Origin of the sequence: Paenibacillus sp. IHB B 3415 (assembly GCF_000802655.2) — a bacterium.
Classification (GTDB): domain Bacteria; phylum Bacillota; class Bacilli; order Paenibacillales; family Paenibacillaceae; genus Paenibacillus_AQ; species Paenibacillus_AQ phytohabitans.
On the sequence record NZ_JUEI01000008.1, the window covers coordinates 1 to 57671 of the forward strand.

The 57671-nt window shown below is 45.8% G+C and carries 64 protein-coding genes and 1 pseudogene (1 of these 65 running past the window's edge); 58 read left to right on the forward strand and 7 right to left on the reverse strand.

All coding sequences use genetic code 11. The features are described 5' to 3' along the window. Positions 1-127 precede the first annotated feature (127 nt). Entirely contained in the window at positions 128-541 is a 414-nt protein-coding gene (locus tag QW71_RS04890) for an ImmA/IrrE family metallo-endopeptidase (protein ID WP_039294354.1), read from the reverse strand. Between the two features lie 42 nt (positions 542-583). Next, complete coding sequence (locus QW71_RS04895) at positions 584-1027, reverse strand: helix-turn-helix transcriptional regulator (protein ID WP_039294154.1); 444 nt, start codon at positions 1025-1027, stop codon at positions 584-586. Positions 1028-1319: 292 nt separating this feature from the next. Here QW71_RS04895 and QW71_RS04900 point away from each other — a divergent pair, with 292 nt between their 5' ends. The 33 genes from QW71_RS04900 to QW71_RS05060 all read left to right on the forward strand — a co-directional run bounded on the left by QW71_RS04900 (position 1320) and on the right by QW71_RS05060 (position 30025). Continuing rightward, positions 1320-1796, forward strand: coding sequence for an ArpU family phage packaging/lysis transcriptional regulator (locus QW71_RS04900; protein ID WP_039294357.1), 477 nt, complete (start codon positions 1320-1322; stop codon positions 1794-1796). Positions 1797-2203: 407 nt separating this feature from the next. Beyond that, positions 2204-2620, forward strand: coding sequence for a DUF6838 family protein (locus tag QW71_RS04905; RefSeq protein ID WP_039294156.1), 417 nt, complete (start codon positions 2204-2206; stop codon positions 2618-2620). Continuing rightward, positions 2617-2823 carry a hypothetical protein gene (locus tag QW71_RS04910; protein WP_039294158.1) on the forward strand — a complete coding sequence of 69 codons (207 nt, stop codon included), beginning with the start codon at positions 2617-2619 and terminating at the stop codon, positions 2821-2823. The genes QW71_RS04905 and QW71_RS04910 overlap by 4 nt, the downstream gene beginning before the upstream one ends. After that, positions 2823-4145, forward strand: a complete 1323-nt coding sequence (locus tag QW71_RS04915; protein ID WP_039294160.1) for a phage tail sheath family protein — start codon at positions 2823-2825, stop codon at positions 4143-4145. The genes QW71_RS04910 and QW71_RS04915 overlap by 1 nt, the downstream gene beginning before the upstream one ends. A gap of 1 nt (position 4146) precedes the next feature. Next, on the forward strand, positions 4147-4617 hold the full coding sequence (locus QW71_RS04920; protein ID WP_039294168.1) for a phage tail tube protein: 471 nt from the start codon (positions 4147-4149) through the stop codon (positions 4615-4617). A 107-nt stretch (positions 4618-4724) separates the two neighbouring features. Beyond that, positions 4725-5147, forward strand: a complete 423-nt coding sequence (locus QW71_RS04925) for a phage portal protein (protein WP_039294170.1) — start codon at positions 4725-4727, stop codon at positions 5145-5147. Positions 5148-5339: 192 nt separating this feature from the next. After that, the gene (locus QW71_RS04930; protein ID WP_039294172.1) at positions 5340-7172 is read left to right on the forward strand and encodes a hypothetical protein; all 1833 of its coding nucleotides are present in this window, start codon (positions 5340-5342) and stop codon (positions 7170-7172) included. 1 nt (position 7173) lies between these two features. After that, on the forward strand, positions 7174-7920 hold the full coding sequence (locus tag QW71_RS04935) for a LysM peptidoglycan-binding domain-containing protein (protein ID WP_039294175.1): 747 nt from the start codon (positions 7174-7176) through the stop codon (positions 7918-7920). A gap of 12 nt (positions 7921-7932) precedes the next feature. Next, complete coding sequence (locus QW71_RS04940) at positions 7933-8895, forward strand: hypothetical protein (protein ID WP_039294178.1); 963 nt, start codon at positions 7933-7935, stop codon at positions 8893-8895. A gap of 5 nt (positions 8896-8900) precedes the next feature. Further along, complete coding sequence (locus QW71_RS04945; RefSeq protein WP_039294183.1) at positions 8901-9194, forward strand: DUF2577 domain-containing protein; 294 nt, start codon at positions 8901-8903, stop codon at positions 9192-9194. Further along, the gene (locus QW71_RS04950; RefSeq protein ID WP_039294186.1) at positions 9191-9619 is read left to right on the forward strand and encodes a DUF2634 domain-containing protein; all 429 of its coding nucleotides are present in this window, start codon (positions 9191-9193) and stop codon (positions 9617-9619) included. Before QW71_RS04945 ends, QW71_RS04950 begins: the two co-directional genes overlap by 4 nt. After that, positions 9612-10670: a baseplate J/gp47 family protein gene (locus QW71_RS04955; RefSeq protein ID WP_039294188.1), complete on the forward strand. Its 1059-nt coding sequence runs from the start codon at positions 9612-9614 to the stop codon at positions 10668-10670. The genes QW71_RS04950 and QW71_RS04955 overlap by 8 nt, the downstream gene beginning before the upstream one ends. Before the next feature lie 2 nt (positions 10671-10672). Continuing rightward, on the forward strand, positions 10673-11086 hold the full coding sequence (locus QW71_RS04960; RefSeq protein WP_039294191.1) for a hypothetical protein: 414 nt from the start codon (positions 10673-10675) through the stop codon (positions 11084-11086). Between the two features lies 1 nt (position 11087). Continuing rightward, positions 11088-12110, forward strand: coding sequence for a DUF2793 domain-containing protein (locus QW71_RS04965; protein ID WP_039294194.1), 1023 nt, complete (start codon positions 11088-11090; stop codon positions 12108-12110). A gap of 12 nt (positions 12111-12122) precedes the next feature. Beyond that, complete coding sequence (locus QW71_RS04970; protein WP_081970300.1) at positions 12123-12458, forward strand: hypothetical protein; 336 nt, start codon at positions 12123-12125, stop codon at positions 12456-12458. A gap of 2 nt (positions 12459-12460) precedes the next feature. Continuing rightward, a complete protein-coding gene (locus QW71_RS04975; protein WP_039294197.1) occupies positions 12461-13072 on the forward strand; it encodes a putative phage tail protein in 612 nt (203 codons plus the stop codon). An 11-nt stretch (positions 13073-13083) separates the two neighbouring features. Further along, positions 13084-14670, forward strand: coding sequence for a pectinesterase family protein (locus tag QW71_RS04980; protein WP_039294200.1), 1587 nt, complete (start codon positions 13084-13086; stop codon positions 14668-14670). Between the two features lie 12 nt (positions 14671-14682). Further along, positions 14683-15156 carry an XkdW family protein gene (locus QW71_RS04985; RefSeq protein ID WP_039294202.1) on the forward strand — a complete coding sequence of 158 codons (474 nt, stop codon included), beginning with the start codon at positions 14683-14685 and terminating at the stop codon, positions 15154-15156. A gap of 51 nt (positions 15157-15207) precedes the next feature. Next, a complete protein-coding gene (locus QW71_RS41800) occupies positions 15208-15339 on the forward strand; it encodes a hypothetical protein (RefSeq protein ID WP_268794604.1) in 132 nt (43 codons plus the stop codon). A gap of 90 nt (positions 15340-15429) precedes the next feature. After that, positions 15430-15744 carry a hypothetical protein gene (locus tag QW71_RS04990; protein ID WP_039294205.1) on the forward strand — a complete coding sequence of 105 codons (315 nt, stop codon included), beginning with the start codon at positions 15430-15432 and terminating at the stop codon, positions 15742-15744. Position 15745: 1 nt separating this feature from the next. After that, positions 15746-15943, forward strand: a complete 198-nt coding sequence (locus QW71_RS04995; RefSeq protein ID WP_039294209.1) for a hypothetical protein — start codon at positions 15746-15748, stop codon at positions 15941-15943. Beyond that, on the forward strand, positions 15930-16322 hold the full coding sequence (locus QW71_RS05000; protein WP_039294212.1) for a hypothetical protein: 393 nt from the start codon (positions 15930-15932) through the stop codon (positions 16320-16322). The genes QW71_RS04995 and QW71_RS05000 overlap by 14 nt, the downstream gene beginning before the upstream one ends. Next, positions 16294-17004 (forward strand): M15 family metallopeptidase, encoded by a 711-nt coding sequence (locus tag QW71_RS05005; RefSeq protein ID WP_039294215.1) that lies wholly within the window; start codon positions 16294-16296, stop codon positions 17002-17004. The genes QW71_RS05000 and QW71_RS05005 overlap by 29 nt, the downstream gene beginning before the upstream one ends. Beyond that, the gene (locus tag QW71_RS05010) at positions 17001-17264 is read left to right on the forward strand and encodes a holin (protein WP_039294218.1); all 264 of its coding nucleotides are present in this window, start codon (positions 17001-17003) and stop codon (positions 17262-17264) included. The genes QW71_RS05005 and QW71_RS05010 overlap by 4 nt, the downstream gene beginning before the upstream one ends. A gap of 306 nt (positions 17265-17570) precedes the next feature. Further along, positions 17571-20363 carry a phosphoenolpyruvate carboxylase gene (ppc, locus tag QW71_RS05015; RefSeq protein WP_039294221.1) on the forward strand — a complete coding sequence of 931 codons (2793 nt, stop codon included), beginning with the start codon at positions 17571-17573 and terminating at the stop codon, positions 20361-20363. A 536-nt stretch (positions 20364-20899) separates the two neighbouring features. Then, a complete protein-coding gene (gene sigW, locus QW71_RS05025) occupies positions 20900-21466 on the forward strand; it encodes an RNA polymerase sigma factor SigW (protein ID WP_039294228.1) in 567 nt (188 codons plus the stop codon). 124 nt (positions 21467-21590) lie between these two features. Further along, entirely contained in the window at positions 21591-22205 is a 615-nt protein-coding gene (locus tag QW71_RS05030) for a zf-HC2 domain-containing protein (RefSeq protein ID WP_039294231.1), read from the forward strand. 211 nt (positions 22206-22416) lie between these two features. Beyond that, positions 22417-23247: a diadenylate cyclase CdaA gene (cdaA, locus tag QW71_RS05035; RefSeq protein WP_039294234.1), complete on the forward strand. Its 831-nt coding sequence runs from the start codon at positions 22417-22419 to the stop codon at positions 23245-23247. Continuing rightward, positions 23240-24688, forward strand: coding sequence for a CdaR family protein (locus QW71_RS05040; protein WP_039294239.1), 1449 nt, complete (start codon positions 23240-23242; stop codon positions 24686-24688). The genes cdaA and QW71_RS05040 overlap by 8 nt, the downstream gene beginning before the upstream one ends. Before the next feature lie 111 nt (positions 24689-24799). Then, positions 24800-26140, forward strand: coding sequence for a phosphoglucosamine mutase (gene glmM / locus QW71_RS05045; RefSeq protein WP_039294242.1), 1341 nt, complete (start codon positions 24800-24802; stop codon positions 26138-26140). 647 nt (positions 26141-26787) lie between these two features. Next, entirely contained in the window at positions 26788-28620 is a 1833-nt protein-coding gene (gene glmS, locus QW71_RS05050) for a glutamine--fructose-6-phosphate transaminase (isomerizing) (RefSeq protein ID WP_039294244.1), read from the forward strand. A gap of 206 nt (positions 28621-28826) precedes the next feature. Beyond that, entirely contained in the window at positions 28827-29156 is a 330-nt protein-coding gene (locus tag QW71_RS05055; RefSeq protein ID WP_039294246.1) for a helix-turn-helix domain-containing protein, read from the forward strand. 389 nt (positions 29157-29545) lie between these two features. Further along, complete coding sequence (locus QW71_RS05060; RefSeq protein ID WP_063776430.1) at positions 29546-30025, forward strand: universal stress protein; 480 nt, start codon at positions 29546-29548, stop codon at positions 30023-30025. Between the two features lie 53 nt (positions 30026-30078). On the opposite strand, the pseudogene QW71_RS05065 reads toward QW71_RS05060, so the two are convergent. From QW71_RS05065 to QW71_RS05075, 3 genes and pseudogenes are all read right to left on the reverse strand, one after another. Further along, positions 30079-30555, reverse strand: a pseudogene (locus tag QW71_RS05065) (arsinothricin resistance N-acetyltransferase ArsN1 family A); the annotation flags it as partial. Between the two features lie 41 nt (positions 30556-30596). Next, positions 30597-31403 carry an arsenite methyltransferase gene (locus QW71_RS05070; protein ID WP_039294248.1) on the reverse strand — a complete coding sequence of 269 codons (807 nt, stop codon included), beginning with the start codon at positions 31401-31403 and terminating at the stop codon, positions 30597-30599. Between the two features lie 288 nt (positions 31404-31691). Further along, positions 31692-32141 carry a MarR family winged helix-turn-helix transcriptional regulator gene (locus QW71_RS05075; RefSeq protein WP_039294251.1) on the reverse strand — a complete coding sequence of 150 codons (450 nt, stop codon included), beginning with the start codon at positions 32139-32141 and terminating at the stop codon, positions 31692-31694. Between the two features lie 140 nt (positions 32142-32281). On the opposite strand from QW71_RS05075, the gene QW71_RS05080 reads away from it, so the two are divergent. The 20 genes from QW71_RS05080 to QW71_RS05180 all read left to right on the forward strand — a co-directional run bounded on the left by QW71_RS05080 (position 32282) and on the right by QW71_RS05180 (position 47494). Continuing rightward, complete coding sequence (locus QW71_RS05080) at positions 32282-33010, forward strand: winged helix-turn-helix domain-containing protein (RefSeq protein WP_039294253.1); 729 nt, start codon at positions 32282-32284, stop codon at positions 33008-33010. Then, on the forward strand, positions 33007-33459 hold the full coding sequence (locus tag QW71_RS37770; protein ID WP_052769897.1) for a low molecular weight phosphatase family protein: 453 nt from the start codon (positions 33007-33009) through the stop codon (positions 33457-33459). Before QW71_RS05080 ends, QW71_RS37770 begins: the two co-directional genes overlap by 4 nt. Positions 33460-33552: 93 nt before the next feature. After that, positions 33553-34554 (forward strand): PstS family phosphate ABC transporter substrate-binding protein, encoded by a 1002-nt coding sequence (locus QW71_RS05090; protein ID WP_039294255.1) that lies wholly within the window; start codon positions 33553-33555, stop codon positions 34552-34554. A 106-nt stretch (positions 34555-34660) separates the two neighbouring features. Then, on the forward strand, positions 34661-35572 hold the full coding sequence (gene pstC / locus QW71_RS05095) for a phosphate ABC transporter permease subunit PstC (protein ID WP_039294258.1): 912 nt from the start codon (positions 34661-34663) through the stop codon (positions 35570-35572). A 2-nt stretch (positions 35573-35574) separates the two neighbouring features. Next, the gene (gene pstA / locus QW71_RS05100; protein WP_039294261.1) at positions 35575-36438 is read left to right on the forward strand and encodes a phosphate ABC transporter permease PstA; all 864 of its coding nucleotides are present in this window, start codon (positions 35575-35577) and stop codon (positions 36436-36438) included. Between the two features lie 18 nt (positions 36439-36456). Then, the gene (gene pstB, locus QW71_RS05105; protein ID WP_039294263.1) at positions 36457-37209 is read left to right on the forward strand and encodes a phosphate ABC transporter ATP-binding protein PstB; all 753 of its coding nucleotides are present in this window, start codon (positions 36457-36459) and stop codon (positions 37207-37209) included. 85 nt (positions 37210-37294) lie between these two features. Next, positions 37295-37720: an arsenate reductase ArsC gene (locus QW71_RS05110; protein WP_039294266.1), complete on the forward strand. Its 426-nt coding sequence runs from the start codon at positions 37295-37297 to the stop codon at positions 37718-37720. A 40-nt stretch (positions 37721-37760) separates the two neighbouring features. Further along, positions 37761-38228 (forward strand): arsenate reductase (thioredoxin), encoded by a 468-nt coding sequence (arsC, locus tag QW71_RS05115; RefSeq protein ID WP_039294269.1) that lies wholly within the window; start codon positions 37761-37763, stop codon positions 38226-38228. Positions 38229-38338: 110 nt separating this feature from the next. Beyond that, positions 38339-38662, forward strand: a complete 324-nt coding sequence (locus QW71_RS05120) for a metalloregulator ArsR/SmtB family transcription factor (RefSeq protein WP_039294271.1) — start codon at positions 38339-38341, stop codon at positions 38660-38662. Between the two features lie 84 nt (positions 38663-38746). Then, a complete protein-coding gene (locus QW71_RS05125) occupies positions 38747-39091 on the forward strand; it encodes a helix-turn-helix transcriptional regulator (protein WP_039294274.1) in 345 nt (114 codons plus the stop codon). Further along, positions 39092-40402, forward strand: a complete 1311-nt coding sequence (locus QW71_RS05130; RefSeq protein ID WP_039294279.1) for an arsenical efflux pump membrane protein ArsB — start codon at positions 39092-39094, stop codon at positions 40400-40402. A 21-nt stretch (positions 40403-40423) separates the two neighbouring features. Beyond that, positions 40424-40843, forward strand: coding sequence for an arsenate reductase (thioredoxin) (gene arsC, locus QW71_RS05135; RefSeq protein WP_039294280.1), 420 nt, complete (start codon positions 40424-40426; stop codon positions 40841-40843). 54 nt (positions 40844-40897) lie between these two features. Continuing rightward, complete coding sequence (gene arsD / locus QW71_RS05140; RefSeq protein ID WP_039294281.1) at positions 40898-41257, forward strand: arsenite efflux transporter metallochaperone ArsD; 360 nt, start codon at positions 40898-40900, stop codon at positions 41255-41257. A gap of 32 nt (positions 41258-41289) precedes the next feature. Beyond that, positions 41290-43065: an arsenical pump-driving ATPase gene (arsA, locus tag QW71_RS05145; RefSeq protein ID WP_039294282.1), complete on the forward strand. Its 1776-nt coding sequence runs from the start codon at positions 41290-41292 to the stop codon at positions 43063-43065. Positions 43066-43079: 14 nt separating this feature from the next. Continuing rightward, entirely contained in the window at positions 43080-43361 is a 282-nt protein-coding gene (locus tag QW71_RS05150; RefSeq protein WP_039294283.1) for an iron-sulfur cluster assembly accessory protein, read from the forward strand. Positions 43362-43381: 20 nt separating this feature from the next. Then, positions 43382-43813: a dual specificity protein phosphatase family protein gene (locus tag QW71_RS05155; protein ID WP_039294293.1), complete on the forward strand. Its 432-nt coding sequence runs from the start codon at positions 43382-43384 to the stop codon at positions 43811-43813. A 104-nt stretch (positions 43814-43917) separates the two neighbouring features. Then, positions 43918-44745 carry a class I SAM-dependent methyltransferase gene (locus QW71_RS37775; RefSeq protein WP_160311777.1) on the forward strand — a complete coding sequence of 276 codons (828 nt, stop codon included), beginning with the start codon at positions 43918-43920 and terminating at the stop codon, positions 44743-44745. Then, entirely contained in the window at positions 44732-45166 is a 435-nt protein-coding gene (locus tag QW71_RS05165; RefSeq protein ID WP_039294294.1) for a MarR family winged helix-turn-helix transcriptional regulator, read from the forward strand. Before QW71_RS37775 ends, QW71_RS05165 begins: the two co-directional genes overlap by 14 nt. 29 nt (positions 45167-45195) lie before the next feature. Continuing rightward, a complete protein-coding gene (locus QW71_RS05170; RefSeq protein ID WP_306766029.1) occupies positions 45196-46263 on the forward strand; it encodes an NAD(P)/FAD-dependent oxidoreductase in 1068 nt (355 codons plus the stop codon). A 1045-nt stretch (positions 46264-47308) separates the two neighbouring features. Beyond that, complete coding sequence (locus QW71_RS05180; protein WP_039294297.1) at positions 47309-47494, forward strand: hypothetical protein; 186 nt, start codon at positions 47309-47311, stop codon at positions 47492-47494. Between the two features lie 9 nt (positions 47495-47503). Here QW71_RS05180 and QW71_RS37780 read toward each other — a convergent pair whose 3' ends face one another. Continuing rightward, positions 47504-47989, reverse strand: a complete 486-nt coding sequence (locus tag QW71_RS37780) for a helix-turn-helix domain-containing protein (protein WP_052769899.1) — start codon at positions 47987-47989, stop codon at positions 47504-47506. Positions 47990-48225: 236 nt separating this feature from the next. Here QW71_RS37780 and QW71_RS05190 point away from each other — a divergent pair, with 236 nt between their 5' ends. The 5 genes from QW71_RS05190 (at position 48226) to QW71_RS05210 (ending at position 56925) form a co-directional block, all read left to right on the forward strand. Continuing rightward, positions 48226-49047 (forward strand): heteromeric transposase endonuclease subunit TnsA, encoded by an 822-nt coding sequence (locus tag QW71_RS05190; protein ID WP_039294298.1) that lies wholly within the window; start codon positions 48226-48228, stop codon positions 49045-49047. Between the two features lie 195 nt (positions 49048-49242). Then, positions 49243-51408: a Mu transposase C-terminal domain-containing protein gene (locus tag QW71_RS05195; RefSeq protein ID WP_052769900.1), complete on the forward strand. Its 2166-nt coding sequence runs from the start codon at positions 49243-49245 to the stop codon at positions 51406-51408. Then, positions 51401-53146 carry an ATP-binding protein gene (locus QW71_RS36915; protein ID WP_047013637.1) on the forward strand — a complete coding sequence of 582 codons (1746 nt, stop codon included), beginning with the start codon at positions 51401-51403 and terminating at the stop codon, positions 53144-53146. Before QW71_RS05195 ends, QW71_RS36915 begins: the two co-directional genes overlap by 8 nt. A 71-nt stretch (positions 53147-53217) precedes the next feature. Next, entirely contained in the window at positions 53218-54945 is a 1728-nt protein-coding gene (locus QW71_RS05205) for a TnsD family Tn7-like transposition protein (RefSeq protein ID WP_039294300.1), read from the forward strand. Between the two features lie 12 nt (positions 54946-54957). After that, on the forward strand, positions 54958-56925 hold the full coding sequence (locus QW71_RS05210) for a TnsD family Tn7-like transposition protein (RefSeq protein WP_039294304.1): 1968 nt from the start codon (positions 54958-54960) through the stop codon (positions 56923-56925). Positions 56926-57052: 127 nt separating this feature from the next. On the opposite strand, the gene QW71_RS05215 is transcribed toward QW71_RS05210, so the two are convergent. After that, positions 57053-57671: the 3' portion of a DUF5131 family protein gene (locus QW71_RS05215; protein ID WP_039294305.1), read on the reverse strand. The gene runs 125 nt beyond the window's last position; 619 of the gene's 744 nt are visible here — the last part of the coding sequence; its start codon lies off the right edge, out of view; it ends in the stop codon at positions 57053-57055.

Consider the following 57671-nt stretch of genomic DNA (forward strand, 5'->3'; position numbering starts at 1 on the left):
ACCTGGTTTGGGACCAGGGGGTCGCATGTTCAAATCGTGTCATCCCGATAACACAGCTAATAGCTGGCAATGAACTCTTACTTCGGTAAGAGTTTTTTGTTGCGTTATTAAAGGAACGTATGTTCCTTTAATCGTCTAAAAAAAAGACAACCTCTGCCGGGATGCCGATCCTTGCATAATAGCTCTGTAAAGATTCATCCTGCTCGATAGAAGTTCCAGCGGATAGCAGCTTCACTGCGAATATATTAGCCTGACGCTCCAGCTTCCCTGGTGAGAAAAAAGAGTTTTCCTCCAGAAAAAAACGGTTGACCCCTTTATGCAGACGGTCATGAGCCAATTCATGCGCACATACAAACCGCTGCCACTCCAAAGGCAGCTCATTATGAATGACGATAAACCTTCTTCTTAACTTACGGTAATACAAGCCCTTGGTGCCTTCGCCCAGATTGATGAACCTGATGTGAATGCCGAGAGCCCCAGCCAGCTCGAAGGGGTTGTTGGTTTTATATTTTTTGACCAGACGCTTGATTAGCTCATCCATATTCTTCACCCGCAGCATGTTAATAGTTGTATGATTGCCTGGCTATTCCTTCGTACCTGAATCGTGCTTGGGCTTAGTTCTTTTGTTCATCTGCTTGGCCTCCCAGAATAGGCCTGTTAATACATCCTTGATCCGCTGCTTATCCTCCTTGTTCAGTGGGATTCCGTCGAACATCAGCTCGCCATCATCCTCAAGCATTTGACGGAAATCCCGTTTATCCTTACTCGTAGCCCATGCGGGCACTGATCCTCCAGTACTGCTCTGTGATTCGGTTAAATGACCGGCATGGCCCATAAGCTCCTCATAAGAGACATCGGTCGCTTCAGCAATCTTACGCAGTGTAGCCGGCTTAGGGACGCCCCGCAGTCCATTCTCTATCCGCGAAATTTGTGCTCCGCTAATTCCGGCAAGGGATGCCAACTGATTGATTGTCAGTCCCTTTCCTTCCCGAAGCTGTTTCAGATAGTTCCCGAATTCCTCTGCCATCGTTAACCACTCCTTATCACCTAATAAGCTGTTGCTATTAATATAAGCTATTTATGCCAATAGGTAAACAATAAAGCGGCTATTATTGCCAAAAGGTAAGATAAATAATGAATATAGCTTGTTTATGCTCTAAAACGGGCCTAAATGGCATTTTACGGAATTGGCAGATAAGTGGTATATTATTGAAAAAGGCGAACAACATACGAACAAGTAGAATTTTACCACATTTGGCTGGAAAGGTCCGCAATAAAGTTCTCAAATCTGTATGACATCAAAAGGAGTGGTTAACATGATGATTCTATCTTCACTGCCCGAGCTTGACCGCCGTCTTACTCAGGTCACTATAGAAAATATGCTGGAGAAATACCGTATTTTTAAGACCGTAACTTTCGAGGCTAAGGAGGCCGGAATTACGTACTCTTATACGGAAAGATTTCATGGCGCGACTAATTCGGTTACGGATCAGACGGCGGCTATAGCAACTCATAACGTGGATGTGCCTGCGGCAAGAAGAGCATACTGTGCAATGATAGATTCCGTAGTAGAGAGACTTACACTTAGGGAGCAGCAGCTTGTGCGGGAGCGTTACTTGCGCAGAGAGGAGAGCTACGACTACACGATCTATAATCATGTGTTTGATCCCCCGGTGAGCAAGGACACTTACGTGAAAATAAGGTCGAAGGCGTTCTATAAGATGGCGCTGGCGCTCGCAGATCTGCAGTTGTTGTCATTAGCTTCGCTAGAGAAAACATCAGGGACCCGCAAGTAGAAATAGCAGACTGCCTGCTGTAGCTGAAGCGTTTCACAGTTAAGATAATAAGAAGTACAAGATGCCGTGTTGCCCAGTGGGTGATGCGGCTTTTTTGCGGCCACTGGTACCTCCTTTTTTCATCCCAAGGGTCTCCGGAAGTTAGTCCTTTCTCCTCTATAATAGCGTCTGCACAAGGATTCAAAGGGTCTATATTTATAACATGGCAAATGAAGCAGAAGGACACCACTGGAGCATGAATGCTCTACAAGATACAGTCCCTTGGTGGCTGAGGCACAAGCGTGGTGAAAGTTCCTTCAGCAGTTGCCTAATACAAGGCGGATATTATTCTTGTCAGGATAGTATCCGTTGTGATTTCCAGGAAGGGGGGAGGGATTATCACAACTAATCTTGAGAGGAATGAAATCATGACTGTACAACAATTGCGGGAGAACATCACGGAGGCGCTGGCACAGTTTTATCCGGCTATTCCTGTCTATGTGGAAGGGGACAAGCCGCAGTCAGCCTACTTCAGACCGGGGCTCATCTCAGCAACGTACGACCGGCAGCGTGAAGGCAGATACATGGCGGTGTACCGTTTCGGTATCCGCTATGAGCAGGGAGGTCTGCTGGATGCAGAGAGCATGGCGGACGGCTTGTGTGAAGCGCTGGCGGCCAGGGAAAGCGGGAATTCTTCTTTTCGTGTGATTCGCCAGTCGTGGGAGGCAGGAGCAGAGGGACATGGGCCGCTGTTCACAGTGGACTATATGCTCTATCTCCAGAAGCAGCCGGAGGGCGAGGCAGAACTGATGGGTCACTTCACAGAAGGAGCACGGCTGAAATGAATTCAAAGGAAATGAATGCAAGTGAGCTGAAGCGGGGCGGGGAAGACCGGAATGCTTTTGGTAAAAAGCAGATTATGGGTTCGGTCTTATTTTCGCCGAAGGAAAAAGATGTACTGGATGTAGTTCTGCATGAGAGCGAGAGCTACAGCCTGGAAGAGGCTAAGCAATTAATGAAGCTTTATCTAAATAAGGAGGTTATCTAATGGCTGGAGGAACATGGACAACACAAAACAAGGTGCGTCCGGGGGTATACGTAAATGTGGCTTCGAACGGAAGCGTGTCAGGTAAAATGGGGGAACGCGGTACGGCGGCCCTGGTGCTTACGCTGCCTTGGGGACAAGCTGGAGTCATTCTTAAGCTTACTGCCCAGGATGATTTCAAGCAGAAGCTAGGGTTTGATCTGACGGATGCTGAGCTGCTGCCGGTAAGAGAGGTACTGAAACGGGCCGGTACGCTGCTGCTCTACCGCTTGAATCAGGGAGTTAAGGCTACGGTCACCAATAATGGGGTTCAGGTTACTGCATTGTATGGCGGGGAACGCGGCAATGCTCTCAAGGTAGTTATCGAAAAGAATATCGACGACAATGCTCAGTTCGATGTGCGGACTTTGCTTGAGAATACAGAGGTGGACAAGCAGACAGTAGCTACGGCTGCCGGGCTGACTGCGAACGACTATGTAGAATTTAAGCCGAATGGACCCGATGCGCTGACGCTGACAGCCGGGATGCCGCTTGTAGGCGGTGCAAATGGTACGGTAACCAATGCAGAGCACAGCGATTTTCTGGCGGCGCTGGAGGTTCAGGACTTCCAGACTGTGGGGCTGGTATCCGAGGATAACACACTCAAGGCGCTATATAGCGCTTATGTGAAGCGTCTGCGCAATACGGAAGGCAAGAAGGTCCAGGCGGTATTGTCCGATTATGCTACGGCTGACCATGAGGGCATTATCAGTGTGGCAAACGGTGTGGTGCTGAGTGATGGAACTGTGGTGGATAAAGCGCATGCCGTGGCTTGGGTAGCCGGTGCTACTGCCGCCGCTGCAGTGAACGAATCTCTGACTTATCAGGCCTATGATGATGCCGTTGACGCGGATGTGCGCTTCAGCCATTCCGAGACCGTAGCCGCGCTTACAGACGGTGAACTGCTCTTTACGTATAATGGCGGCCGGGCTGTGGTGGAGCAGGATATCAACACCTTCACTTCCTTTTCACCAGACAAGGGGAAGGCATTCTCCAAAAACCGTGTGCTGCGCGTGCTGGATGGAATAGCCGGTGATTTGAAGCGGATTTTTGAGAATTACTTCATTGGCAAATTGCCGAATAATGAAGACGGGCGTGCGCTGTTCTGGTCGCAGTGCGTCACCTATATGAATGATCTGCAGAACCTGGGGGCGATTGAGAACTTCAACGCACAGAGCGATATTGTAGTTACTCCCGGATCGGACAGTGACAGTGTTGTGCTGGATGTGGCTGTGAAGCCGGTGGATTCCGTAGAAAAAGTATATATGAAAGTGAAGGTGGTTTAAGATGACATTCTTGAAAGCCAGCGATACGCTATCCGGCCAGGAGGGCCGGGCCTATGCCACAATTAACGGACAGACGGAAGAAATGTTCTATGTAAAAACGCTGGAAGCCACGGTGGAGAAGCAGAAGGCGGAAGTGAAAACGCTTGGTCGCCGCGGGGTGCAGCATAAGGCAACCGGATGGTCGGGCAGCGGTACGATGACGATTTTCTATATGACGAGCCGTTTCCGCCAAATGATGCTGGAATACATGAAGACGGGGATTGACCAATATTTCAGTATTATTGTGACGAATGAAGACCCGTCCTCTACAGTTGGCGCACAGCGCATCATGCTGAAGGATGTCAATCTGGACAGTGTCATTATGGCCTCGCTGGATACGGAATCGGATGCGCTTGAGGAAGAGGTCAGCTTTACATTTGAGGATGTGGAATTGGTTCAGCCCTTCAGTGCCCCGGCAAATTCCGGCCAATAAAGATTAAGCAGGCATATCCATAGACAAGAGCTGGAAAGACCCGGGCGTATTATATGGCGGCGGGTCTCTTCTCTGTCTATACACATTAAGAATCCGGGAGGAACAACATGAGTGAATTAAGTTTGTTTTTTGCACAAAATGCGGCATGTGATACAACAGAGGAGTTTGTGGTCTCGCAACGTTTCAAGGATAAGGAAGGTAAAGCTGCCGTCTGGAAGCTGCGCAGCATGAATGAGGATGAGAACCAGGAATGCCGCAAAGCTGCAACCCGCAAGGTCAAAGGAAAGAACGGCACCTACACCACGGAGATTGATCCCAATGAGTATATGGCCAAGCTGATGACGGCAAGCGTAGTGCATCCGGATCTGAAGAACACCGAGCTGCAGCGTTCTTATGGGGTGATGGGGGCCGAATCACTGCTGCGCAAAATGCTGCTGCCCGGTGAGTTCGCCGCGCTTGGTGAGCGGGTACAGGCCCTGAACGGCTTCGCTACAGATATGAACGAGCTGGTAGATGACGTAAAAAACTAATCAACGAGGGCGATGGTGAGGCCAATCTGGCCTACTACGCCCTCCACGAGCTGCATATTCTGCCGCATGAGCTGATGAAGCTCTCCGTCCGCGAACGTGCGGCGATCTATGCCATGATTGCTGTGCGCGTGGACAAGGAGAAGCGGGAGCGCGCCCGGAGCAAGGGGAAGAAGAGATGAAGGGGGTGAATGAATGGAAATTACGAGTACAGCATTGGTTCCCGTAACAGCATTAACCGTCTGGCAAAATGTGAACTCACAGTGGGACCGGCTGAATCAGAATTTTAACCGGGCCAGCCACTCGCTGGGTGAACTGCAGCAGATACTGGAGCGAGTGTATGAAGAGAAAAACAAGTCTTTCATGGAAGGGTTCATGCAGTCTCAGGAAGCGGCCAGACGGATGGCGGATGAAGGTGACTCTTCCAGGTCCCGCCGCTCTGCGGACAGTTCTAACGATGACGATCCGGATAATAACGATGTCCGGAATGCCAAAAGCGGATTCATGGGTGAGGTTCAAAAAATAATGAAGGCACTGGACGTAGGCGGATTCGAACTAATCACTTACGTTGGGGAAAAAGCCATAGGTTATATGCAGAACAAGAAGAAGGAAGCTGCAGCGGAAAAGGAACAAAAGGCAGCAGAAAAGGCACGGAAAGCAGCGGAGCCGGGATTCCTCTCCAAAACGAAGGACTCCTTAGGTTCACTGGACCTTGGAGGTGTGTTCGATAAGGTTAAGTCTCTGGGTACGAAAGCGATAGCTGCCAACGCAACGGAGGAAGATAAGGGGAAATGGAACAAGCTGCAGGGCAACATGGATAGCGCAGTTGAAATGATGGGTCAAAAAGCCATCGTTGCGTTGCGTCCGATTCTAGATACCTTGAATAATGCATTTCAGTCTGAAGGAATGTCTACTGCACTAAATCTGATCGCAAATGCATTCTTGGTAATAGCTACTGTAATTGGAGAAGTTGTAAATGGCATCTTGTATATGTTTACAGCGTTCCAGGAGAACTGGGATGTTGTAGGGCCGATCCTTGCGGCCATTGCCATTGTCTTCATAGCTGCAATGATTGTGCAGTTATATAATCTTGCTGCCGCGTGGCTTGTAGGCATGTGGCCGATCCTTTTAATTGTTGCGGCTGTAGCGCTGCTTATCTATATTCTTCAACAAGCAGGTGTGTCCGTAAACGAGGTAGTGGCTTTTATCGGGGGAGCTTTTGGCTGGCTGAGGGCAACTATAGAGAATTTCATAATTGGTCTGTACAATAACTTTGTTTCATTTGCAGACTTCTTCCGTAACTTGTTCATTGATCCGACGTATGCGGTTCAGAAGCTGTTTTATGACCTAGCCACGAATTTCCTGGGCTTCATTTACCAAATGGCGTTAGGTGTTGAAAGCTTTGCAGGCGGTTTCGTAAAGGCCATAGCAGACGGCATCAATTTTGTGCTTAAGGGAATTCAAGTTATGGCAGGGTGGTTAAGCAAATTCCCCGGTTTTGAATTTTTGGCCGATTTCAAACCCAACTTTCTTGAAGCAGAGAATCCGCATGTCTTCAGTGATATGGTTAAGAATGCTCAAGGTACCCTGGAAGAGCCTACATCCGATAAGAATGTATACAAAACCGAAAAGAAAGGATTTGTGGATACCGCCAAAACAGTAAAGGAGTATGGGGACAAGGCAGCAGCTCTCCCCGAAAAATTCAATACCAAGCTGGATCAGGCCAAGCCAAAAGATGATAAATCCCAGAATCCTGCTCAAGCCGCAGCAGCGAACATCAACAGCGTCAACAAAGTGGGCGAAGTCGGTTCCATTAATGAAAAGGTCGATATCTCCAGCGATGATCTGGATATGCTGCGGGAGCTGGCGGAGATTCAGTCGATTCAGAATTTTGTCGAGCTGACGCCAACTGTGCAGGTAACAACGGGTAATATTAATAACTCCGGAGATATTGACTCCATCATCACGAAGATCGGACAAAAGCTGAAAGAGGAATTTGTCTCTACGGCCCAGGGGGTGTATACGTAACGTGGAAGAGTATGGGTTCTATCTTAGCTTCAACAACTATGAAGAGGTGATCCGGCTTCCAGTTAACCCTGAGACCCTCGAGATCAAAGAGAATGGTGACAGCAAGAGCTATACGGTCATCGATTTTGGCGAGATCAATGCTATTGCATATCCGAAGCTGACGGAGATCACCATTGAGAGTATTTTTCCGGCACAGTATTATCCGTTTGTGGTGTATTCCGGCGAGAATGCCGGCAAGCTGCTGAAGCCCTATGAATATGTGGAGCTGATCCGGAAATGGATGCTGAGCCGCAGGCCGGTCCGGTTTGTTTTCTCGGGGCTGAAGGCGGTGAATGTGCAGGATACGCAGACTCCAGATTGGCTGAAGCAGGCGAATGCGCAGGCTGAGCAGACTTTTACCGGGGACATTGGCATCAATATGGCGGTTAGTATTGAAAGCTTCTCCTGGAAGCTGAGTGCGGGTTCTTCCGGGGACATCGAGTATACTATCGGTCTCAAAAAGTATGTATTCTACCAGGCGTTAGCCATGAAGGTTGACAACAAGGGTGAAGTGAAGACGCAGCAGAAACGGGCAAGCGAGAAGACAGCACACGCCACTTATACGATCAAAGCCGGGGATACCCTCTGGTCCATTGCTCAAAAGCACCTGGGTGACGGCAGCAAAAGCAAAACTCTGCAAAAGCTTAACAGTATCCCGGACAGTGAACTGAAGAAGCTTAAAATCGGCAGAGTGATTAAGCTGTCGTAGGAGGCCAAGCACATGGAATTGATTGTAATCAATAAAGAAGGCACGATCTGGGATGTTTCCGGGATTGCCACTGATATCTCATGGAAAACCACGCGTACCGGAAAGCCTGCTACACTCGAGCTTACGCTGGCGGACAGCGGGATTTACCAGCATGCGAAGTTCGGCATCAGTAACGGGGATATTGTGCAGTTCAGGAAAGACGGGATTGATGTGTTCTACGGGTTCGTCTTCAGCATCGATACGGGAGCGAATCAGGAAATTAAGCTGACGGCGTATGACCAGATCCGTTATCTGCTGGGCAACGGCAGCTATGTGCTGCAGGATATTACTGCAAGTGAGCTGATCCGCAAAGTCGCTACAGACTATGGCCTTCGGCTCGGAGTGCTGGACCCGGCGAAGTACACGATCCCCTCCTTGATCGAGGATAATAAAAAATTGCTTGATATTATTATGGGCGCCATCGGCAGCGAGCTGCAGTATATGGGCCAGCTGATGGCTTTTTATGATGATTTCGGAAAGCTGACTCTGCGTGCGCCTCAGGCAATGCTACTGAATGTAATCCTTGGTGCTGGTCATTATCTGTATGATTATTCGCTTAAAAGAAGCATTGACGATGATACGTACAATACGATCCTGCTCTATCAAGACAATGAGGAAACCGGCAAACGTGAGTTTTTTCCGGCAACGGATAAGGAAAATGTAGAACGCTGGGGAATTCTTCATCTGTACCAGAAGGCGGATGACAAGGCGAATTTTGCGCAAATCCAGGAGAAGGCAGGCAATCTGCTGAAGCTGCATAACCGCGAGAAGCTTAGCCTCTCTGTACAAGCGATTGGTGATATTCGGGTCCGGGCCGGGAATTTCATCTATGTTCTGCTTGATGAGTTTGAGACGCAGCTGTTTCTGGTCGACCAATGCAGCCATAAGATTTCAGGCGGGGAGCATACGATGTCCCTAGACATTAAGGTGGTGTAGAAGACATGCTCGATATTATTAAACAAGCAAGCCTCGGGGCCGTATCGAATACGAATCCGGTGGCTTTTTCTTATGGGACGGTAGTCGGGGTACAGCCGTTGCAGATCCAGGTGGAGCAGCGGTTCATTCTGACGGGACCGGCGCTGGTTGTGCCAGAGTCCGTGATGGAGAGCAAGGCAGTGCTTGAGGGCAGAGAGATCTTGCTCCGCCGGGGCCTGGCAGCGGGTGACCGCGTGCTGCTCGTCCGGATGCAGGGCGGGCAGAGCTATATCGTCCTGGATCGGCTGGTGGACCTATGATCCCGGCAATCGGCAGATCGGGTCCGGTTACAGCAGCTCTTGAGGGGAGTGCAACAGCTTCAGGCATTAGCCCCAGCCTAACGTACCGGATGGACTTTGAGCACAAGCGGATAGCCGGACGTATGGATGAACTTGAGGCAGTGAAACAGGCAGCGGTTAAAGTTCTGCAGACCGCCCGCTTCGAGCATTTGATCTATAGTCCAAACTACGGAACGGAATGGAGTCTCGTACTGGGACAGGACAGGCTGCTGGTCCGGCCGGAGCTGCGCAGAATCGTAAGTGAGGCGCTGCTTCAGGATGAGCGGATTCAGCAGCTTGAGGATGTGGAAATTCTTTTTAACGGTGATACGGTAAGCTTCAGCTGCACAGCTGTCACGGTTTACGGCAATTTTGAACTTAGAAAGGAGGAGGTTGCCGGTGTATGAAGATCAGACCTATGAGGTCCTGCTTGAACGTATGCTGGACCGGGTTCCGGAAGGGATGGACAAGCGCGAGGGAAGCATTATTTATGATGCGCTCGCTCCGGCGGCGGCTGAAATGGCCCAGATGTATATTGAGCTTGAGGTCAGCAACAATCTGTATTTCCCTGATACAGCGGGTGGTGAGTATCTGGAACGCAGCATTGCCTGGACGGGAATCACCCGTCACCCCGCAGGAAAAGCGCAGCTAAGCGGAAAGTTCTATACCAGCGGAGGGGAACTGCTGGATGTTCCTCTGGGCAGCCGGTTTTCGCTGGGCTTGCTCCACTTTAGCGCGGCGGAGAAGCTTTCGCCCGGAACGTACCGTCTCGAAAGTGAGACCGCCGGTGCAGAGGGGAATCAGTACTCGGGTACGCTGCTGCCCATCGATTATATCCCGGGGTTGGCCCGTGGGGAGATTACGGCACTGCTCGTTCCCGGTACGGATGCGGAGTCGGATGAGGCGCTGCGCCAGCGGTACTTCGATTCGGCTAGACGGCCTTCGACGAGCGGCAATAAATATCATTATATGGAATGGGCACAGGACACCCAGGGTGTAGGGGGAGCGCGGGTCTTTCCGCTGTGGGCTGGGCCGAAGACGGTAAAAGTGGTCATTGTGAATGCGGAGCACAAGCCTGCTTCCGCGCTGCTGGTCTCTCAAGTGCAGCAATACATTGATCCTGCTCCGGGTCTTGGCGAAGGACAAGCTCCGGTTGGAGCCGTAGTGACGGTGGAATCTGCCACAGGCAAAACCATTAACGTCACTGCCAGGGTTACGCTGGCAGCAGGTTATGCGCTACAGCCGGTCATTAATGCTTTTACAGCGATTCTGGAGAAATACCGCAAAGAGAAGGCTTTTGCTGCCACTTATATCAGTCAATCCGTAGTTGGATCGCTGCTGCTGGATACTGAGGGTGTTATGGATTATAGCGGTCTGAAGCTGAACGGCGGGACGGGAAATGTGACTCTAAACGAAACTGAAGTGCCGCTATTCGGCAATGTCGTACTGGAGGTGTAGCTATGGGATATCCGGAGCAGATTGACGTCTTTCAGGACAAGCTGAACAAAAAAGCAAACGGCAGCAGCTATGTCGTCGAGGAGAAGCTTCTTCTTGCAGGCGGTGTATACAGCGGGCTTCTTGCCCACGATAACATCAATAATCAGACCCTATCCGTCTATACAGGTTCACGCTATAGCGGGACTGAGGTGCGGAATTACTCGGTGTCTTTTCCTGACGAGGCGCCTTGGCGGCGGATGATTAAGATCTATGCCGATGTGCCGGAAGTGTATGTGACTTACGAAACGCCGGGAGATACGGTGGAAGCAGATGATGTGAATCAGCTGCAGTCGGGGCTGACCGCTACACAAAGCGAGCTTGAACGTTACAAAAAAGCCGGGCTGATTGACGGCGGATCTTTCAAAAGAGAGGTGTAAAATGGCACAAACTATTCAAGTGAAACGCGGTACGCGGGCAGAGCTGTCCACTTACGGGACGCTGAAGGCCGGCGAAATGGGCTTTTGTACAGACACGAAGGAGATTTATATCGGAGATGGTACCTCCAATTCCATGGTCGGGCGGGCGTTGTCCGGTCCTGAAGCTTCGCGTCCTGCGGCAACGTCAGTGGGCCGGCTGTATTATGTGAGCAGCGGAAGTAACAGCGGTTATTTGTACTTCGATGACGGGGCGGCCTGGCGCCGGGTGAATGCGCAGAAATTAACAGATCTGACCGGCACCGTGGATGATATCGCAGATGGCACTACCTATGCCAAAGTACTCAAGGCGGACATCACCGCAGGTCATCCCAATAAGGTGTCGGACGGCACCAATACAAAGACCGCAGCAGAGATCAAAACCCATATTGACGATGCCGCTAAGCACCGGTTAATCAATGATACGGGGACGGCAATTACGGATCTGTGGTCTGCGCAAAAAATCAAAAATGAGATTGAGCTGGCCAAGCATAATATCGAGCCTCAGGCCTCGGTCAAGGATCAGAATCTGACCGCTCCGCCGGCCAGCCCGATCGAAGGTGAAAGGTACATCATCCCGGCTGGAGCTACCGGCGCATGGGCAGGGAAAACCAATCAGGTTGCCGAGTACCAGTCTGCAGTCTGGGTGTATTATGTTCCGGTTGTCGGCTGGACGGCTTATGTGGATGATGAACAGAAAATTTACAGCTGGAACGGGACCGCTTGGGTGCGGACGGGCGGGGCGCTACAGACTATTACTGCGGGGAGTGGACTCATCGGCGGCGGACAAGCTGATGCGGTGACGCTGAATATCGGAGCGGGCAACGGGATTTCGGTAAGTGCGGATGCAATTGCTGTCACAGCAGGCAAAGGAATTACTGTTGATGCGGCAGGTGTTGCAGCCAACGTGGACGGAAGCAGTATTGTGTATGATGCGGGCAACGGTAACCGGCTGACGGTAAGCAGTATAGATGGCGGAACATTCTAGGGGGCGGTGACCATGGCACTAAAGACATTGATTCAAATTCGCCGCGGCCTGGAAAGTGCGCTGGGTACGCTTGCCGCAGGCGAACTGGGCTACTGCACCGATACAGGCAAGCTCTACATTGGGAATGGCAGCAGCAACTTGCTGCTGGTAGCCGCCCAAAGCACCGGCGACATGCTGAAGAGCATCTATGATACCAATAACAACGGCAAGGTCGATTATGCGCAGGCTGCGGATAGTGTGCCTTGGTCCGGTGTGGACGGCAAGCCATCCGTATTCCCGCCGGCGGCGCATACGCATGAGTATATGCCCAAAGGTCCGCTAACCTGGAATCAGCTTAAGGGGGTGTAGCCGTGGCCTACGGAGACAGTATATATGGCCTTTTGGAGTATTCGACAGATGGTGTGACGGGGGAGGGGCCGGAGGTTAATGTCCCGGATCTGATGAAGTACCTGCCGGAGTACTACCAGGGCGTGCCCGAGATGGAACAGCTGCAGACGAGCGCCGGTGCGGAATGTGGTGAGCTTGCCTATGCGATGGCTGACAGCGATGCGCAGAAGACTCTGGAGTCTGCAACGTGGAGTCTGTCCCGCTGGGAGCGGATGCTGGCGCTGACTTCGGATACGGGCAAGTCTTACGCAACCCGCCGGGAGATGATCAAGGCCAAGCTGCGGGGTAGCGGAACGACCACTCCGGAGATGATCCGGCGGACGGCATCCGCTTTTTCCGGCGGGGATGTTGAGGTGGTGGAGGTGCCCGGAGCGTACAGCTTCGAGGTACGTTTCGTCGGCACGCTGGGCATTCCGGCGAATATGGCGGGTCTGATCCAGATCATGGAGGAGATTAAACCGGCACATCTGGATTATAGCTTCGTGTACAGCTACACCTGGTGGGACTCTGTTAAGACGCTTACCTGGAATAATGCCCATGCCAGAACCTGGAACGAATTAAGAGTATACGAATAGGAGTGTGAGCGATGAAAACAACGGGTAATTTGGGGCTGAAAAAGCCGGATGGTACAGACATTGTAGATATAACGGATTTGAACGGCAATATGGATATTCTGGATACAGCCGTCAAGGCTGTGCAGGATCATGCCGCTGATGCGGTCAAGCATATCACGGCTGCTGAGCGCACAGCATGGAATGCCAAGGCATCCACCGCTGCTGCTACTGCGTCCGCCGCCGGGCTGATGGCGGCAGCGGATAAGGCGAAGCTGGATGGTGTAGCTGCCGGGGCGAAAAATTATGTGCATCCCAATCATACCGGCGATGTAACCAGTACGGGGGATGGTGTTACCGCGATTGCACCGGGGGTAATTGTGAATGCGGACGTTAATGCTGCTGCGGCGATTGATGCTACGAAGATCGGAACAGGCGTTGTGTCTAATGCGGAGTTTGGGTATTTGGATGGGGTGACCTCGGGGATTCAGGGGCAGCTGAATGGGAAGGCGAATCTGACTACTACACCGCAGAAGACGACGGCTGATATTACCTATTATGTCCGGACGGATGGGAATGATGGGAATACGGGGCTGGGGAATACGGTGGGTGGGGCATTCAAAACGATTCAAAAGGCGATTAACAGTGTTCCTTACCACGTGGACCATGCGGTTAACATCTATGTGAATGCCGGGACGTATGCCGAGGATGTCAAAGTTTCCGACTTCAACGGATCGACAGAGTTGTACATTTATGGGGCAACAACTGCGGCTACAGTGGTTAACTACGTTGTTAATAGCTTTAAAGTATATGGTTGCTCTAATCAAATATATATCCAAGGGTTCACGGCGTCCACAAAAACAAAAACAGCTTTTGATGTAGTCAATACAACATTTTGTCAGCTTGTACTTTGCCGCGCTATTGTATCTACTACGCCGCCATACACTGGCGTGGAGGCGTCAAATGGGTCAACTGTCAGGGTTGCTTCTTGCGAACTATCAAACAGATCAACGGCAATACATGCCACGCAAGGCGCTCTTGTTAACTCATGGGACAATACAGGCACAGGAAACGTCTATGGTATAACTGCGACCGAAGGAGGGACGGCAACTAAAGCGGGTACGCAGGCTTCAAGCGTTCAGGGCGATGCGATTAATAGAGGTACGATAACTAACGGCGTTATCAACCCATGGGGAGATAATACTTGGACGGCACGTTCATTTATGTACGCCACTCACTCAGTCCAACAAACTTTTTCCGCAAATGTTCTTACGAAAGTCATTTACGGTTCGGAAGGTAATGACAATTTAGGAGAGTATGACCCGGCAGCTAGCATTTTTACTGCAAAAATGGCTGGTGTCTACATGATCACAGCATCCATCCAGTTCACAAACGCTATAAGCGGGATTGAGCTGAAAATCGGAGTTGGTTCCGCTAGCGGAGGAACATTATTTATGTCTCATACACGCCCTGGAAGTTCTGGTTATACCGCTGCTAGTGGATCAGCAACGTTGGGGGTGGCGGCTGGTGGGACTTTGGCTATATGGGCAACGGCAACTGCGGGAGTGTCAACGAACCCGGACCCTTCTTACTCTTATTTAATGATTACAAGAATTGCATAAGGAGGCTTGAAAATGAATATAGCATTAGCAATTATGTATCTGTACCCGAATGCTGACCCATTTCGGGATTTTAGTATACAGGACAACGGCCCAGAACCCGTCCTGCGCCAAGGTGCCGAAGAAAAAGGCCGCGTCCGCTACGAAATCAAAACGCCAGATTTCGGTGATGAACCAGTGGAGGGCATCCATTACCGCTACGGCATCGACTACAATCTTCTAGTTGAAGGCGAAGACTATGATCTCGTAGAGCACGGCCCGTTCATCGCGGTCTGGAATCTCGATGTTCCGCAGCCGACAGAAGCTGAACTGCAAGCAGCATGGGAAGCTTACCAGGAATACGAGGCAACCAAGCCGCCGGAGCTGACGGAAATTGAGCAACTGCAACAAGAAAATCTGCTGCTGAAAGCTCAGAACAATGCGCTATCCGAACGGGCGGATTTCATTGAAGACATTATTGCTGAAATGGCAATGCAGGTCTATCAATAATGCTTCGTCTATTATAAGCTCATGCTCATATGGAAAGGTGGTGAGGATATAATGGCATTATTTTTTGCACAACGCGTAACCTTGGGTAAAACCAAGTATAGTGAAGTGCCCTCCACGCTGAAGCTTGCAGTCAAAGAAATTCTGGCAGATAGCGGCCTTGAGTTTCTTGCAACAGAAGAATAGATAAGCCCAGGCGCCCTATAAGGCGTTTTTATTTTGCCCTCGGACCCGTCCGGGGGCATTTCTTTTACCAACTCAGAAGGGAGTGAAGCAATGGACAGCAACGATGTTGCGAATTTGGAGAAGCTGCTACCTTTGGCGGATAAGTATGGGCTGGCCTACATCATCGCTTTGATTCTGCTGATGATTTTTCTTGTGCTTTTGCGGTCGATTGTGAAGGGGAATCTGGTGCCGCGTGAACTGCTGGAGCGTGCCGAGGAAGACAGGGACAGGCTGCAGAACATCCTCGACAAAGAGCGGTCCGACTTCATGGCACCGACACTTGAAGTGCTGCAGCGATTGAAGATCGACCATTCAGCGGGCAACAAGAATTCGGATGGTATTAATGAAGAAGACAGGGGGGGATAACGTGCTGAGTGAGTGGATCAAGCGACTATCTCCCCTGCACCGGGATAGAGAACGGAAGCTGACGCAAGCGGGAATGAGAGTATCGCTCTCTATCCGAAGGTACAAGAATGTCTCCAAAGAAATTCAGGAGGAAATCAGGAACAACGGGTTCGCCGAGTTCCTAATCTATGATCGGGGGGCAGAAGATGAGCATCATTGATATTGTGTCGTTAATAGCGTATTCCATATCCTTTATCTGTGCGTTGCTGCTGATAGCTGCGCTTTTTTTGTATTTCCGCAAAAGGCTCCGGGCGCGCGTGGTCAGTTTGTTTATGCTGGCAGCATTCTTTTTTCTGGGGGCGTATACCGTTAAGATGGCGGTTGCCTTCTGGATAAGATTCAGCAGCACTTCCGGTTCGGACGCTGTGCTAAGCTCGCTGCAATCGGAAGCCTGGGCCATCGCCCAGACGGGCACTACTGTAGGACTGGTCATTCTGACGCTGTTAATGTACACCAAACGCCAGGATTTGTTCTTGGTACTGTCTGAGATCAGGAAAGGGAGGAATCCGCATGCTGACTCTGACTCAGGTTCTAAATAAATCCGCTGCCCGTCTATCCGGGCTTCATCCCGCTGTACTCGCCGCAGCTACAACGCTGATTGAACGCTGCTATGCTTGCGGTGTTTCCATCCTAATTACCCAGGGACTGCGGACGACTGCTGAGCAGGATGCGCTCTACGCCCAGGGACGAACCAAGCCGGGAGCGATTGTCACTAATGCACGCGGCGGATATAGCTATCACAATTATGGACTGGCGGTGGATTTTGCGCTGCTGCTTCCGAATGGTTCAAGTGTTTCTTGGGATATGAACAGGGACGGGGACAATGACTGCACGGCCGATTGGCTGGAGGTGGTGCAGCAGGCCAAGGCAATCGGATTTGAATGGGGCGGGGATTGGACCAGTTTCAAGGATTATCCGCATTTTCAGCTGAGCTTTGGAATGACGCTGGCAGCACTTCGGACAGGAGCGAAGCCTGCTGCGTCAGCAGTAGCGGCGGTGTATGAACGCATCAAGCTCAAGGAGGAACAAACTGTGAAGAGTGAAATTACAGCAACGGTAAAAGTGAACGGTGTGAAGATTGTAGAAGGATTGATGGAGAATGGCATTACTTATGCTCCCGTTCGTATGATCGCAGAAGCGCTGGGCGCACAGGTCGGCTACAATCCGGCGACAAAAACAGTGGATATTACAAGTAGCCACCAGAAGGGAGTGAACTCATGATTAACAGTGAACTGTTTGACAATGTGTTAGCTTTTGCTTCAATACTGGCCGTAGTGATTCTGGCGTTGGTGCAGCTGATCAAAAATAATACCCGTCTGTCGCGGGGCGTTATCCCGTTTGTAGGATTAGGAATAGGGTTGCTGGTTGGAGCGGCAGCGTATCCTTTTACGGATCTCGGTATGACCCTTCGCCTCTGGGCAGGGGGGCTTGCCGGACTGTCTGCTACAGGATTATTTGAATTGGCATTCAATAACCGATGAGGAAACATCATGAAACAAAACGTAACCTTGAATTGACAGCTGGCTCTGCGGAGCCGGCTGTTTTTGTGTTTTACGTCATATAATATTACATACTCACTACATAAAACAGACAATATAAATAGGAAGAGATACATAATTAATTCTGACTGTATAAATAACTGGATTGGTGTATAATCTTAATTGCTGTATCGCTTTACCGCGCAATAAAGTTGAAGATTTCCGGGCGGTTTTATTGTATGATATGAGGAAAGCTTTCAAATAGACAATGTTAAGAGCATTGATCCGGAAGAGGATGGGGGGAGCAGCATGACCGAACTTACGACTACCGTTAGCAAAAGCAACTCCAATAATCTGCTGCGGCGGGACGTACGGTTCCTGGGGAATATTCTGGGCGAAGTCTTGGTACACCAAGGCGGCAACGAACTGCTGGATATCGTGGAGAAGATCCGTGAAACCAGTAAATCGCTGCGCTCATTGTTTTTGCCTGAACTGCACAATGAATTTAAAGAGCTAATTAGTTCACTGGATACGGAGAACCGGCATCAGGTGATACGGGCTTTCGCCATTTATTTTCAATTGGTGAACATAGCTGAGCAGAATCACCGCATTCGCCGTAAGCGCGATTATGAACGTTCTGCCGGGGAGACCGTACAGCCAGGGTCGATCGAAAGCGCGATTCAGGAGCTCCGCGAGCGGGATTTCTCCCACGAGGATGTTCATGAGATCATGAACGGCCTGTCTCTGGAACTAGTTATGACGGCTCACCCTACGGAAGCCATGCGCCGTGCGATCCTGGATATCCACAAACGGATCTCCGATGATGTCATGGGACTGGATAATCCGACTCTGACTTTCCGCGAACGCGAACAGCTCCGTGAGAAACTGCTGAATGAAGTAATTACCCTGTGGCAGACGGATGAGTTACGTGACCGCAAGCCTACCGTGCTCGATGAAGTGCGCAATGGCATGTATTATTTCCATGAGACGATTTTTGAAGTGCTGCCGGATGTGTATCAAGAGCTTGAGCGATGTCTAAGCAAATATTATCCGGGCCAGAACTGGCATGTGCCGACCTATCTGCGTTTCGGTTCATGGATTGGCGGCGACCGTGACGGGAACCCTTCGGTGACTGCGGCCGTAACCTTGCAGACGCTGCGTCTGCAGCGCAAGCTGGCAATTCGTGAATATCAGCGGATTATGCGCGAATTGATGCAGTACCTGAGTTTTAGTACAAGCATCGTCAATGTGACGCCGGAGCTGCTGGAGTCCATTGAGAAGGACCGTAACATTATCAATCTTAACCGGGTTGATGCCTGGCGCAATGATAATGAACCTTACCGGATTAAGCTCAGCTATATGATCTCCAAGACACAGAATGTTCTGGATGATGAGAAAAAAGGTACGCCTGAGCGCTATTCCTCACCAGAGCAATTTATAGATGATTTGAACGTGATTGACCGCAGCCTGCGGCATCACTATGCCGACTATGTAGCAGACACCTACATTAAGAAGCTAATCCGCCAAGTGGAGCTGTTCGGCTTCCATACGTCAACCCTGGATGTCCGCCAGCACAGCCAGGAGCATGAGAATGCGATGACGGAGATTCTGGCCAAAATGAATGTTACACCGGACTACTCCAAGCTGGAGGAGAAACAAAAGATTGAGCTGCTCGAAAAGCTGCTGAATGATCCGCGTCCGCTGACATCCCCTTACCAGTCTTACAGTGAAGGTACGGAGGAATGCCTTGCGGTATACCGGACGATCTTCCAGGCGCAGGAGGAATACGGCAAACAGTGTATCACAAGCTATCTGATCAGTATGGCGGAAGCAGCCAGTGATATTCTCGAGGTCATGGTATTCTCCAAAGAAGTGGGCCTGTTCCGCAAAGACAACGACGGTACGGTTGTTTGTACTTTGCAGGCGGTACCGCTGTTTGAAACCATTGACGACCTCCATGATGCACCGCAGATTATGCATACGCTGCTCAGCATGCCGATCTACCGCGATGCAGTCACTGCGATGAATGATCTGCAGGAGATCATGCTTGGTTATTCGGACAGTAATAAAGATGGTGGTGTGGTTACTGCGAACTGGGAGCTGCGCGTTGCTCTGAAGCAGATTACAGCGACTGCCGATGAATTCGGCATTAAGCTGAAGTTCTTCCACGGACGCGGCGGAGCCCTTGGACGCGGCGGTATGCCGCTGAACCGGAGTATTCTGGCCCAGCCGGCTTCCACCATTGGCGGCGGTATCAAGATTACCGAGCAGGGGGAGGTTATCTCTTCCCGGTATTCGATGAAAGGCATTGCTTACCGCAGTCTGGAGCAGGCGACATCTGCTCTGGTTACGGCGGCTATTCATGCCAGATCGCCACAGGCGGATCTGTATGAAGCGAAGTGGGATGAGATTATTGCCCGCATCTCTGAAGTCTCCCTGAACAAATATCAGGATCTGATCTTCCGTGACCCGGATTTCCTGACGTACTTCAAAGAATCAACCCCGCTGCCGGAGGTTGGGGAACTGAATATAGGTTCACGCCCTTCGAAGCGTAAGAACAGTGAACGCTTCGAGGATCTGCGTGCCATCCCTTGGGTATTCGCCTGGACGCAGAGCCGTTATCTGCTGCCTGCGTGGTATGCTGCCGGAACTGGACTGCAGAGCTTCTATGAGGATAAAGAAGAGAACCTGAAGATCATGCAGCATATGTATGCCAACTTCTCTTTCTTCACGACCTTGATCGATACCCTGCAGATGGCTATTGCCAAGGCGGATCTCGTAATCGCCAAGGAATATGCCGGCATGGGCAAAAACGAAGAGGCGCGGGTGCGTATCTTCGGCCAGATTGAAGCCGAGTTCAAGCTGACCTCCGAGCTGATCCTGAAGATTACCGGCCAGCAGGATATTCTGGATAATGTTCCGGTTATTCAGGAATCGATCCGCCTGCGTAACCCGTATGTTGATCCGCTCAGCTACCTGCAGGTTCAGCTCCTTGCCGAGCTTCGCGCCCTGCGCGATGTGGAGGGCGATGACGCTGAGCTGCTGCGTGAGGTGCTGCTTACTATCAACGGTATTGCCGCCGGTCTGCGGAATACCGGCTGATAATTTTTTGGTGTTAGCTCTTTGAAGTCGGCGAAGCCGCTTCCTAAACCCCGTTCGCCTCTATACTGGAGGCTGAACGGGGTTTTTGCAGTGACGGGGGCCGGGAAACAGTAAGGCCCTGGTGGCCGCCTGGTAGAAGCTGCTGCATCCAAGCAGCTTCGCGCACTTTGCCCCACCCCATTGTTGCCTGAGATATACTTTGGGCAACAAAAAAGAGGTTCACCCCGGCTGATGGAGACGGCGGAGCGGAAATTTGGAACTGGAGGAGCGGCAGCGTTCGCCTTTATTGGCAGATTTCGACCGCAGACTGCGGTTCCAATCAGGAAATCTGCCAATAACAGCGACCGGAAGTCCAAATGTTTCGCGCAGTCCGCGACTAATCAGCCCCCCCGTCCGCTTTTCAGAGTACAATATATATAGAAGGTAACAATACAAACCTTGATTTTTGCAGGAACTTGAATTACGATTTAAATGCTTGTACCGTGGATGATCAAGAGCTGAGATACCAAGGGCGGCAAGTCTGGGGGAGTTAACAGGTGGAGAATCTGGAAGGCAGATTGACAAAGCTCGCCTTGAAGGGCGACCAAAGGGCATTTGCCGAGCTTGTGGAACTATATAAAGACAAAATATATCATCTGGCTTACCGTATGCTGAATAACCGCCATGAGGCGGAAGATATTGTTCAGGAAACTTTTTTGCGCGTGTACCGGAATTTGGACCGTTATGATGATAAACAGAAGTTCTCAACGTGGATCTACCGTATCGGCACGAACCTTTGTATTGACCGGCTGCGCAAGCGGCGGCCGACGTATTCACTGGATGCCGAGATGAACGATCAAGAGGGAATTGACGGGTATTCGATGATTCCGAGCGACAATGTGACACCGGAGACGGAGCTGCTGCTCTCGGAGACACAGAGCCTCATCTATGAGGCCATCGACAGCCTGCCCGTGAAATACAGGTCGGTGATGATACTGCGCTATCTGCAGGATTTATCGCTTCAGGAGATCAGTGATGTGCTGGATATGCCTGTGACGACGATCAAGACCCGTGTGCATCGCGGACGTGAGTTTTTACGTAAAAAATTAGGCCCTAAATTGTAAAAATAGATTATTTTTTTATGAAACTCCTGCATGGCAGTGACGTATGTAAGTTAAGCAAGTCTTATGCGTCCTGCTCCTATGTCTTGAAAGAATTAAATAAGCACTCATGAAAGGATTGGCTCCTATGGAATGCAAACTGGCCGTCTCTATGATGCACGACTACCTGGATGACGACTTGCCCGAACTGCAGCAGAGGGAATTGAAGGAGCATCTTCTATCCTGTACGGATTGCCGTGTGAAGTTCAAGGAACTGGAACAGACCGATATGCTGATGTTTTCCCTGATGCACCAGACCCCTGTTGCCTCGGAGGATCTTGTAGGCCGGATTATGAATTCATTACCGAAACCCAAGAAGGAAAGAGCTTTTATCACCTGGATCAAACGACATCCGGCGCTTACGGCAGCCTCTGTGTTTATCTTCGTGATGCTGATGAGTTCTGTAACTTTTTGGAATCAGGATAGACAGCTTGTAGTCAGAGGGACTGACCTCGATCAGGTTGTTATCAAAGGGGATACGGTTATCGTACCCTCCGGCAAAATCATTTCCGGGGATCTGACGGTGGAGAACGGTAAAACTCAAGTATACGGGGAAGTCAACGGCAATGTGACGGTGATCGACGGCTCGCTGTATCAGGCTTCAACCGCCCATATTTCCGGGCAAGTCAAAAGCATAGACCAAGCGGTAAGTTGGCTCTGGTATAAAGTGACGAACATGTTCTCTGAAGTTGCCTACCGATAGCTAATGTTGGTCGCTTGTAGCAGAAAACTCATTTGCGCCTCTTTTTCCGGAAAGATGGCGCTTTTTTGTTGCCTGAAAACACCAGTTTTGCAATTTGCTTCAGCCCTAAACTTGCAACCGGAGGCTGAACGTTATAACCTAGATATGATACAGTGCTAACAGACAATTTACATAAACCCAGCTAATTTTGAAATGACGGGGGTTTTCGGCAATGAGCTATTTTACCGACCTTACATGGAAAGAGTCCATTAAAGATATAATCGATATTCTGATTGTCAGTTACATCATCTACAAAGTACTGAATATGGTGCGCGGTACGCGGGCCGTTCAGCTCCTGAAGGGAATTCTGGTCCTGGTTGTAATCTGGGGGGGCAGTACCCTATTGGATTTGTACACGCTCAAATGGCTGATGAACCAAATGTTTACATTTGGGGTGTTTGCGATCTTTATTATTTTTCAGCCGGAACTGCGCAGGGGGCTGGAGCAGCTCGGCCGGGGGAAATTCTTCGGGCGGACTGCCGAGAATGATGAAGAGATCAGTAAATTAATTGGTGAAGTTATTAAAGCGGTGAATTATTTAGCTGTGCGCAAAATCGGGGCATTAATCGTCTTCGAGCGGTCCACGGGACTCAACGAATATACGGAATCCGGTATTGCTATGCGTTCTGAGGTCAGCTCCGAACTGCTGATTAACATATTCATTCCGAATACACCGCTGCACGACGGGGCGCTGATTATGCAGGGGAGCCAGATTGCTGCGGCCGCCTGTTACCTGCCATTGTCAGAGAATCCATTCATCAGCAAGGAGCTCGGTACAAGGCATCGCGCCGCCATCGGCATTAGTGAAGTGGCAGACTCCGTATCTGTTGTCGTCTCCGAGGAGACCGGACAGATCTCTCTGGCCATTAACGGACAAATCGTCCGGGATATCAAGGAAGAGTCGCTGATCTCGAAGCTGCATCAAGAGCTGAGTGCAAGCTCACTCCTGAAGGATAAAAGTTCCGCTTTCTGGAAATGGAGGGGGACTAAGAACAATGGATAAATGGATGAAGAATAATAACTTCAACAAAATTCTTGCGCTTGCCCTCAGTATTATTCTCTGGACCATTGTGCATGTAGATACGGCGCCGGCGAATCGGACTACGGTTAATACCGAATCGAAGACCATCGAGAATGTCAAAGTGGAGATCGAAGGCTTCGATAGTGATACCTATGTACTGACGAAGGATGTAGAGAGCGTTAGGATGGAGGTAAGGGGCAAAAAGTCCGATCTTACCTACAAGTTCTCCGATGCCTACCGGGTGTGGCTGGATCTAAGTGATGTGAAACCCGGCGACAATACGCTTCCCTTAATGTATTCGACGCCGAGTGGTGTAACCTTGGATGATATGGTGCCGAATCAGGTGAATGTGCATATTGAGCTGCGGACGACCAAGTCTTTTCCGGTTACCCTGAATATCACGGGGGAGCCTGCAGCAGGTTATCAAGTGGGGAATCCGGTGGTTGATCCGTTATCGGCAGAGGTGACCCTTCCGGCCAGTGAACTCGGACGGGTAGCGAAGGTACAGGGGAATATTGAGCTGGATGGGGAGAATGAGCCGTTCAGTGAGAAGAAGCTGAAGCTCTATGCTTATGACACTGAAGGGAACGAGCTGAAGGATGCTGTGATCGAACCTTCAACAGTGGGTGTAGAGCTGCCTATTACGCTTCCGTCCAAAACACTGCCGCTGGATATCAGCTTTACCGGCAGTCTGCCCGGTTCATTGGTCCTGTCCCGGGTTACACCTGAACAGGATATGGTGACTGTATATGGCAGCACGGAGACATTGCAGAACCTATCCTCTTATGAGGCGGTTCTTAATCTAAGCTCCATTACAGCTGCCGGTACAGAACAGCTGAAGCTGGAGCTGAAGCCGCCGGAGGGGGCCGGGAAGATCGAGCCTGCGGCCATGAATGTATCGGTCTCAACAGCGGAGATCGCCCAGCGGACGATCTCCGCTGTGCCTATTAAGCTGGAGGGGGTAGGCAACGGGCTGACAGCCCTTATATTAGATCCTGTGAGCACTTCCATGGATCTGACAGTATCGGGTGCGCCTACCCTGCTGGACCAGCTGGACCAGGATAATGTCAGTGTGGTTGCTGATGTGGGCGGACTTACGGCTGGAATTCATGATATTCCGCTGCAGGTCTCCCTTCCCCGGTTCATAGCACTGCAGAATGACGGTCCGCAGCTTACTGTAAAGGTAGAACTGCTGGCTCCAGCTACACCGGAGCCTTCTGCCGGAGCTGACAACAGCACGGCTGTTCCTACTACGGAGCCCAGTGCTGAGCCGGCTGCCGTTGAGGAGACGCCCCTAGAGCCGTCTCCTACCCACACTGACGAGTCTGTAGAGCCGACCCCGACTCCGTCACACACCCCTGCGGAGAACGCGGCTACACCCACAGCAGGCGGCAATAACGCCGGCAGTACGGGTGGAACGTAACTTTTTGTTCAAGAACACGTCTATTTATTATGCATCTCATATACACGGAATAAAGAATCAATCATACTATAATTTATTAAGCTGAAGCAGCGTATTAAAAGGAGAAAAAAGATGGGTAAGTATTTCGGAACAGATGGCGTACGCGGAGTCGCAAACCGTGAATTAACAGCAGAGATGGCCTACAGCATTGGACGCTGCGGGGGATATGTACTGGCAGGAAATGTGGAAAAGCCTAAGGTCGTAATTGGGATGGATACACGTATTTCCGGTCCGCTCCTGGAATCGGCACTGATTGCCGGCTTATTGTCCATTGGCGCGGATGTGATCCGCCTGGGTGTGGTATCTACACCTGCGGTTGCTTATATTACAAGATTGCTCAAGGCTGATGCCGGTGTCATGATTTCAGCTTCGCATAACCCGGTGGAGGATAACGGGATTAAGTTTTTTGGCGGAGACGGCTTCAAATTGACTGATGAAACAGAGCTGCGGATTGAAGAGCTGATGGATGCCGAGCAGGATGAGCTGCCGCGTCCGGTCGGATCGGGTCTCGGTACGCTCCGGGTAGATAATGATGCGAAATATCTGTATCTGGAATATCTGAAAACGACGATCGACCAGAACTTCAAGGGCATTAAGGTAGTACTGGACTGTGCGCACGGCGCGGCTTATGAGCTGGCACCACGGCTGTTCAGAGAGCTGGGAGCCGAAGTAATCTCCATCGGTGCAGAGCCGGACGGGCTTAATATTAACGACGGATTCGGTTCCACACATCCGGAGACCCTGCGTGCGGAAGTACTGCGCCACGGGGCGGACCTGGGACTCGCTTTTGACGGCGATGCCGACCGCCTGATTGCTATCGATGAGAACGGCGATGAGGTTGACGGCGACTTTATCCTCTGCATTTGCGGGGATGCCATGAACCGTGCGGGTAAGCTGAAGGACGGTACAATTGTATCCACAGTAATGAGCAATATCGGATTCTACAAAGCTACAGAGAAATTATCGCTGAATACAGCGAAGACTGCTGTCGGCGACCGTTATGTCATGGAAGAAATGCGCCGTGGCGGTTATAACCTGGGCGGAGAACAATCCGGCCATGTAATCTTCCTGGACTACAATACGACAGGTGACGGTATTCTGACGGCGATTCAACTGGTCAATACGATGAAGACTTCCGGCAAGAAGCTTAGCACGCTGAAGTCCATGATGACCAAATATCCGCAGGTACTGGTAAATGTGCGTGTGCAGGACAAAACCAATTATCCGAACAATCCGGCGATTGAAGCCGCGATCATAGAAGTCGAAGGCAAGCTGGGCGACAATGGGCGTGTACTGGTGCGTCCTTCGGGAACCGAGCCGCTGATTCGTGTAATGGCGGAAGGACCGGATAAGGCCGAGCTTGATCTTTTTGTAGGACAGATTGTTGAAGTGGTTCAGCGCGAGCTGGTGTAATTACGCTAATAAAGCAAGAATGGGCAGCCGGTGGACGGAGGAGTAATGTTCGTTCACCGGCTGAACCTTTAGTGTGGACGATGTTTTCAATTGAAATGGATGAAAAAGGTTTTCTTTGCCGCATCATTGCCAAAACGATGTAAGGTGCATATAATAGACTAAGTGTCATTCCAGAAGGAAAGCGGGGATAGTAAGGTTGAAGCAATGCAAGCGCCAGAGCTTGATCTTGTGCGGGGGAGAAGGGAAGACCGGAAGCTGCCAATAAGGGCAGAACGGCCTGAACGGATCACGGCAGATGTAAGCTGACGAGGTGGAGGTGTTCGAAATGTTCGGCGGGGACCTCCCGGTGATGCACCAGAGCCGTAAATGGAAGCGGAAAATGCGAGGGCGACCTCTCACACAACGCTCCTGTGGGTGCCAATTGAAATGTACAAATCATGGGTATGCGCATATGCAGGAAACGCAGATGGTTCTGCCACGGCAGAGGAGAAGACTGTGCATTTTCATGACTATAGATGCAAGTGACAGGTTATTTTGTTGAGCTGTTAATGACAACAACATATTTGCTTTTCTTCAAAACATGCCGTACGGCACGTTTCTTTCCTCATGGCCGCCCTTACTACGAAAATTGGACGGAGGAAAATATAATGTGTGGTATTGTAGGATATATTGGTAATCAGAATTCGCAGGGGATCTTGGTCGAGGGTTTGAAGAAGCTGGAGTATCGCGGGTATGATTCCGCAGGTATTGCCGTATTCACCAAGGAAGGTCTGCAGGTTGTAAAAGCACAGGGCCGTATGGCGAACCTGGAATCCCGTCTCGAAGCAACTCCGCTGACAGGCAGCGCAGGAATTGGCCACACCCGCTGGGCTACACACGGCAAGCCATCCGATGAGAACTCTCATCCGCACACAGATAACACCCACAAATTCTCCGTAGTTCATAACGGGATTGTTGAGAACTATCTGGATCTCAAGGAAGAACTGATTGCCGGAGGAGCTAAATTCTCTTCCGAAACAGATACCGAAGTTATCTCCCATCTGATTGCGCGTGAATACAATGGGGATATCGTGAAGGCTGTGCAAAAAGCGATCACTTATATGCGCGGTGCGTTCGCGCTGGGTGTTCTGACTGAATATGAACCGGATAAACTGGTAGCAGTACGTCAGGCCAGTCCGCTGATTATTGGTCTTGGAGAAGGCGAAAACTTTATCGGGTCTGATATTCCTGCACTGCTGGAATACACCCGCAACGTATATATTCTGAACGACGGCGAAATGGCTGTATTGACACGGGATGCTGTCGAATTGATGACGATTGAAGGCAACTTTATTTCTCGGGAAATGATTACTGTCGATTGGGATGCTGTTACCGCAGAAAAAGGCGGTTATGAGCACTTCATGCTGAAAGAAATCCACGAGCAGCCAAAGGCTTACCGCGATACAATGCGCGGCCGGATGAATGCTGCAGGCAACAAAGTCATTCTGCCTGAGCTTAACCTGACTGAAGAACAAATTAAGAACATCCGCAATATCCAGATCGTCGCTTGCGGTACTGCTTATAACGCAGGTCTCGTAGGACGTAACCTGATTGAGTCCCTGGTGCGTATTCCGGTAGAGAATGACATTGCTTCCGAATACCGTTACCGTGCGCCGATCGTGACTCCGGAAACACTGGTTATCGTAGTCAGCCAATCCGGTGAAACTGCAGATACACTGGCCGCTCTTCGTGAAGGTCAAGCCAACGGAGCCCATGTTCTGGCAATCACCAATGTAGTAGGCAGCTCTATTGCCCGGGAAGCAAACAGTGTACTGGTAACACTGGCTGGTCCGGAAATCGCTGTAGCATCGACCAAAGCTTACACTTCCCAACTGATCGCATTCACTTTGCTGGGTCTGTACCTGGCTGAAGTACGCGGCACCCAGTCTGAACCTGAAGTGGCTAAGATTCTCGCAGCTATGCAGTCTCTGCCTGAGCAAGTAGAAGTAATCCTGGCTCAGAAAGACGCAATCAAAGCTTACGCTGAGCAAATCGCTGAGCATAAGCACCTCTTCTTCATCGGCCGCGGTGTAGATTACGCAGTAGCCCAAGAAGGATCGCTGAAGCTGAAAGAAATCTCCTACATTCACTCCGAAGCTTATGCTGCGGGGGAACTGAAGCATGGTACACTGGCGCTGATCGAAGAAGGCGTTCCTGTCATTGCCCTGGCAACTCAGGAATCCGTGCTTGAGAAGACCGTCAGCAACATCAAAGAAGTGAAAGCCCGCGGCGCACATGTCCTGGCGATCACTCATGAAGGACACAAAAACGATCTGCTCAGATCCGTTGACCAGGTGTTCGTGATTCCTCAGACCCTGCCGCTGCTGACTGCTGCATTGTCCGTAGTGTCGCTGCAGTTGCTGGCTTACTATGCGTCACTGGCTCTGGGTCATGATGTTGATAAGCCGAGAAACTTGGCTAAGAGTGTTACTGTGGAGTAATGAAGTTCGGGCATTGTTTCAAATTGTCCAGTGAAATAAAAGATTGAAACCAGTTAAAAAAGAGTAAAACCAGTTAAAAATAAGTGAAACTAATGATAAAAGTGTAAAACCGATAGTGCACCTAGAAGGTAGCCTGAAAGAATAATTCAGGTTGCCTTCTTTTCATTAGGTAATTGTATCTAATTTGAAATATGGCGGTGAAATAGATGCTCGATATTGGATATAGAATTAAATGTATCCGAAAAGAGGAAAATCTAAACCAAACTCAATTTTCTAAAAGTATTGGGATCTCTCAAGGAAATCTAAGCGAAATTGAGATGGGAAATAGCAATCCCTCAGCAGAAACCTTAATAGCAATTAGGGTTAAATATAATGTTAATTTAAATTGGTTACTAACCGGCTTAGATACAGAAGATGGGGTTACATATGGGGATTATAATCAAAAAAATGTAGTTGAGATTTATAAAGAACTTAATGACTATGATAAGAATGAAATTATTGAGATAATGCGATTAAAGATAAAATTAAGATCATAAGTGTTGTAGTAAAAGGTAACCTAAAAATAACGCGGGTTACCTTTTTTAATTTTGCAGATGATACTTCTGCAATGAAATTATTGTCTGACTAGGAAGTTGATTAAATGAAAAGTGAAGTGTTTTATGCTGAATATAATTATGGATTTAGTTGAAAATACATATAAAGAATGCCTTCTAATTTAGCCTCTAACGAATACTTCGTGTGGCTAAGACTAACTGCCGTTGGTGCGATTGATAAGGTGGTCATTAAATACCGGGAGAACAATAACCGGGTTACGATTAAAGGTTTAAATTCTTCATGCCAACGGATCGTAGATAAACTGGCTATCCATAATGATGCCAATGCAAAGTCAAGTGCCCACTAATTTGACTTCAGGAGTGAATGAAGGATGTATAATCGGATCGTATTAGCTGTAGATGGGTCGGAGAATTCCCTGAGAGCGACCAAGGAAGCGGTAAAGCTGGTATCTTTAACACCAGGCTGCCAGATTGATGTGATTAGTGTTGCCGACTTCTCCAAAGCAAAGAGTGAAATTTTGCATACTGGGGGCAGAGAGGAGCTGGAGCTGAAGAGACGGCTGAAGCTGGCACCTGTCGAAGAAATACTGAAACAAGGAAATACCGTATATAAATTAAAAATAATGCATGGAGAGTCCGGCCCAACCATCATCGAATATGCTAACAAGGAAAAAGTGGAGCTGGTTATCATCGGGAGCCGGGGATTAAATGCACTTCAAGAGATGGTTCTGGGAAGTGTTAGCCATAAGGTTGTAAAAAGAGTGCATTGTCCGGTAATGATTGTAAAATATCGAACGGTTTTAAATGTCACAAAAACCAACCTCGATCATTGTCGGAGTTGGTTTTTGTGATTCCGGGATCGAGCAGATTACCATAGCCGATTTTCAAGGGAATGTATAATAATTTAAAGCAGTTTCTCCATAATCATCACGTTAATAAACACTCCATTCATAATTCCCTGCTTCTCAAATACACCAACCTGCCGATAACCCATTTTCATGTACAAGCCTTGACCGCCTTGGTTGAACGGAAAAGTAAAGAGAACAATTTTATAAAAGCTCTTTTCCTTAGCTATCTTGTGTAAGGACTCTAGGAGAGAACTACCTACACCCTGTCCACGAAAGCTGCGATCAATGTAAACGGAGAGGTCAGCGACTCCATTATAGGCACAGCGATGGGAGTAAGGGTTCAGAGAAGCCCAACCGACTACTTCACCTTCTCTTTCCGCTACCCAAACGCTAAAGCGGCCTTGGTGATCGTTGAACCATGCCTCCATATAGGAGGAATCTTTCGTCTCCGTTTCGAGCGTAGCGATCCGGTCCTCGATCCCTTGATTGTAGATGCGAAGGATACTTATAATATCCGCTGATGTGGCCTGACGAACAGTTAAATGTAGTGATCATATGAACATCCTCCTAATGCTTACTTTCTTGCTTTAATTACAGCAGAAACGATGTATTGGTCAACGTTCGCACCGGGAACCCAGTCTTTGATGAAAGTTCTGGATTCGTCTTTTGGCTCAATAGTAATCTCAGAGAAGCCACTTTCCCGAAGCATCTGCTCTACATCAGCAATGGAAGAGGCTCCGGAGATACAACCAGAATATAATTCGTCCAGGTCATTTTTGATCTCAGGGGGAAGCTCAGCTGTAGTTACGATATCAGAGATAGCCAGACGCCCGCCAGACTGAAGGACACGATAGGCCTCACGGAATACTTGCTGTTTGTCTGGTGAGAGGTTAATCACGCAGTTGGAGATAATCACGTTTATTGAATTGTCAGCGACGGGGAGATGTTCAATTTCGCCCAATCTGAATTCCGCGTTGTTGAATTTTCCTTTAATAGCATTGTCCCTTGCACGGCTGATCATTTCAGGTGTCATATCCACACCGATAACATGGCCTTGCTCACCTACCTGCCGGGAAGCGAGGAAGCAATCGAATCCACCACCGCTCCCAAGGTCCAGAACATGTTCACCCGCCTGCAATTCAGCAATAGCCTGAGGGTTACCGCATCCAAGGCCTAAATTTGCGCCTTCAGGAGCTGCAGACAGATCCTCGCTGGAATAACCCAGCTTAGCGGATATGGCATCAAAATCAGATGGGGAGTCACAGCAGCTACTTTCAGCAGGTGCGCAGCAGGAAGAGGCAGCTTCGACCTTTTTCACAGCGATTTTTTGATAGCGTCCCCGAACATTCTGACGGATTTGATCATTTGTAAGTTTGCTCATGATTAAACACTCCTTTAATTTAATATTTGATTTTTCTTTGCTCATTTAGCAGCAGGGTTCGCAGCAAACAAATTGTTTTGAACGGAAAAATGAAGGGGAAAAGGTCCCTTTCAAAGTGTCCTTCTTCCTAAAGTATTTCCAAGCATGCAGCGTGACTTGATGTAATTCCTCCTGACGGCGTTTGTGTAAGACCTCGGCCACGTATAGATCTCTCAGCATCAAAAAACCTCCTAGTCATTAGACGAGCGTTGAAATAATTTGCAAATTGCAAATATGAGTCAAGAGAAATCACCCTTTTACAGGTGCGCAGCAATTGCTGGATTTCCCCATGGCTTCGTTGAAAAGCTTAATGGATCGTAGTAATGTGTCTACTTCAAACTCACTCATATTCGAGAAGGCTTCATTCAGGTATGCGTTCATTTGTTGATCAATGGTTGTAGCTACCATTTTTCCTTCGGGAGTAAGCGACAGATTATAAACTCTTCGATCTGTGGGATCAGGTGTCTTTTTAACCAAATTCATTTTCACTAAAGACTGAACTTGTCTGCTGAAAGTCGTAATATCAGTCCCCAATATTTCAGCGACCTGTTGCATGGAGGGATTGTGGCTTCTATCAATTTCATACAGCAGATGGCTTTGGGTTGTGGAGAGATCACATCCACCTACGCTGCAGCAATCCTTGTTGAGCAAACCTAAACGCCGGGTCATGATTTGGAATAATTCTCGTGGAGTTTCCATTGTTTTCACCTCATGTATTAGTTATAACTCCGATATTTGCAAATTGCAAGTTAAAATTAAATTTATCTTGTCTTGATTTCCGGACTTTGTATATTACAATATAATCATAAACTTATATACTAATGAATGAGGTGTATTATGTGAAAACTCAGTGGGTAGATATGATCCCTAAGCGCATCTTGATCTTGCATTCTGAACGAATGATTAGCGATCTATTAAGCTTTGGACTAATGAATCAAGGATATATTGTTAATATCGGTGCTTATACTGCTCCGGGCTTAACATTGCCGATTTGTGATTTGCTTATAGTAGATTCGATGCTCAGAAAAGACAAGCAATCCGAGATAGAAGTGTATTGGAGAAGCGCAGGCAGTCCACCCATCATAGAGATCATTAAGACCCCCAGCTCTTTCTTAACACAAGATGTGTTTACTGGTTTTGTACGAGATCATATTCAAGTACCTATAGAGTTTCCGGAGTTGATTCGGAAAATTGAATTGATCTTAAGCAGATACACAGGAAGTGCGTCTAAGCTGCAAGTATCCTCACAGACAAAGGCTTATAGGTTCAGGGATGTGGAAGTCTACATCGACCGGTTCGAAATAGAAAGAAATCATACGGTGTTGTCACTGGGGAAAACTGAGCTCTATATATTCATCAAACTCCTGCAGCATGAATCCAGATACGTTACTTTAGATTATCTGGAGAATATTTGTATTTTTGATTTACAGATTTCAAGCCGTACCATTCAGGAGCATATTTTAAAACTGCGCAAGAAGCTGGCTATTTTTCATGGGGGAATGGAAATCAAGAACTTAAGAAAAAGAGGTTATCGTCTAGTCATTCACAACCGGGAGGAACAAGCATGAAAGCTACACCTATGCGTATATTCTTTCTTAGTAACTACAACCGCTGCCGGAGCCAGATTGCTGCGCGATTGGTTGCTCATTACGGGGGAGCGCACGTTCGAGTAGACAGTGGTGGGATTGAACCAAAGATCATAGACCCGTTAACCATACAAGTTATGAATGAGGCAGGAGTGCCGCTGCTCACTGAAAGCGGGTGGGCCTTTGATATTCTTTCGATTCTGGAAGCCGATTTGGTGATCGTCTGTTGCGATGACAAAAGGGAAAGTTGTCCGGTGTTCCCGACCGGCGTAGCCTATGAGCTTTGGAATATTCCTGATCCGTATACATTTGTGCCTACGACGACAGAAGAGCTTATGGAGGTCATATTTAAAATTAAAGGTTATATCGAACAAGTGTTTGAAAAATACAATATCCCAATGCATGGGGAGCCCTCTCATTCATCGGAATGAATTATTTAACGCAGAGTTAACAAAAAGGAACGTCATTTTTTACAATATAACTATATTCTTATATTGTAATATAAATATGTTCAAATGGGAGCGATGAAAAAGATGAAGAGGGTTATGTCATTGTTTGCGGTTTTGAGTCTATCTTTTGCGTTAGCAGCTTGTGGCAACGGGAACAACGGTGCCAATAACGCTACGGGAGCAACTGATGCACCAAGTAATGCAAGCAGTGCCGAGCAAAGTGCCACTCCTGAAACTTCCCTGTCTGGATCGATAGAGATCGATGGTTCAAGCACAGTTTATCCAATTACCGAAGCTGTAGCTGAGGAGTTTGGTAAAGAAAATAAGGATGTCCGCGTAACTGTTGGTGTATCAGGAACAGGTGGCGGTTTTAAGCGGTTTGCAGCCGGTGAGACAGCGATCTCCAATGCATCTCGTCCCATTAAGGATGAAGAGGCTGAACTCGCGAAGACAAACGGAGTTGAATATATCGAATTAGAAGTTGCGTATGACGGATTGTCCGTACTTGTAAATCCGGAGAATGATTGGGTCGATCACTTAACGACTGAGGAACTGCATGAAATCTTCAAACCAGGCAGCACAGTGAACCAATGGAGTGATGTGCGGAGTGAATGGCCTGCAGAAGAGATTAAGATTTTCTCACCAGGTGCTGATTCCGGAACGTTCGATTACTTCACAGAAACTATTAATGATGAAGCTCAGGCAAGCCGTAATGATGCTCTGGTAACCTTTAGTGAAGATGACAATACACTCGTTCAAGGGGTTGAGGGAGAGAAATATGCCCTGGGGTATTTCGGCTTTGCTTACTTTGAGGAGAATCAGGACAAGCTTAAGCTCGTTCCTATCGATGGAGGCAAAGGTCCAATCTCTCCTTCAGCGGAAACCATTAATGATGGTACGTATGCTCCATTGTCACGCCCGCTCTATATTTATGTGAATAAAGCTTTCCTGGAAAAACCTGAAGTGAAAGCATTTGTGGACTATTACATGAATAATGCTGCTGACTTATCCGAAGAAGTTGGCTATATCCGCCTTCCTCAAGAAATGTATGACGAAGGAATCGCTAAGCTTCAATAAATCATTTTGTAAGGATAGAGGAGTTCATTGTGATATCTCGACATTATATAAATGTGGAGGTATCACATTTTTTGTCCTAATTCTGAAATTAAGGAGATTATGTGTGATGCAGGAGGTTCCAAACCATCCGTTTAGAAAAAAGAAGCTGCGAATAACAGATTATATCATGCCAGTCCTGCTATTTTTATGTGCAATTATTTCGGTATTCACTACCATTGGGATTGTGTATACGCTATTCTCTGAATCTATTGCTTTTTTCAATGAAGTTTCCTTGGTAGATTTCTTTACCGGCACGAAGTGGGCCCCGCTAATCGCTCCTACCAGCTTTGGAGTGTTGCCGCTGCTAGCAGGAACTTTTATGGTTACGATTATTGCTTCACTCATTGCCCTTCCCATTGGATTAGCCACCGCCATCTACTTAAGTGAATATGCCTCTCCGAAGGTAACGAAAATTGTTAAGCCTGTATTGGAAGTATTGGCTGGGGTGCCGACAATTGTTTATGGTTATTTCGCCCTAAGCTTTATTGCACCTGTTATCCAAGGTCTGATTCCCGGTGCAGGCATGTTCTCTGCCCTCAGTGCAGGGATTGCCGTAGGGATTATGATTATCCCCATGGTTTCCTCACTCAGTGAAGATGCGATGCGTGCAGTTCCTAAAAGCTTGAGACATGGTGCATATGCTCTTGGGGCGACTCGTCTGGAAGTGGCGCTGCAGGTGGTTGTTCCGGCAGCTCTATCGGGTATCATCTCTTCGTTTGTTCTTGCATTCTCACGGGCTATTGGAGAGACGATGATCGTTACTATTGCTGCGGGTGCGACACCTCAAATGACAGGGAACCCGCTTGACAGTATTCAAACCATGACGGCTTACATTGTACAGGTAAGCTTAGGAGATACACCGCATGGTTCTTTGGCGTATGGCTCTATCTTTGCCGTTGGATTGACGCTGTTTGTCATTACATTTGGTTTAAATATTGTAGCCTCTGCCATTGCGAAGCGGTTTAGGGAGGTCTATTAGTCATGGGAGAACAAAGTAAACAAATTGCCGGCAGAAGAAGAAAAGATACGGCATTGAAGCTGGTATTCCTTGCAGCAACTTCCGTAGGTATTCTGGCCCTTATCCTATTAATGGTGACCATATTAATGGATGGTATCCAATCGTTTACCCCAGATCTGTTCACCAACTATCCTTCACGTAGAGCATCGTCTTCGGGATTGAAATCAGCGCTCGTCGGAACGGTGTACATGGTTCTTATCATGGTTCCGCTATCGTTTCTAATTGGAGTAGGTGCAGCGATCTTTTTAGAGGAATACGCGCAGAAAAATTGGTTGACCAAGGTTATTCAATTGAACATCAGCACTTTAGCAGGTGTACCCTCTATTGTATATGGTATCTTAGGGCTTGCGATATTTGTGAGAGGCCTTCATTTGGACCGAAGCCTGCTTTCCGGTGCATTAACGATGACACTGCTTGTTCTTCCAGTGATCATTGTCTCTTCCCAAGAGGCAATTAAAGCCGTCCCGAATACAAGAAGAGAAGCATCTCTTGCCTTGGGAGCAACCAAATGGCTAACGGTACAACGTGCTGTATTGCCTTCGGCTTTTCCAGGAATATTAACGGGGGTTATTCTGGCAGTCTCACGGGCGATAGGGGAAACGGCTCCCTTGGTTATGATTGGAGCGCTAACTTATGTAGCATTCCTGCCCAATAACCTGCTGGACCAGTTCACCGTAATGCCTATACAAATCTATAACTGGATCGCTAAGCCACAGACCGATTTCCATGATCTTGCTGCAGCGGGAATTATCGTATTGCTCGTGATGCTTCTATTCCTCAATATGATTGCTGTAATCCTGCGCAATAAATTTCAGAAGAACCTGTAAAGAAGGGAACTACCAGAGATGAATGCCATAGAAGTGAATGAGCTGAATGTATATTATGGAAAACATCAGGCGCTCAAGGATATACATTTGGAGATTCCTGAAAAATCAATTACAGCGTTGATTGGTCCTTCCGGCTGCGGAAAATCCACCTTGCTGCGAACCATTAACCGAATGAATGACCAAATTCAGGATGTGAGGGTGGAAGGAGATATTCAGATTTCAGGTTATTCAATATACGAAAAAGGGATACGAACAGAAATGTTGCGTAAGCGTGTGGGTATGGTGTTCCAGTTGCCGAACCCGTTCCCCATGTCGATATACGATAATATTGCCTATGGCCCCCGGCTGCACGGGATCAAGAAGAAAGCGGCTTTGAATGAAATTGTGGAAACAAGCTTGCGTGCTGCCGCTGTATGGGAAGAAGTTAAAGATAACCTGAAGCATCCTGCCTTGAGCTTATCTGGAGGACAGCAGCAGCGGATATGTATTGCAAGAGCACTGGCTGTAAATCCGGATATTCTGCTGATGGATGAATCCACGGCAGCGTTAGATCCCGTATCTACGCAAAAGATTGAAGAGCTGGTGAAGGATCTGAAACAAACATATACCATCGTAATGGTCACTCATAACCTGGCTCAAGCTGCCCGGATTTCAGATCAAACAGCTTTTTTGCTTAGTGGTGAATGTATTGAGTATGCTTCAACGCTGGATTTATTCTCGAGCCCGGTAAATGAAAGCACCAGTAATTATGTCATGGGCCGGTTTGGTTGATTTTACAATGCGATAACATAAAGTATGATTTGGATATAACGAACTAATTATATAATGAACTATAAATAGAAAGGGGTCTGAGAAAATGGAACAACCCATTCGCCTGTATTTCCTCTGTATCCAGAATCGTTGCCGCAGTCAGATTGCTGAGGCTTTTGCCAGACATTATGGTGGGGAGCATGTGATCGCTGAAAGTGCAGGACTTGAATCCGGAGAGATTCATCCCTATACGATCGAAGTCATGAAAGAAGTGGGAATTGATATTTCAGGAAAAAGCTCCAAAACGATTGATATGACAACATTTATGCAATCGAAAGTCATTATAAAGTTATGTGAACAAGTCAATGAAAAGTGTCCGATCGTTCCCTTTGCCATCAAGAATGTACAATGGGATATTACAGATCCATTAACCCATGAGGGCCGTCTGGAAGACGTGAGGGCTGCACGTGATGAAATCCAGCTGCGGGTGCTTGAGTTATTAAAAGAAATGAATGTCCCTGTTAACGAATAAGTCTTTCTTGCCAACTACTTTTAGCACGGGAGGAATAGCAATGGAAGAGCCGTTAGTGATCCTATTTCTGTGTACAGGTAATTCTTGTCGAAGCCAGATGGCTGAAGGGTTTGCCCGGTATTACAGTGAACTCTATAAAGGAAATTTGGAGATTTACAGCGCGGGCCTTGAAGCACACGGGTTGAATCCACGGGCAGTACAAGTCATGGAGGAAGCCGGTGTAAGTATTTCAAACCAAACCTCGGACATTGTTTCTCTGTCCCTCATCGCCCGTTCCGACATCATTATTACCTTATGCGGCCATGCAGATGAGCATTGCCCGGTATTGCCTCCAAGAGTCAAAAAGGTGCACTGGGGATTTGAAGATCCGGCAAAAGCCAATGGTACGGAAGAAGAAATTATGAGTAAATTTCGTGAGGTTCGGGATTTAATTAATATCAAGATGAAGTGGTTCATTGAAGGATTGTCAAAGTCCGGTCGGTTCGAATTCAAAGCTGTCCTTCAATAAGTTGATGGATCGATTGCAATTGCCTTTCTTGATTTTAAACGAAATGAACTTTAATATATGATTATATATTTATGTATCATTTGGTTTGTACTCTGGAGAGGACTGTGCATATGTTCAATAGTGAAATGGCTGAGAAGCTGAAATTATTGGGTGACAAAACCAGGCTAACGATACTTGGACTGCTTAAAGATAAAGAATGGTGTGTATGTGATTTAGTCGATATTTTAAATATGTCTCAACCTAGTGTGAGCCAGCACTTGAGGAAATTAAAGGCACAGGGGCTAGTGAAGGAGACGAAACGCGCACAATGGGTATACTACTCTTTGGATATAGAAGAGGGTTCCTTTATTCAACCCGTTCTAAGTGCATTGCCTGACACCCAAACGCTACTGTCCTTGTTAAAAGGGGAGTACTCGGAATGTGCTTGTGATTAAGGATTGAACAGGAGGGGAATCATATTCTCACTTGATTATATAAGTGTATAGTTATATAATGATGAGGTGAAAGGGGGACTGAAGATGAGCTTTAATCTGGATGAGTTGGATGAAGTATCGCAGACGTTAAAGCTTCTGGGAGATAAGACCAGGCTGACGATGATGAAACTTCTGGAGAAGCAGGAATGCTGTGTATGCGAGCTTGTTGAAATATTCAAGACGAGTCAGCCATCTGTGAGCCAACACTTGCGGAAGCTTAAAGATGCAGGCTTGGTCAAGGAGAACAGGAAAGGCCAGTGGATTTTTTACTCGGTGAATCCAAACAGCATCCAGCATGAATTAATTCAGAATCTGATTGCCTTCGTTCCTTCACAGGATCATGAATTAGAAGAGCTCGATAAGAAAGGCTTAAGGATTTCATGTGACTAAATGGAGGTTAGCGGATTGGTTTCTGTATTCTTAGCGGGTTTCATTTTTATTGTTACTTTAGTATTTGTCATTTGGCAGCCTAAAAACTTATCCATTGGCTGGTCTGCCTGCGGCGGAGCGGTACTCGCGTTACTTGCCGGAGTAGTCAGCTTTAGTGATGTTAAGGACGTCACTTTGATTGTATGGAATGCCACACTGGCCTTTGTTGCGATCATTCTGATCTCGCTCATCCTCGATAAAATTGGATTCTTCGAATGGGCTGCCCTACATATGGCCAGAGCTGCCCGCGGGAATGGAACCCGGATGTTCATCTATGTCACCATTCTTGGTGCGGTAGTAGCCGCGTTTTTTGCCAACGATGGAGCGGCGCTCATTCTGACCCCGATTGTGCTGGCTATGGTCCGTGCGCTGAATTTTGATGAGAAGAAAGTCTTTCCGTTCATCATTGCTAGCGGGTTCATTGCGGATACTACGTCTTTGCCGCTGGTTGTAAGTAATCTGGTGAATATCGTATCGGCGGACTTTTTCGGGATTACCTTTATGGAATACGCTGGACGGATGCTGATGCCTACTTTGTTTTCCTTAGGGGCAAGTATTCTGGTTCTGTACTTCTTTTTCCGTAAAAGCATTCCCAAGAAATTCGATAGCTCTCAGCTGAAAAATCCGCAGGAAGCTATCAAAGATAAGAAAATGTTCAAACTATCCTGGTGGGTATTAGCGCTTCTGCTGGTAGGATACTTCGTGAGTGAGTTCCTTAACATTCCGGTGTCTGTGGTAGCCGGGGTTATCGCAATATTCTTCCTTCTCATGGCGAGAAGAAGCCCTAATGTCCCCACGATGGAAGTGGTGAAGGGTGCGCCTTGGGCGATAGTATTCTTTTCCATCGGGATGTATGTCGTCGTGTATGGTCTGCGCAATGCGGGGCTGACGGACGTCCTTGCCGATGTCATTCAAACTGTGGCTGATCAGGGGCTGTTCGCCGCAACGATGGGGATGGGCTTTATTGCTGCAATTATCTCATCCATAATGAATAACATGCCTACGGTTATGATTGATGCACTGGCCATTGATGCTACGCATACCTCGGGACTGATTAAGGAAGCCTTGATTTATGCGAATGTCATCGGCTCTGACTTGGGACCAAAGATTACACCGATTGGTTCACTAGCTACTTTGCTGTGGCTGCATGTGCTTTCGACCAAAGGGGTGAAGATATCCTGGGGAACGTATTTCAAAACAGGTATTATCCTGACGATCCCTACGCTGTTTATCACACTGCTTGGCCTCTATATAACATTGATCCTATTTTAAACTCAAAGGAGATTACGACTCATGGATAAGAAAACCATTTACTTTTTGTGTACAGGAAACTCCTGCCGGAGCCAGATGGCCGAAGGCTGGGCCAAGAAATACTTGAGCGATGAATGGAATGTGTACAGTGCAGGTATAGAGGCTCACGGTCTGAATCCGAAAGCCGTTCAAGCGATGAGTGAAGTAGGGATTGATATCTCAGCTCAAACGTCGGATATGATTGATCCGCAGCTGCTTAATAACGCTGACCTTGTGATTACATTGTGTGGAGACGCTGCAGATAAATGCCCAATTACTCCGCCTAAAGTGAAACGTGAGCACTGGGGATTTGATGATCCGGCGAAAGCGCAAGGAACAGATGAAGAAAAATGGGCTGTCTTCCAGCGGGTTCGTGATCAAGTGGGCGAACGCATCAAACAATTCGCTGAAACAGGAAAATAATGTAGGGTACAGCCGGGGCTTCCCGGCTGTATTTCTAAGGAGGAGATGGAGTTCATGAAAAGAATTGAAATCTATGATCCGGCGATGTGCTGCTCCACCGGTGTATGCGGACCTGTAGCTGATCCTGAATTAATTCGTATATCTGCTGTAGTTCATAACTTGAAGAAGCAAGCTGTGGATGTTTCTAGATATAATCTAACCAGTGAACCGGATGCTTTTGTTACGAATGCTGAAGTCAGACAATTGCTGACTGATGAAGGTCCTGAAGTATTGCCGGTTACTTTTGTGGACGGGAAAGTGGTTAAAAAACAGGGCTACCCCACGAATGAAGAGTTAGAGCAGTGGACGGGGATTGCCGCAGCTGAATTGATAGCCAAACCTCGTATCCGTCTTGAAATCAAGACAAAGTCATAATAGATGCCACAATAAAAGAAAGAAGGCATACCATGTCTAATCTCTTTGATCCACTGACTATGCTGCCGACACCGTACCTGTTCTTCACAGGGAAAGGCGGAGTGGGTAAAACCTCAACAGCCTGTGCAGCAGCAGTAGCGCTGGCAGACTCCGGCAAACGGGTGCTGCTGGTGAGTACGGACCCAGCCTCCAATCTGCAGGATGTTTTCGGTACAGAGCTGTTTAACCATCCGACTCCCATTGAAGGGGTGCCCAATCTTTATGCGGCCAATTTAGATCCGGAGACAGCCGCCGAAGAATATAAGGCAAAAGTAGTTGCTCCATACCGGGGAGTGTTGCCGGATTCGGTCGTCGCTTCGATGGAAGAACAATTATCAGGGGCATGTACGGTGGAAATTGCTGCTTTTGATGAATTCACCACTTTGTTGACGGATGAGAAATTGAAGGCACAGTTTGATCATATTCTGTTTGACACTGCGCCAACAGGGCACACGCTGCGGCTGTTACAGCTGCCTTCAGCCTGGAGCGGATTCCTGGATGAAAGTACGCATGGGGCTTCATGTCTGGGCCCCCTGGCGGGTCTGGAAGCTAAAAAAGTGCTATATCATGAAGCGGTTAAGTCCTTATCGGACGGGGCCCTGACTACCCTGATCCTGGTCACCCGTCCGGAGCTTTCTCCTTTAAGGGAAGCTGCACGTGCATCCTCTGAACTAAAAGAAACCGGGATCAATAATCAGCTGCTTGTGGTTAATGGGGTACTTACTTCATCTATCAACGAAGATGAAGTGGCGAAGAGCTTTGTAGAACGGCAACAGAAGGCGCTGTCACAAATGCCTGCTGAACTACAGGCTCTGGCAAGCTACACTATCCCGTTAGCTCCCTTTAATGTTACAGGCATCGCAAGCTTGCGTGCATTCTTCGCTCCAGTCCAAGGGAATTCAGATCATGTACAACAGGTAGAGGTGAACGCTGACATCCCCTCACTTGAAGCATTGATCTCCGATTTGGAGGGTAGCGGGATTCGGGTGATCTTTACGATGGGTAAAGGCGGTGTGGGGAAAACTACTGTAGCCTCTGCTATAGCTGTTGGTCTGGCCGAACGGGGACACCGGGTTCATCTCAGTACAACAGATCCGGCGGCTCATCTGGAATATGTATTCGGTGATCATTCCGATCAGATTTCCGTCAGCCGGGTTGATCCGAAGGTGGAACTGGAGAAATATCAGCAAGAGGTGATCCTCCAGAATGCAGATTCCCTTGATGAAGAGGGGCTTGCTTTTCTGGAAGAGGATTTAAGGTCGCCGTGTACCGAAGAGATAGCCGTGTTTCGAGCATTTGCTGACTTGGTAGAGCGCTCTGAGGAAGAGCTTGTTGTGATAGATACAGCACCAACCGGTCATACGCTGTTATTGTTGGATGCCACTCAGGAATACCATAAGGAAATCGCCCGTTCCTCTGGCGTCATTCCGGATTCCGTGCAGCATTTACTGCCGAGACTTCGTGATCCGAAAGAGACAAGTGTTGTCATTGTCACTCTGGCAGAGGCTACTCCAGTTTATGAAGCCTCACGCCTGGAACAGGATTTGAAGCGTGCGGGTATTCCTACAAAATGGTGGGCGATCAATCAAAGCTTTGCTGCTGCAGGGACAACAGATCCTGTGCTTAGCGGGCGGGCTCATGCCGAACTGAACTGGATTCAGAAGGTAGAACAAAATGCTAAGGGGCATGTGGTAATCATCCCTTGGAAGCAAAGCGAAGTAACCGGGTATGAGCAGCTTAAAGAACTCTCGGCAAGTAGTTCAAAGTAGAAAGAGTGGATAATATGAATATTACGGATCAAGCGAAAACATTCATTGAAAACATGATGAAGGAAGCCGGTGTTTCCACCTTGCGTTTCGGCTATAGTGGTGCAGGATGCTGCGGTGCCAGCTACCAGTTGGCACTTGAGAAACCGCAGGCGGATGATACCGTAACAATGGTCAATGAGGTTGAGGTGGCCATCGATTCACGGGTAGCTGATCAGGTCAGCGGACTTACCCTGGATTTCGTACAGGATGAACAAGGTGCAGGACTAACACTAAGTGGCGGAAGCAACTGCTGCTAGAGAGATAGGGGAGAACTATAATGGCAAATTATCATGAACTGATCGAAGGCAAAGTATATATCGGCGGGGAGAATGCACTACTTGAAGCCCTGCAGGAGCAAGAGATTACCGATGTGTTTGACTTGAGGGATACCGGCACCAAAGCAGAAGGCTTTCCAGACCATGTGACCCGTCATCATTTTCCCATTGTAGAAGATGAGAGCGGCCAGGAAGGTTCAGTTCAAGCCGCAATCCAAGCGGTAACAGCAGCAGTGAACAGCGGGAAGACAGTGTATTTCCATTGCGCTGGTGGGCGGAATCGTACAGGAACGGTAGCCACTGGCGTATTGCTGGAACTTGGCCATGCTACGACTGTAGAAGAGGCGGAAGCCTTGGCGAAAGAAAAACGTCCGGATATTAACATCAAGCAGGATATGCGTGAGGTACTGAAGGGCTTTTATCCATCCAAGTAAATAAAAACATATTTACAGAAGGGCTATTTCTAATGGAGATAGTCTTTTTTTGTTATAGAGTTGCAAATTACAACTGTTGTGTGTTACATTGTAAGGGCGGAGGGATGATGATGAAAAGAAAAGGGATACATAAACCCACAATTGAGGATGCCATTGAAATCAGTGGAATTGAAACGCTCCATCCTGGAGGGTTTGATTTAACGAGGCGAACAGCGGAGGTTGCAGCGCTTAAGCCGGGAATGCGGGTCTTGGACGTCTCCAGCGGAAGAGGAACACAGGCGATATTCTATGCGGAGAACTACGGCGTACAAGTAACGGGGATAGACATCTCTGAAAAGATGATCCAATCAGCCACAAACTCAGCTCAACGTTCGGACAAAGCAGACTGTATTTCATTTCGACTGGGGGACTCCCAGGCATTACCTTTCAGTGATAACTCTTTCGATGCCGTAATTAACGAATGCGCGGTCGGAATTCCGGATGATTCCCAGCAAGTACTTAATGAAATGGTTCGCGTAGTAAAGCCAGGAGGCAGAGTGGTGATCCATGAGTCCATTTGGAAGAAGCGGATAACAGACATGGAGAAGGAGGAACTGTCTGAAAGGTATGGAACGACTCCCTTGGAGCTTGAAGAATGGAAGCATATGTTGATACAGGCAGGCGCCGTTGATATTGTATCGGAGCATGAAGAGTGGTCAAAGCCTGAAAGGTTCTGGAAGGTACGTAAAGACCGGGATGTTAGTCATTATTCAAAGCTGCTTACTTTTCCGGAAAGGGTAGTAACCCTTAAACGGATTTTGCAAAAGCACGGGGTCAGTGGTGTAACCAAGGTTATGGTGAATGAGAAGGTTTTCTTTAAAGCCGTAATGGATGGCAAAATAGGCTATGGCCTGTATAGAGGGGTTAAAGGTGATATCCATGGAAAACGTTGATTTACTACGAAATTTAATGAGAGCTTTTGATAAAAATATTGGAGCTTTGGAAAAAACTCAGCTTGCCTGTTGTGGTGCAACGATCGGACAATGTCATGCAGTGATGGAGATTGGGCTATTCGGGCAAATCTCACTCATCGATCTGGCCAATGTACTTAATCTTGATAAAAGTACAATGAGCAGAACAGTCAACGGTCTTGTCGAGAATGAATGGATTGAACGGATTACAGATCCGGATAACCGGCGGTATGTAAAGCTGACACTTTCCCCAAAGGGGCAGATACTCCATGAACAAATCAGCTCCGTTCTGAACGCCTATTTCGGAAACATTATGAAGGATATTCCGGAGAATAAAAGGGAGCAGGTTGCAGAGAGCTTGGAACTGTTAATCCTTGCACTAAATAAGAATAACTGCTGTTAGACACATGTTGGTTCGATGAGGAGAGGTTGGTGGATATATTGCAGAAGACTCTAGACGCAGTAGTTATAGGAGGGGGGCAGGCAGGGCTCGCATCCGGGTATCATTTGCAAAAGGCAGGTCTGAATTATATGATCTTGGAAGCCGGTGAACAGCCCACGGGATCATGGCCGCAATATTATGATAGTTTAAAATTGTTTTCTCCCGCCAGGTATTCGTCATTGCCAGGATACCCTTTTCCAAAAGCTCCAAATGAGTATCCGCTGCGAGATGAAGTCATCTCGTATTTACGTCAATATGCGGAGAAATTCAAACTCCCGATAATGGTAAACCAAAAAGTAGAACAAATAGAAGTAGGAAACGGTGGCTTTGATGTTATAACCTCAGCAGGAGATAGGTTTTGGACAAAAACACTCATTAGCGCATCGGGCTCGTTTCATCATCCTCATCTTCCGAGTCTTCCAGGAGCGGATAGTTTTCAAGGCAAAATTCTTCATTCCTCCGATTATAAACACCCGGAATCGTTCCTGGGGAAGAGGGTTGTCGTTGTCGGTCGAGGGAATTCAGGTGTACAGATAGCAGTTGAGCTTGCCGATCATTCTAATGTATCTCTAGCTGTTCAGCAGCCGGTTCAATTTACACCGCAGCGTGTTTTAGGTCTTGATCTACACTTCTGGTTAAAAATCACAGGTGTAGACAAGTTCTCATTTTATCGGATAGGGAAAGAACCACCGAGTCCGATTTCTGTATTCGACCTTGGAGGATACCGTAAAAAAATAGATAACGGCAATCCGGATCAGAGAACAATGTTCTCAGGTTTTTATTCCGAAGGTGTTGTTTGGGCAAATGGGGAACGGGAAGCCATTGATGTTGTGATATTCGCTACAGGATATCGTCCTAATATCCCCTTTCTGAGTGGGACAGGTGCACTTGCATCAGATGGTAGACCCCTGCATGTTGCCGGTGTCAGTACAGATGTTCCGGGACTTTATTATGTTGGATTATCTAATCAGCGCTCTTTTGCCTCAGCAACGATACGCGGAGTTGGGGCGGATGCTAAATATATCGTGCGGAAAATTAGCCGTTATCTAGGAAGATGAGGTTAGTTGGAGGTACTGGAAGTCAAACAGTTAGCGAATTTGTACAAGAAGTATTTAGTGTAACTGTGGAATTGATCGAGAAAGTAAAATGCGAAATAGCGGTTTTTAGGCTGTCTCTGGGTAAGCCTTGAAATATAGATTTCGTTACATAACTATGTAGTTTAGAAGCAGGGGAAAAACCAAACTTGAAGACACTCTAACTTTTAGAGTGTTTTTTGTTTTGAACAGTGTAGTCTTGATTATGAGTAAAATAAAATAGATATAAAGAAATACATCAGATGTATGATAAAGGCTGATTGTACCATTGAACTAGTATGACAGTATTAATTAATAGAAGGTGGGAAGAATGTTTGAATAATAGCTTATTATTCTGAGAGGGTGTTAACAGTGAACTATGATGATGTTTATAAACTGCATTTACAGTTACTCAGCATATACGAAAAAAACGCTCGGCATTCTTGGGCTTACCAAAGGCAAATCGACTATTTCAAAAGGCAATTATTGATGTTTACTGAAGACAATGTTCAACGCATCTTTGTCTTAAATCAGTTGTTGAAAATTCATGAAAAAACTCGAGAGGCCCTCGTCAACAATTGCGCAGATCAATACTTTTCAAGATCTAACATAACTGATAATGAGTTTAGTACATAACTTCTGATCCGATTTTCACTATTAAAATCAAAAAAAGCTGAGGTTGCCATCAAGCAATTTCAGCTTTTTTGATTTCATTTTTATTGACTAATACGAGTCTAATCTAAGCGCTGCATTTGTGAAAGTAATTGAAGAGCAGATCAACAGTTTCGAGTGTTATTAGAGACGATGACGGTGGGGAATATATGTAACACAAAACCGAATTAACAGCAAAAGACGTAGTTGGGATTTTACATCTGTGATTCAATTCGCAACTAATCTTTTATTTTATATTTGTATAATATATCTAAAAAACGATAAAAATATTAATGACTAATAGTTGAGGCAGTAATTAAGAGGAATAAAGACAAAAGTGTTTTTAGATAATGCATTTAAAGATAAAAGGAGGGGGAAAATGAAATTTGAAATTACAGAAGACATGCAGCAGAAAATAAAAAAATGGGACTCGTGTGACCCCGTTGATGTTGCCGGAGCAAAATTCGCATACACCTTTATTCCTACAGGGCTAGGATTAGTTATCCAGGTTAAGTGCGATATTTGTAAACGAATATTAGACCTGACTGAGGATTTTTTGATCTAACTTACTCTTTTAGAGAATCGAAGAATCCTCATCCAAGATAGGAATAACATTAAACATTTCATCTTTGATTTCATCCTCAACTTCTTTCATTCTTTTCATAATAGTTTCGATAACTGAAGTAAGCATCTGCTTGTCTTTGTAACTGAGTTCTCTATTTTCTACAAAAAGTGAAATTCCAGAATCAATTAATTTTGGTAGGTCCCATGAGGTTCCTTTTACAAAAGCATAATCAATTTGTGGAAAGGTAGATAGCTGACCGAATGGATCTCGGAAGTGTGGTTCTGGAAAATTGGATAGGCCAAGTAAGTAGTCTGACGAAACTTCGAGAGTATTAGCTAAAGCATAAATTTGTGATGGGTCAGGATTTGATTTACCCCGTTCCCAACTAGAAATCACGTGCTTAGTTGTATTTACACTAATTTTCTTTCCTAATTCTTCTTGTGTCCACTCTTTTGATATTCGCGTATTCTTGATTCTTTCTCCGAGCACTAACATAAGATCCCCCTAAATAAATTCTTTGGATATTAATGCCAAATTAAAAATACGTTATCCAATGTATAACATAAATTAAAGATATCACATGATTAATGAGTTGTAAAATATATTACGATAGTCATTGACAAGTAATAGGTTAATCTACTATTATCCAATGTAACATATTAAATAACTTTAATACTAAATAGTAGCATATAATGCTACATAATAAGATTTAATTGGGAAGGAGATTATTTGTGGCCAAAAGAAGACGGCGTACCACCGCAGCAACGATTGCTAGACGAATCAAAGAAGGAAGGGGGCAAGGACATTTTAAAGAGTATAAACCTTGGTTAACAATCCACGATGTTCCTTCACTTGGAGTTGTAACAAGGGTTCTAGGTTGGAAGAGTAGACGCCTACATCATTACTTCTCAGAGCATTTTGAGCTTGCCCATCATTATCAGATGGAATGGGCGTTAGATGTCATCGATATCAGAGAACAATATCCGTTACTTTCATTAGAAAAAACGCTATTTATTGCAGAAAAATTAAGCATAAGGCATCCAATAGATCCGAAAACCAAATATCCAATTGTTATGACTACTGACATGTTGCTCACGATAAAGTCAGGAGAGGATGTTCGGTTTGTAGCCCATTCTATTAAACCATCAGGTAAATTAAATCGAAGGGTATTAGAGAAACTCCAAATTGAGAAGTGTTACTTCGAAGATTTGGGCATTGAATGGAGATTAATTACTGAGAAGCAAATTAACTATGACTTAGTGAAAAATGTTGAGTGGTTGTATTCCTCTAAAAACCTGGAAGATACAACTTATCTAAACAATGAGCTGGTGCATGAATTGGAACCAATTCTCTTTGAATGTATTAGTAATCAGGATAAGCCACTGGCAAAAATCACATTAGAGATCGATAAACGAAAAGATTTACCAATGGGTACATGCATGAATATTGTTCGTTATCTGATTGCTAATCGTTTGTGGGGAGTTAATATGAAACAACGAATTCTTCCTACACAAAAGCGATTAGATATTCAAAAAAACCATTTTGAGAATTAGAGGTCCAATCATGATATTTTTTGGAATGATTCTCTTGAAGAGACTCTAGGTCCGTGCTTTAACTCTGATGAAATGATGCTAGACAGGTCATTTAAATAGATAGATACCATGGCTGATTTCTTTATAGTTAGCCCTAGTGACTCTGAGAATATTGTTATACCAACCGTAACCTATCTTGTGACTGGAGGAGAGTAAATGCAGGTGTTTGAAAATGCTCTATTCGATATAAGGAATGAGGAATCAAAGCTTGTTGATTGTGAAAGAGTATTGTGGCTGGATCAATCTCAGGATTGTGTGGTTACCATTTCTATTATTAATAAAAATGCTCTTCCTGAGTTCAAGCGAATCTCTTTCTTTGAACAGGGGATTATTGAGGGATCAATAATTAGTCGTGAGGTTGATCCATACTTAAGATTTATGGTTCCGAATGAAAAATTAAATGAGAGAGAAATTCAAATTAGAGATAGTTCTTGGGATTATATTAGGGAACTGGTTGAGATAGAACCTAATATCTATAATCCAAAAGAACGTTTCCAGATGATTAAAGGCGCAATGAATAAGACTGGTAAAGGAAAGGAGTATTATTACAAGTTTTTACGTCAGTATTGGTCTGGTGGAAAGATGCCAAATGCATTATTACCTAGATTTAGAAAATGTGGTGGAAGAGGGAAACCAAAAAATCCTACAAAAAAAATGGGAAGGCCAAGAAAAACTAGTGTATCTACAGATCCAAAGTTGAACGGTGTTATCGTAGGCGAGGGGACTCGAAAGATTTTTGATGCAATTATTAGAGAGGTGTATTTAAAGGTAAATAGAAGAGACTCTATTAGATATACCTATATTGAAATGCTAAAAAAGTACTATAGCATAGGAACCCGTCAAAAGGGTAGATATGAAATACCCATTATACCTCCAGATTATGAACTCCCTAGCATAGCCCAACTAAGATATCATATTCGAAAATATGTTAACAGGCGTAAGCAATTAATCGCGCGTGAAGGAGAAGTAACTTTTAACCGTGATTTCAGACCTTTACTTGGATCGGAAACAAGAAAGGCTACCGGGCCAGGACAGATTTTTGAAATTGATGCAACCATTGCAGACACTTACCTAGTGAGTTCGGATGACTCCAATTTAATTATCGGCAGGCCGGTTGTTTACATTGTGGTAGATGTCTATAGTCATATGGTTGTTGGATTATACGTGGGGTTTGAAGGCCCTTCATGGCTTGGCGTGATGATGGCAATAGAAAATATTGTTGAAGATAAGGTTGAATTTTGTAAGCAATATGGAGTTACGATTACGAAAGAAGAGTGGCCTTGTAACTACATGCCACAAACATTCTACGCTGACCGTGGTGAAATGGAAAGTAAAAATGCGGATTCATTGGGTAATGCCCTTGGTATTAAATTGAAAAATGCACCACCATATCGTGCAGATTTGAAAGGGATAGTAGAACAGCAATTTCGTACTTTAAACCTCACTCTTCAGCCATGGACGCCTGGGGCAGTGAAGAAAGAGTATCAGAAACGCGGTGGTCCTGATTATGTATTGGACGCTAAACTTACGCTTAAAGATTTTACAGCGATGATGATCGAAATGGTTCTACACAGAAACAATTATCACTACATGGAATATTATCCCGTTGATAAAGATCAAGCCATAGATAAAGTTCGTCCAGTTGCTAGGGATTTGTGGAACTGGGGAGTAGCCCACAATCATTTTCTAAAGGTAATTGATCCTGATATTGTTCGTTTGAATGTATTGCCGGAGGCTACTGTAACCGTGCATCGAGAAGGGATTTATTTTGAGGGGATGTATTATGGGTCTGAAGAGTTACTTCTCCAAGGCGGGTTTATAAAAGGAAAGTCACCCAAAGTTGTGATTGCTTATGATCGAAGATGCATGAATTATGTGTACATTAAAACAAATCAGGGAAAGGGAATGATTAAATGCAATCTCTTATCTAAGTCATCGCGTTTTATGAATATGAGTCTTGAAGAAGTTAAATCAACTAGGTATGAAGAAAGTTTATCAAAGAGTTTATATAGAACAACTGAAGTTCAGGAAGAAGTTTCTTTAAGTGCCAAATTAGAAACCATTGCTCAGGAAGCGATCGATCGTAGTGTTGAAAATGAGGATAGAAGTCTCACAAAGACTGAACGTAAATCCAATATCCGAGGAAATAAGGCTGTAGAAAAGGACAAGATGAGGAAAGAACAAGCTTATGAACTGGGAAAAACAGATGAAGAGTCAGTTGTGCTTGAAGATAATGTAACCGATATTGAAGCGTATAAGCCCAAATCAAAGCTGGGTCTACTTGCAAAAATAAAATTAGAAGGGGAAATAAATCATGGATAAGAAGAACCAAGGATCAAGGGGCTATCAGTTCTCACCAAGTCTTATTGGGAGACAAGAAGAAGCCCGTTATTCTGAACAATATATATCGGGTTATAAAGACAACCCCTTTATAGAGGCGTTGCCTCCCATATTCGAAGAGGAGGATGTAGCCTTACAAATCAGAAAATATCCTGATTATGATGTTAGCCAGCGAAAGCTAGGGAAACAGACGAGATTGCACCTCGTGCAACAGATATCTGACTATGTTGAACCTATGCCTTCACACTTTCTTGTAGCACAAAGAATCGATAGGGCGGGTCGTCACGGGTATAAAGCTCGTAACCCCTTCTCTCCAGCATACAACAGACAGTTTCATATCGGATTTAGAGATGTGCTGGATGGAGGAGTTGATCAGGAAGGATTAAACATTGCCGGTGTAAGATCTACAGCTTCAGCATTTTCTATACTGGGAGTAAGTGGCCAAGGTAAGACGACGGCGATAGAAAGCTCACTACTTCTCTATCCCCAAGTCATTTATCATTCGGTATACAAAGAACAACCGTTTATACGTAAGCAAATCGTTTGGCTTAAGCTGAATTGTCCCTTCGATGGCTCTTTAAAGGGCCTGTGCTTTAACTTTTTGCAATCCGTAGATTCAATTCTAGCTACCAATTACTTTCAGAAGTTTGCATCAAAGGGTGCCTCTATTGATATGTTAATCCCAATAATGGCTCACATTTCCACGTTACACGGTTTAGGCGTTTTGGTAATTGACGAGATCCAGAACCTTAGCTTTATGAAGAGCGGTGGAGCTGAGAAAATGTTAAATTACTTTACGCAGTTAATTAATACAATAGGTGTGCCGGTAGTATTGGTTGGCACATTTAAGGCAATGAGACTCCTATCAAGTTCATTTAGTCAAGCTCGGAGAAGTACCGGGCAAGGGGATATGATAATGGACCGATTGGTTCAAGGAGAAGAGTGGGACTTTTTTCTAAATAGTCTTTGGAAATACCAATGGACTGCAACTGAAACTCCGCTCACTATAAAACTGAGCAATAAAATGTACGATCTTTCACAAGGCATCATTGATATCGCTGTTAAGTTATATATGTTAGCTCAATGGCAGGCTATCGAGGATGGGGATGGTAAGGAAAAAATCAAGCTAAGTCTTTTGGATGCAGTAGCAAAGCAGCATATGCAACTTGTCCAACCGATGCTTAAGGTTCTAAGACGAAATGATCCGGATGCCTGGGCTTTAATTGACGATTTATATCCTAAATGGGATGTGTTAGATCAGTATTTACAAAAATCTTCTGAAAAAGTAAATCTTCAAGGCAAACTTAGAAGTAAGATGTTGCGGGACGAGAAGATAGAACGAGAAGAGGAGAAATATCTTGAACTCATAAAGACGGCTGTAGATTTCGGGCTATCCTCGGAAGCAGCTGAGGAAGTTTCTAATAAAATCCTACAGTCTAATGAGGCTGACAAGGATATTGTGGATTTACGTAAACAGCTTATTCAGGTGATTACAAACACAGTTATTGTAGGAGAAGGGGAGAACTCTGATACAAATGAAAATGGGGACAAAACAGCCCAAAAGAGCTCAAAAAGAAAGAGAAAACAGGAAATACTTGATGAGGACGACCTCAGAAACGCAGCAGTAGGCAATGATAAGGATAAGGAAGCTTTATACGAGAAATTAATGAACATCGGTAGCATCCCAACAGACGAGGAGCTATCAAATCTTATCATTTAAGCCTTTTATTTGTACTAAGAATATAAGACAAGGGGAAAACTAGCAATAGGATATCTGAGAGGAGGATTCTATTGCTAGCCTATTTTCCGACTCTTTATAAAGATGAATTGCTTTATAGCGGAATTGCCAGATACCATATGAATTCTGGTAATAAGACTCAAAGACAAACCATTGAGGATCTTTTTGATAATCAGCTCGTATGCTCCGCTGCAGATTTGCCAAGCCACTTGGACACCTTGATCTCCAGAATAAACAGTAGTTATTCATCTGAACAACTAATACGCAATCATACACTTTTTCCTTATTACGCAACCTTTATGAGTCAATGCAAAATTGAACACTCAGAATGGGTAATGAAAAACGGCGCTGCTCAAGGCACTATCCATGCAAACCTGGGCTTGCTAGCTAGTAAAGTGAAAATCCCCAAGTATCTTAGGTTTTGCCGAGAATGTTATAAAGCTGAAACCGAGGCATGCGAGCCCTACTGGCATGTATCTCACCAATTACCAGGTGTCAGTATCTGTCCCTTACATAGGACTTCTCTTGTCATAAGTAAAGTCGAATGTGGTACGGAAAATCATAAATTTGAATATGTGGCTTTATCGAAGATAAGAGAAGAAGGTTTGGGTGAGGTAGGTATTGATACCAACTGGATGGACACTCTCATATATATTGCTGAGCAATCTATTGCAATGCTGCGTTCTTCTGGTTCAGAAAATAGTAGTAAGCCAGAGTATAAAAAAATGTTATACAGCAAAGGGTATCTAACACCAAAAGGAAGAGTTGAATTTAAGAAACTAATTCAAAATTTTCGCCATTTTTATGGCGATGAACTGCTGGAGCATCTGAACTGCGAAGTTATGGGTGTTTCTGAAACCTGGTTGCATAAGATTATCAGAACACCTGAGGAAATAAGACATCCACTAAGGCATATTTTAGTGGTGAAATTCATTGGGAATGTCGCAAAGAGCTTATCCAGTCATAGTCAATCACCCTTTGGTAATGCGTCGTGGCCCTGTTTAAACAAGGCTGCAGGACATTATCGACTTGATGTTATTGAAAGTTGTAAGATATCTCGATGCACAAAAACTAAGCAAGCGATTGGAACCTTTCAATGTTCCTGTGGATTTATATACTCGCGTACGGGTCCAGATCAATCTTCTGATGATAGGTATCGGATAGGGAGAATAAAAGAATTTGGCCAGGAATGGTATATGAAACTAAGCGAATTAAATGCAACAACCCTTTCTCTTCGGAAGAAAGCAAAAGAGTTAGGGGTTGATCCAGGGACAGTAAAGAATCAACTGGAAGTAATGAAGAATTCTAGGATGATAAAGCCGGCGAGGATCTTTGTAGAGCAAGCTAAACAATCTTTAAGTAGTATTCAAATGAAAGAGATGGGGAATATTCCTAAATTGTCCCCTAGTAACTACGTAAGAATCAATTGGGGCGAAAGGGATGAACTTTTATTGGAAGCCGTTATAAATGCGGTTACTTTGATTAAAGATGCACCAGAACCTCAGAGAATATCATTAGCAGCTATAAAAAGGGTTCTCACCAAAGTACCTAAAGATATGACTAAACTGCCCAAAACGAATGCTTACATAATAAAAAGCATGGATTCAACGGAGTCATTTCAAATCCGAAGGATAATTTGGGCGGCAAAAAAGTTAGAAGCAACGGATGGAAGGATATTAGGTTGGAGACTACTCAAAGTTGCTGGCCTTAATCATCCATTAATAGATAGTGTGCAAAAAAAGTTTGATGAAATATTGAATCTACCGACCAGACATCAATAGGAGTGAAGTAGCATGACAAATGAACTTGCTTTCTTTCCAAAAATGTATCAAGGAGAGGATTTTCGGAGTACAATTTATCGTTACCACATAATAAGTGGAAATGTTGATTTCATGTATAGTAAAAAAGAATTGTTTGATTTGAAATCAAGCAAAAATCACTTTTTTTCTAGAAATATAGATTATCTTATTTCTAGGATACCTAAAAACTCGCAAATAACAACAGAGCATATATTAAATAATCATACCGTCTTTATGTTTTATAAGCCATTTATGTCAGTTGAGAAGCTAAATGCTTTTTATCAAGATGTAAAGAGTGGTGGTCGCGGAAGAACAAATTTCTCTGGAAGAATAGTTAATGCAGCTGGTCCAAATTTGATATCCCAAGAAAACAAATTTTGTCCAATATGTATGGAGGATGAAAAGAATAAGCTTGGAGAACACTTTCTGCATGTTAAACAACAAATTCATTTTTTAGAAGTTTGTCCAGAGCATAAAGTGAAACTTATTCCAGAATTACCTACAAACGAAGCGCAATTATCGAATTCGTACTCTGATACTGATATGGCTTCATTAAATGATGTGCATAGATCAGAAGATGATTGTGAGATTCCTTGTAAGAGAAGACATGATTATCAACTGCAGATTGCAGAAGAGATTTATCGCCTATCAACTGGAATGGTTGATTTCAATCAGCAAAAACTTTTAGGTCAATATAATATTGTTCTTGGGAACAAAGGATATATCCATGACATTACTGGACAATATTCCATAAAAAAATTAATGAAAGATTTCATAGATTTCCATAGTGCTGATCAACTTGATGCTGTCGGAATAGATTCTGATTATCTATTTTCTGATCAGACTCTTCAAAATATGTTCAGGAAAAGCAATGTACACAACCATATAATACTGCATATTCTGATGATGCGCTTTTTATGTGGCAACATAACTAGTTTCCTTGAGTATAACACTGGTTATGCAATTCCTATACCATTTGGGCCAGGGCCTTGGAAATGTTTTAATCCGCTGTGTCCAGAACATAATCAACAAATCATTTATAATTGTAAACGAACTAATAACATAAATATGTTTTATGGAGAGTTTCAATGTGAAGTATGTGGCTTTACGTATTCTAAACGTTGGCTCAATGAAGAAATAGCTTATAAAGATGGAGAATATATAATAAAATCTTTAGGTTACAAGTGTATTGAGAAAATCTTCGAATTACGAGATTTGGGATATGCACTCAAAGAGATATCGAAATTTCTTAACATAGATTATTGGAGAGTAAAGAAATATGTGAATGAGAAAAGCAACATGATGATAAATCGTAATGAATGCTCAATTATAGATAGGGACTCCGGAGAAGTTTTCAAGTTATTAGCTGCAAGCAGAGAAAGATCTGCAACAGCTTATATTAAAAATAAGATAGACCAATGCCGAGAAATAATATCTCAGATTGATTTAGGTGCTCATACACGTACTGAAATAAAACGTATGGCTTATAAAGAATATGTATATTTACTTAGGCATGATAAAGAATGGATAGAAGAAAAATTACCACCGCAGGGATATAGATATACAAATTTTGATTTTAAAAAGTTGGATAATGAATTATCAAGTCTTATTAAGAAGACAGCAATAAAGATATATGCAACTAATCCCACTAATCGGATAAGACGTTTTTCGATAGTAAATGCATTAATGGAAAAGGATAAACATCAATATACTAATAATAAAAAAAATTTACCTAAATGTGCAGAAACTCTGAGTAAATTTGAGGAGACCAGGGAAGGCTATCAAATTAGACATATTCCTATAATAATAAAGCAAATGTTTAACTCTCAAAATCGTAATATAACAGTTGATAGAGTTGTGGAATTTAGTAAAACTTATCGGAATTGTTCTGACAAGGTTAGGGAGAAAATAAATGATATTTTGATTGAGATGGATATAAGTGGGGACTTTAAAGAGTCTTAGAAGTTTGGGATATCTAAACTAAGAGGGGAAGGAAAAATGTTGAAAAAGCCGTTCTATACTAAGGACGGCTCTTTATGCTAGATGGAATAAATCGAAAAAGATGTCTTCCTCTATTTGTGTTAGCATTTTAGTTAACTATTATTTCAGGATCGGCTAATTGTTGTATTAAAGGGTATTCATCCCACGTTCTTCCCTGAAGTAAACGTCCCGTGCGATGTTTCTGAACTCCCCCCCACTGTTTGAAAAAGAACGCTACGCTCTGTGCAATGCATTGATCTTTAATGGATACAACCCACGCTTCTTCCATTGGTCTAGCCCCATATCCGGACTCTCCTCCTACGATAACCCATTGAATACCTTCGAGATTTAGGTTCTCCAAAGGACCAATTAAGGGCTCTATCGAAAGAAATTTAACGATGGCAGGTGTATTTCGAAGATGTTCAATACGCTGAATCACTTTTTTGTTTTCAACACTGACTCCTAGCCATACATTTGGAGGCCATGGTAAATAAGGAGCCAATTCCATAAGGCGTTCCGAGCGCTTCGTTAATATTTGAAAGGTATGCCAAGATGCCTTTTCCATAACAGCAAATACTTGTTGTATAAATTCTAAGGGGACATCTTTATGAAAAAGATCGGACATAGAATTAACAAAAATACGTCTCGGTTTCTTCCAGGATAAAGGCAATTCAATTAGATCAGGATGTAATGTTAATTTGAACTCATTTTCATAACGAGGGTTGCCC

Coding starts and splice junctions, on each gene's coding strand:
- QW71_RS04890 (WP_039294354.1), bottom strand. CDS start 541: ATGGATGAGCTAATCAAGCGTCTGGTCAAAAAATATAAAACCAACAAC.
- QW71_RS04895 (WP_039294154.1), bottom strand. CDS start 1,027: ATGGCAGAGGAATTCGGGAACTATCTGAAACAGCTTCGGGAAGGAAAG.
- QW71_RS04900 (WP_039294357.1), top strand. CDS start 1,320: ATGATTCTATCTTCACTGCCCGAGCTTGACCGCCGTCTTACTCAGGTC.
- QW71_RS04905 (WP_039294156.1), top strand. CDS start 2,204: ATGACTGTACAACAATTGCGGGAGAACATCACGGAGGCGCTGGCACAG.
- QW71_RS04910 (WP_039294158.1), top strand. CDS start 2,617: ATGAATTCAAAGGAAATGAATGCAAGTGAGCTGAAGCGGGGCGGGGAA.
- QW71_RS04915 (WP_039294160.1), top strand. CDS start 2,823: ATGGCTGGAGGAACATGGACAACACAAAACAAGGTGCGTCCGGGGGTA.
- QW71_RS04920 (WP_039294168.1), top strand. CDS start 4,147: ATGACATTCTTGAAAGCCAGCGATACGCTATCCGGCCAGGAGGGCCGG.
- QW71_RS04925 (WP_039294170.1), top strand. CDS start 4,725: ATGAGTGAATTAAGTTTGTTTTTTGCACAAAATGCGGCATGTGATACA.
- QW71_RS04930 (WP_039294172.1), top strand. CDS start 5,340: ATGGAAATTACGAGTACAGCATTGGTTCCCGTAACAGCATTAACCGTC.
- QW71_RS04940 (WP_039294178.1), top strand. CDS start 7,933: ATGGAATTGATTGTAATCAATAAAGAAGGCACGATCTGGGATGTTTCC.
- QW71_RS04945 (WP_039294183.1), top strand. CDS start 8,901: ATGCTCGATATTATTAAACAAGCAAGCCTCGGGGCCGTATCGAATACG.
- QW71_RS04950 (WP_039294186.1), top strand. CDS start 9,191: ATGATCCCGGCAATCGGCAGATCGGGTCCGGTTACAGCAGCTCTTGAG.
- QW71_RS04960 (WP_039294191.1), top strand. CDS start 10,673: ATGGGATATCCGGAGCAGATTGACGTCTTTCAGGACAAGCTGAACAAA.
- QW71_RS04965 (WP_039294194.1), top strand. CDS start 11,088: ATGGCACAAACTATTCAAGTGAAACGCGGTACGCGGGCAGAGCTGTCC.
- QW71_RS04970 (WP_081970300.1), top strand. CDS start 12,123: ATGGCACTAAAGACATTGATTCAAATTCGCCGCGGCCTGGAAAGTGCG.
- QW71_RS04980 (WP_039294200.1), top strand. CDS start 13,084: ATGAAAACAACGGGTAATTTGGGGCTGAAAAAGCCGGATGGTACAGAC.
- QW71_RS04985 (WP_039294202.1), top strand. CDS start 14,683: ATGAATATAGCATTAGCAATTATGTATCTGTACCCGAATGCTGACCCA.
- QW71_RS41800 (WP_268794604.1), top strand. CDS start 15,208: ATGGCATTATTTTTTGCACAACGCGTAACCTTGGGTAAAACCAAGTAT.
- QW71_RS04990 (WP_039294205.1), top strand. CDS start 15,430: ATGGACAGCAACGATGTTGCGAATTTGGAGAAGCTGCTACCTTTGGCG.
- QW71_RS05000 (WP_039294212.1), top strand. CDS start 15,930: ATGAGCATCATTGATATTGTGTCGTTAATAGCGTATTCCATATCCTTT.
- QW71_RS05005 (WP_039294215.1), top strand. CDS start 16,294: ATGCTGACTCTGACTCAGGTTCTAAATAAATCCGCTGCCCGTCTATCC.
- QW71_RS05010 (WP_039294218.1), top strand. CDS start 17,001: ATGATTAACAGTGAACTGTTTGACAATGTGTTAGCTTTTGCTTCAATA.
- ppc (WP_039294221.1), top strand. CDS start 17,571: ATGACCGAACTTACGACTACCGTTAGCAAAAGCAACTCCAATAATCTG.
- QW71_RS05030 (WP_039294231.1), top strand. CDS start 21,591: ATGGAATGCAAACTGGCCGTCTCTATGATGCACGACTACCTGGATGAC.
- cdaA (WP_039294234.1), top strand. CDS start 22,417: ATGAGCTATTTTACCGACCTTACATGGAAAGAGTCCATTAAAGATATA.
- QW71_RS05040 (WP_039294239.1), top strand. CDS start 23,240: ATGGATAAATGGATGAAGAATAATAACTTCAACAAAATTCTTGCGCTT.
- glmM (WP_039294242.1), top strand. CDS start 24,800: ATGGGTAAGTATTTCGGAACAGATGGCGTACGCGGAGTCGCAAACCGT.
- glmS (WP_039294244.1), top strand. CDS start 26,788: ATGTGTGGTATTGTAGGATATATTGGTAATCAGAATTCGCAGGGGATC.
- QW71_RS05055 (WP_039294246.1), top strand. CDS start 28,827: ATGCTCGATATTGGATATAGAATTAAATGTATCCGAAAAGAGGAAAAT.
- QW71_RS05060 (WP_063776430.1), top strand. CDS start 29,546: ATGTATAATCGGATCGTATTAGCTGTAGATGGGTCGGAGAATTCCCTG.
- QW71_RS05070 (WP_039294248.1), bottom strand. CDS start 31,403: ATGAGCAAACTTACAAATGATCAAATCCGTCAGAATGTTCGGGGACGC.
- QW71_RS05075 (WP_039294251.1), bottom strand. CDS start 32,141: ATGGAAACTCCACGAGAATTATTCCAAATCATGACCCGGCGTTTAGGT.
- QW71_RS37770 (WP_052769897.1), top strand. CDS start 33,007: ATGAAAGCTACACCTATGCGTATATTCTTTCTTAGTAACTACAACCGC.
- QW71_RS05090 (WP_039294255.1), top strand. CDS start 33,553: ATGAAAAAGATGAAGAGGGTTATGTCATTGTTTGCGGTTTTGAGTCTA.
- pstC (WP_039294258.1), top strand. CDS start 34,661: ATGCAGGAGGTTCCAAACCATCCGTTTAGAAAAAAGAAGCTGCGAATA.
- pstA (WP_039294261.1), top strand. CDS start 35,575: ATGGGAGAACAAAGTAAACAAATTGCCGGCAGAAGAAGAAAAGATACG.
- pstB (WP_039294263.1), top strand. CDS start 36,457: ATGAATGCCATAGAAGTGAATGAGCTGAATGTATATTATGGAAAACAT.
- QW71_RS05110 (WP_039294266.1), top strand. CDS start 37,295: ATGGAACAACCCATTCGCCTGTATTTCCTCTGTATCCAGAATCGTTGC.
- arsC (WP_039294269.1), top strand. CDS start 37,761: ATGGAAGAGCCGTTAGTGATCCTATTTCTGTGTACAGGTAATTCTTGT.
- QW71_RS05120 (WP_039294271.1), top strand. CDS start 38,339: ATGTTCAATAGTGAAATGGCTGAGAAGCTGAAATTATTGGGTGACAAA.
- QW71_RS05125 (WP_039294274.1), top strand. CDS start 38,747: ATGAGCTTTAATCTGGATGAGTTGGATGAAGTATCGCAGACGTTAAAG.
- QW71_RS05130 (WP_039294279.1), top strand. CDS start 39,092: ATGGAGGTTAGCGGATTGGTTTCTGTATTCTTAGCGGGTTTCATTTTT.
- arsC (WP_039294280.1), top strand. CDS start 40,424: ATGGATAAGAAAACCATTTACTTTTTGTGTACAGGAAACTCCTGCCGG.
- arsD (WP_039294281.1), top strand. CDS start 40,898: ATGAAAAGAATTGAAATCTATGATCCGGCGATGTGCTGCTCCACCGGT.
- arsA (WP_039294282.1), top strand. CDS start 41,290: ATGTCTAATCTCTTTGATCCACTGACTATGCTGCCGACACCGTACCTG.
- QW71_RS05150 (WP_039294283.1), top strand. CDS start 43,080: ATGAATATTACGGATCAAGCGAAAACATTCATTGAAAACATGATGAAG.
- QW71_RS05155 (WP_039294293.1), top strand. CDS start 43,382: ATGGCAAATTATCATGAACTGATCGAAGGCAAAGTATATATCGGCGGG.
- QW71_RS37775 (WP_160311777.1), top strand. CDS start 43,918: ATGATGATGAAAAGAAAAGGGATACATAAACCCACAATTGAGGATGCC.
- QW71_RS05165 (WP_039294294.1), top strand. CDS start 44,732: ATGGAAAACGTTGATTTACTACGAAATTTAATGAGAGCTTTTGATAAA.
- QW71_RS05180 (WP_039294297.1), top strand. CDS start 47,309: ATGAAATTTGAAATTACAGAAGACATGCAGCAGAAAATAAAAAAATGG.
- QW71_RS37780 (WP_052769899.1), bottom strand. CDS start 47,989: ATGTTAGTGCTCGGAGAAAGAATCAAGAATACGCGAATATCAAAAGAG.
- QW71_RS05195 (WP_052769900.1), top strand. CDS start 49,243: ATGCAGGTGTTTGAAAATGCTCTATTCGATATAAGGAATGAGGAATCA.
- QW71_RS36915 (WP_047013637.1), top strand. CDS start 51,401: ATGGATAAGAAGAACCAAGGATCAAGGGGCTATCAGTTCTCACCAAGT.
- QW71_RS05210 (WP_039294304.1), top strand. CDS start 54,958: ATGACAAATGAACTTGCTTTCTTTCCAAAAATGTATCAAGGAGAGGAT.